At 68.9% G+C, this 57,671-nt stretch carries 47 protein-coding genes (1 of these 47 cut by a window edge); 18 read left to right on the plus strand and 29 right to left on the minus strand.

Going from position 1 to position 57,671, the window contains the following annotated elements:
- The 3 genes in view from E3O47_RS02220 to E3O47_RS02230 are tightly spaced (at most 7 nt apart) and all read right to left on the minus strand, a layout consistent with a single transcriptional unit that may run on beyond the window.
- Positions 1-331 carry the beginning of an ABC transporter permease gene (locus E3O47_RS02220; RefSeq protein WP_241972988.1) on the minus strand. It extends 488 nt beyond the left edge of the window, so 331 of the gene's 819 nt are visible here — the first part of the coding sequence; the start codon lies at positions 329-331; the stop codon falls past the left edge of the window.
- 7 nt (positions 332-338) lie between these two features.
- On the minus strand, positions 339-1,133 hold the full coding sequence (gene modA, locus E3O47_RS02225) for a molybdate ABC transporter substrate-binding protein (RefSeq protein ID WP_198416238.1): 795 nt from the start codon (positions 1,131-1,133) through the stop codon (positions 339-341).
- Positions 1,130-1,552, minus strand: coding sequence for a TOBE domain-containing protein (locus tag E3O47_RS02230; protein WP_104171331.1), 423 nt, complete (start codon positions 1,550-1,552; stop codon positions 1,130-1,132). The genes modA and E3O47_RS02230 overlap by 4 nt, the downstream gene beginning before the upstream one ends.
- Positions 1,553-1,720: 168 nt before the next feature.
- Between E3O47_RS02230 and E3O47_RS02235 the strand changes: the two genes are divergently transcribed.
- The 3 genes from E3O47_RS02235 (at position 1,721) to E3O47_RS02250 (ending at position 6,380) form a co-directional block, all read left to right on the plus strand.
- On the plus strand, positions 1,721-2,176 hold the full coding sequence (locus tag E3O47_RS02235; RefSeq protein ID WP_233194132.1) for a MogA/MoaB family molybdenum cofactor biosynthesis protein: 456 nt from the start codon (positions 1,721-1,723) through the stop codon (positions 2,174-2,176).
- Positions 2,177-2,514: 338 nt separating this feature from the next.
- Positions 2,515-3,525, plus strand: a complete 1,011-nt coding sequence (locus E3O47_RS02245; protein ID WP_134419415.1) for an FAD binding domain-containing protein — start codon at positions 2,515-2,517, stop codon at positions 3,523-3,525.
- Complete coding sequence (locus E3O47_RS02250) at positions 3,522-6,380, plus strand: molybdopterin-dependent oxidoreductase (protein WP_134419416.1); 2,859 nt, start codon at positions 3,522-3,524, stop codon at positions 6,378-6,380. The genes E3O47_RS02245 and E3O47_RS02250 overlap by 4 nt, the downstream gene beginning before the upstream one ends.
- Before the next feature lie 19 nt (positions 6,381-6,399).
- Here E3O47_RS02250 and pulA read toward each other — a convergent pair whose 3' ends face one another.
- Complete coding sequence (gene pulA / locus E3O47_RS02255; protein WP_134419417.1) at positions 6,400-12,189, minus strand: pullulanase-type alpha-1,6-glucosidase; 5,790 nt, start codon at positions 12,187-12,189, stop codon at positions 6,400-6,402.
- A gap of 204 nt (positions 12,190-12,393) precedes the next feature.
- On the opposite strand from pulA, the gene E3O47_RS02260 reads away from it, so the two are divergent.
- From E3O47_RS02260 to E3O47_RS02275, 4 genes are all read left to right on the plus strand, one after another.
- Positions 12,394-13,815: an amidohydrolase family protein gene (locus tag E3O47_RS02260; RefSeq protein ID WP_134419418.1), complete on the plus strand. Its 1,422-nt coding sequence runs from the start codon at positions 12,394-12,396 to the stop codon at positions 13,813-13,815.
- Positions 13,816-14,057: 242 nt separating this feature from the next.
- Positions 14,058-14,741, plus strand: a complete 684-nt coding sequence (locus tag E3O47_RS02265) for a nucleotidyltransferase family protein (protein WP_134419419.1) — start codon at positions 14,058-14,060, stop codon at positions 14,739-14,741.
- Positions 14,742-14,825: 84 nt separating this feature from the next.
- Positions 14,826-15,110: an ATP-dependent Clp protease adapter ClpS gene (gene clpS / locus E3O47_RS02270; RefSeq protein WP_233191428.1), complete on the plus strand. Its 285-nt coding sequence runs from the start codon at positions 14,826-14,828 to the stop codon at positions 15,108-15,110.
- Entirely contained in the window at positions 15,110-15,679 is a 570-nt protein-coding gene (locus E3O47_RS02275; RefSeq protein ID WP_241986061.1) for a DUF2017 family protein, read from the plus strand. The genes clpS and E3O47_RS02275 overlap by 1 nt, the downstream gene beginning before the upstream one ends.
- A 19-nt stretch (positions 15,680-15,698) precedes the next feature.
- Here the strand turns inward: E3O47_RS02275 and E3O47_RS02280 are convergent, their stop codons facing one another.
- Positions 15,699-17,015 carry a glycosyltransferase gene (locus E3O47_RS02280; protein WP_134419422.1) on the minus strand — a complete coding sequence of 439 codons (1,317 nt, stop codon included), beginning with the start codon at positions 17,013-17,015 and terminating at the stop codon, positions 15,699-15,701.
- Positions 17,012-19,243, minus strand: coding sequence for a glycosyltransferase (locus E3O47_RS02285; RefSeq protein WP_134419423.1), 2,232 nt, complete (start codon positions 19,241-19,243; stop codon positions 17,012-17,014). The genes E3O47_RS02280 and E3O47_RS02285 overlap by 4 nt, the downstream gene beginning before the upstream one ends.
- A gap of 93 nt (positions 19,244-19,336) precedes the next feature.
- Between E3O47_RS02285 and E3O47_RS02290 the strand changes: the two genes are divergently transcribed.
- Together E3O47_RS02290 and E3O47_RS02295 are read left to right on the plus strand one after the other, a co-directional pair.
- Entirely contained in the window at positions 19,337-21,652 is a 2,316-nt protein-coding gene (locus tag E3O47_RS02290; protein ID WP_134419424.1) for an FdhF/YdeP family oxidoreductase, read from the plus strand.
- Positions 21,649-23,037: a phosphatase PAP2 family protein gene (locus E3O47_RS02295; RefSeq protein ID WP_174722127.1), complete on the plus strand. Its 1,389-nt coding sequence runs from the start codon at positions 21,649-21,651 to the stop codon at positions 23,035-23,037. Before E3O47_RS02290 ends, E3O47_RS02295 begins: the two co-directional genes overlap by 4 nt.
- On the opposite strand, the gene fdhD is transcribed toward E3O47_RS02295, so the two are convergent.
- The 3 genes from fdhD to fdhA all read right to left on the minus strand — a co-directional run bounded on the left by fdhD (position 23,034) and on the right by fdhA (position 26,275).
- Entirely contained in the window at positions 23,034-23,894 is an 861-nt protein-coding gene (gene fdhD / locus E3O47_RS02300; protein ID WP_104101323.1) for a formate dehydrogenase accessory sulfurtransferase FdhD, read from the minus strand. The genes E3O47_RS02295 and fdhD overlap by 4 nt on opposite strands.
- A 6-nt stretch (positions 23,895-23,900) precedes the next feature.
- Positions 23,901-24,929, minus strand: a complete 1,029-nt coding sequence (gene moaA, locus E3O47_RS02305) for a GTP 3',8-cyclase MoaA (RefSeq protein WP_104101326.1) — start codon at positions 24,927-24,929, stop codon at positions 23,901-23,903.
- 131 nt (positions 24,930-25,060) lie between these two features.
- On the minus strand, positions 25,061-26,275 hold the full coding sequence (gene fdhA, locus E3O47_RS02310; RefSeq protein WP_104101328.1) for a formaldehyde dehydrogenase, glutathione-independent: 1,215 nt from the start codon (positions 26,273-26,275) through the stop codon (positions 25,061-25,063).
- A gap of 191 nt (positions 26,276-26,466) precedes the next feature.
- Here fdhA and E3O47_RS02315 point away from each other — a divergent pair, with 191 nt between their 5' ends.
- The 8 genes from E3O47_RS02315 (at position 26,467) to E3O47_RS02350 (ending at position 32,719) form a co-directional block, all read left to right on the plus strand.
- Positions 26,467-27,717, plus strand: coding sequence for a ThiF family adenylyltransferase (locus E3O47_RS02315; protein ID WP_104101331.1), 1,251 nt, complete (start codon positions 26,467-26,469; stop codon positions 27,715-27,717).
- Between the two features lie 2 nt (positions 27,718-27,719).
- Entirely contained in the window at positions 27,720-29,018 is a 1,299-nt protein-coding gene (gene glp, locus E3O47_RS02320; RefSeq protein ID WP_104101334.1) for a gephyrin-like molybdotransferase Glp, read from the plus strand.
- The gene (moaC, locus tag E3O47_RS02325; RefSeq protein ID WP_104170175.1) at positions 29,015-29,512 is read left to right on the plus strand and encodes a cyclic pyranopterin monophosphate synthase MoaC; all 498 of its coding nucleotides are present in this window, start codon (positions 29,015-29,017) and stop codon (positions 29,510-29,512) included. The genes glp and moaC overlap by 4 nt, the downstream gene beginning before the upstream one ends.
- A 2-nt stretch (positions 29,513-29,514) precedes the next feature.
- Positions 29,515-30,240 (plus strand): NTP transferase domain-containing protein, encoded by a 726-nt coding sequence (locus E3O47_RS02330; protein WP_198418014.1) that lies wholly within the window; start codon positions 29,515-29,517, stop codon positions 30,238-30,240.
- The gene (locus E3O47_RS02335) at positions 30,237-30,524 is read left to right on the plus strand and encodes a DUF6457 domain-containing protein (RefSeq protein WP_104101339.1); all 288 of its coding nucleotides are present in this window, start codon (positions 30,237-30,239) and stop codon (positions 30,522-30,524) included. Before E3O47_RS02330 ends, E3O47_RS02335 begins: the two co-directional genes overlap by 4 nt.
- Complete coding sequence (locus E3O47_RS02340; RefSeq protein ID WP_104101341.1) at positions 30,524-30,763, plus strand: MoaD/ThiS family protein; 240 nt, start codon at positions 30,524-30,526, stop codon at positions 30,761-30,763. Before E3O47_RS02335 ends, E3O47_RS02340 begins: the two co-directional genes overlap by 1 nt.
- Before the next feature lie 131 nt (positions 30,764-30,894).
- The gene (locus tag E3O47_RS02345; RefSeq protein ID WP_104101344.1) at positions 30,895-32,220 is read left to right on the plus strand and encodes an MFS transporter; all 1,326 of its coding nucleotides are present in this window, start codon (positions 30,895-30,897) and stop codon (positions 32,218-32,220) included.
- 31 nt (positions 32,221-32,251) lie between these two features.
- Positions 32,252-32,719 carry an SRPBCC domain-containing protein gene (locus tag E3O47_RS02350; protein ID WP_134342347.1) on the plus strand — a complete coding sequence of 156 codons (468 nt, stop codon included), beginning with the start codon at positions 32,252-32,254 and terminating at the stop codon, positions 32,717-32,719.
- Positions 32,720-33,097: 378 nt separating this feature from the next.
- Here the strand turns inward: E3O47_RS02350 and E3O47_RS02355 are convergent, their stop codons facing one another.
- From E3O47_RS02355 to E3O47_RS02400, 11 genes are all read right to left on the minus strand, one after another.
- Positions 33,098-33,457 (minus strand): hypothetical protein, encoded by a 360-nt coding sequence (locus E3O47_RS02355; RefSeq protein ID WP_134419425.1) that lies wholly within the window; start codon positions 33,455-33,457, stop codon positions 33,098-33,100.
- Between the two features lie 8 nt (positions 33,458-33,465).
- Entirely contained in the window at positions 33,466-33,615 is a 150-nt protein-coding gene (locus E3O47_RS15800; protein WP_166785306.1) for a hypothetical protein, read from the minus strand.
- Positions 33,616-33,906: 291 nt separating this feature from the next.
- Complete coding sequence (gene narI / locus E3O47_RS02360) at positions 33,907-34,680, minus strand: respiratory nitrate reductase subunit gamma (RefSeq protein ID WP_104194627.1); 774 nt, start codon at positions 34,678-34,680, stop codon at positions 33,907-33,909.
- Positions 34,677-35,369 (minus strand): nitrate reductase molybdenum cofactor assembly chaperone, encoded by a 693-nt coding sequence (narJ, locus tag E3O47_RS02365; protein ID WP_104101355.1) that lies wholly within the window; start codon positions 35,367-35,369, stop codon positions 34,677-34,679. Before narJ ends, narI begins: the two co-directional genes overlap by 4 nt.
- Positions 35,366-37,033, minus strand: coding sequence for a nitrate reductase subunit beta (gene narH / locus E3O47_RS02370; RefSeq protein ID WP_134419426.1), 1,668 nt, complete (start codon positions 37,031-37,033; stop codon positions 35,366-35,368). The genes narJ and narH overlap by 4 nt, the downstream gene beginning before the upstream one ends.
- Positions 37,034-40,744: a nitrate reductase subunit alpha gene (locus E3O47_RS02375; RefSeq protein WP_241986062.1), complete on the minus strand. Its 3,711-nt coding sequence runs from the start codon at positions 40,742-40,744 to the stop codon at positions 37,034-37,036.
- 154 nt (positions 40,745-40,898) lie between these two features.
- Complete coding sequence (locus E3O47_RS02380) at positions 40,899-41,609, minus strand: helix-turn-helix domain-containing protein (RefSeq protein WP_134342350.1); 711 nt, start codon at positions 41,607-41,609, stop codon at positions 40,899-40,901.
- Positions 41,606-43,579, minus strand: coding sequence for a cation-translocating P-type ATPase (locus E3O47_RS02385; RefSeq protein ID WP_134419429.1), 1,974 nt, complete (start codon positions 43,577-43,579; stop codon positions 41,606-41,608). Before E3O47_RS02385 ends, E3O47_RS02380 begins: the two co-directional genes overlap by 4 nt.
- A gap of 21 nt (positions 43,580-43,600) precedes the next feature.
- Positions 43,601-43,882, minus strand: coding sequence for a heavy-metal-associated domain-containing protein (locus E3O47_RS02390; protein WP_104101365.1), 282 nt, complete (start codon positions 43,880-43,882; stop codon positions 43,601-43,603).
- A 45-nt stretch (positions 43,883-43,927) separates the two neighbouring features.
- Positions 43,928-44,608, minus strand: coding sequence for a Crp/Fnr family transcriptional regulator (locus E3O47_RS02395; RefSeq protein WP_104101694.1), 681 nt, complete (start codon positions 44,606-44,608; stop codon positions 43,928-43,930).
- 62 nt (positions 44,609-44,670) lie between these two features.
- A complete protein-coding gene (locus E3O47_RS02400; RefSeq protein ID WP_104101367.1) occupies positions 44,671-45,435 on the minus strand; it encodes a helix-turn-helix domain-containing protein in 765 nt (254 codons plus the stop codon).
- 74 nt (positions 45,436-45,509) lie between these two features.
- On the opposite strand from E3O47_RS02400, the gene E3O47_RS02405 reads away from it, so the two are divergent.
- Positions 45,510-46,670, plus strand: a complete 1,161-nt coding sequence (locus E3O47_RS02405) for a TIGR04053 family radical SAM/SPASM domain-containing protein (protein ID WP_104101370.1) — start codon at positions 45,510-45,512, stop codon at positions 46,668-46,670.
- 101 nt (positions 46,671-46,771) lie between these two features.
- On the opposite strand, the gene E3O47_RS02410 is transcribed toward E3O47_RS02405, so the two are convergent.
- From E3O47_RS02410 to E3O47_RS02450, 9 genes are all read right to left on the minus strand, one after another.
- Positions 46,772-47,020 carry a hypothetical protein gene (locus tag E3O47_RS02410; protein WP_104101372.1) on the minus strand — a complete coding sequence of 83 codons (249 nt, stop codon included), beginning with the start codon at positions 47,018-47,020 and terminating at the stop codon, positions 46,772-46,774.
- A complete protein-coding gene (locus E3O47_RS02415; protein WP_104101375.1) occupies positions 47,020-47,919 on the minus strand; it encodes a slipin family protein in 900 nt (299 codons plus the stop codon). Before E3O47_RS02415 ends, E3O47_RS02410 begins: the two co-directional genes overlap by 1 nt.
- The gene (locus E3O47_RS02420; protein WP_174720207.1) at positions 47,919-48,734 is read right to left on the minus strand and encodes a hypothetical protein; all 816 of its coding nucleotides are present in this window, start codon (positions 48,732-48,734) and stop codon (positions 47,919-47,921) included. Before E3O47_RS02420 ends, E3O47_RS02415 begins: the two co-directional genes overlap by 1 nt.
- The gene (locus E3O47_RS02425; RefSeq protein WP_134419430.1) at positions 48,734-51,097 is read right to left on the minus strand and encodes a cbb3-type cytochrome c oxidase subunit I; all 2,364 of its coding nucleotides are present in this window, start codon (positions 51,095-51,097) and stop codon (positions 48,734-48,736) included. Before E3O47_RS02425 ends, E3O47_RS02420 begins: the two co-directional genes overlap by 1 nt.
- Before the next feature lie 341 nt (positions 51,098-51,438).
- On the minus strand, positions 51,439-54,045 hold the full coding sequence (locus E3O47_RS02430; RefSeq protein ID WP_134419431.1) for a multicopper oxidase domain-containing protein: 2,607 nt from the start codon (positions 54,043-54,045) through the stop codon (positions 51,439-51,441).
- Positions 54,042-55,148, minus strand: a complete 1,107-nt coding sequence (locus tag E3O47_RS02435) for a hypothetical protein (protein WP_233191430.1) — start codon at positions 55,146-55,148, stop codon at positions 54,042-54,044. Before E3O47_RS02435 ends, E3O47_RS02430 begins: the two co-directional genes overlap by 4 nt.
- Before the next feature lie 22 nt (positions 55,149-55,170).
- A complete protein-coding gene (locus E3O47_RS02440) occupies positions 55,171-55,461 on the minus strand; it encodes a DUF2249 domain-containing protein (RefSeq protein ID WP_104101381.1) in 291 nt (96 codons plus the stop codon).
- Between the two features lie 117 nt (positions 55,462-55,578).
- A complete protein-coding gene (locus E3O47_RS02445; RefSeq protein ID WP_104101383.1) occupies positions 55,579-56,028 on the minus strand; it encodes a molybdenum cofactor biosynthesis protein MoaE in 450 nt (149 codons plus the stop codon).
- A 326-nt stretch (positions 56,029-56,354) separates the two neighbouring features.
- On the minus strand, positions 56,355-57,632 hold the full coding sequence (locus E3O47_RS02450; protein WP_134419432.1) for a serine hydrolase domain-containing protein: 1,278 nt from the start codon (positions 57,630-57,632) through the stop codon (positions 56,355-56,357).
- Positions 57,633-57,671 lie beyond the last annotated feature (39 nt).

The following is a 57,671-nucleotide window of genomic DNA, read 5'->3' on the forward strand; positions in this document are numbered from 1 at the left end:
GCGGCAGCACGAGCGGCAGCAGAACGACGGCGCGCACGAGGCGTTGTCCGGGAAACCGGCTGCGGGCCAGGCCGAGAGCCATCGGCACGCCGAACAGCAGGCAGAGCACGGTGCTCATCATGGCGGTGCGCAGGCTGAGCAGCAGCGCCGCGACCGCCGCTTCGGAGGTCACAAGCGCACCGAACCGGGACCAGTCAACGCGCAGGGTCATGCCCACGATCGGCAGCACGATGAACAGGACGCCGAGGGCAGCCACGAGGAGGGTCCAGCGGGGCACGCCGAGGGTGACCCGGCCGTCGTGGGGGCCGGTGTGGGAGTCGGAGCGACTCACCACCACCTCACGGCGCGCCAAAACCGGCCGCCCCAAGCACGGTCTGACCGGTCGCTCCGGTCACGAACCGGGTGAAGGCTGCCCCGAGCAGCGCCTGCTCACTGCCCGCCACGACGGCGATCGGGTATTCATTCACGGCCTGATCTGCCTCCGGCACCGGGATGCCGAGAACCGCGTCGCCGGCGGAGGTGACGTCGGTCACATAGACGAGCCCGGCATCCGCGTCGCCCGATGTGACCTTGCCGAGCACGCCGGTGACGGCGTTCTCTTCGCTCACCGGCGCGAGCCGGACGCCGGCCGCCGCCTCGAGGGCCGGCAGCGCGGTGCCGCACGGCACCTGCGGCGCGCAGACCACTACGTCCACATTCGGCGCGGCGAGGTCGGCGAAGGAATCGATGCCGGCCGGGTTGTCGGCGGGCACGGCGATCATGAGGGTGTTGGTGGCGAAGACCACCGGGACGCCGTCGAGGAGGCCGTCGCCGCTGAGCTTGGCCATGGTCCTGGCGTCCGCCGCCGCGAAAACATCGGCAGGGGCGCCCTCCCGGATCTGGGTAACGAGGTCGGCCGATCCCCCGAAGTTGAGCGCGACCGTTACGCCGGGATGGACGGCCTCGAACCGGTCGGCCAGCTCGGTGAAGGTCTCGGTGAGGGATGCCGCGGCGAACACGGTGAGCGTCTCGCCCTGCTCCGTAGACGCCCCGGTCGCCCCCGACGAGGCTCCGGCCGTTCCTGCGCAGCCGGCCAGCACGACGGATGCCGCCGCCAGCCCGACCGCGACGCGCACGCTCCACAATAGGGTCACGACTGGCCCTTCGGGGTTTCGACGATCACGGTGGTGGCCTTGACCACGGCCACGGCCACCGACCCCGGCACCAGGCCGAGGTCACGCACGGCCTCGGTGCTCATCAGGGACACCACCCGGTGGGGGCCGCACTGCAGCTCGACCTGGCTCATCACCGGATCGCTCACCACGCGGGTGACCAGCCCGACGAAACGGTTGCGGGCCGAGCTCGCCGTCGTGGACGGATCCGCGGGCGACAGCGCGTCCTCTCGGGCCAGCGCGGTCTCCCGGGCCAGATGGGCCAGGTCGGATCCGTCGACGACCATGCGTCCGGCGTCGTCGGTGCTCGCGGCGAGCGCCCCATTGTCGATCCAGCGCCGCAGGGTGTCGTCGCTGACCCCGAGGTATCCGGCGGCTTCTTTAATCCGTATCTGAGACATATTGAGCATCTTATTACCGCATCTGCGGAATAGACACCGGGAGGTGCGTGAACGCGGCTGCCGCAGTGGGGCAGGATGGAGCGCGTGACCGCCACAGCGAACCTTCCGTCGACTCCGTCCGAACCCACCGAACCACGCGCACCGCGCGCACCGCGCCGCGCGCAGGTCATTGTCGCCTCCACCCGCGCCGCAGCCGGGGTCTACCCGGACCGCACCGGCCCCGTCCTCGATGCCTGGCTGCGAGAGCGCGGCTTCACGCTCGGCGAGCGCCGCGTCGTGCCCGACGGCGCCCCGGTCGGCGCTGCCCTGATCGAGGCCCTCGACGCTGGCATCGACCTTGTGATCACCACGGGCGGCACGGGCGTCAGCCCCCACGACCTCACCCCCGAGCAGACCCTCCCGCACCTCGACCGGCTGCTCCCCGGGCTGATGGAGGAATTCCGCCGCCGCGGCGCCGCATCCACCCCTCTGGCCGTCATCTCGCGCGGTCACGCCGGGATCGCCCGCGGGCGCACCCTGGTGATCAACCTCCCCGGCTCCCCCAACGGCGTGAAGGATGGACTGGGTCTCCTCGCCGACGTGCTCGACCACATCCTCGACCAGCTCCACGGTGTGGACCACTAGCTGGGCTGGCCCCACTGGCCCCTCTGGCTCCACTAACCCTGTGGCTCCACTAGCCCCACTAACCCCTCTGGCTCCACTAGCCCCACTGGCTCCGGCCCGAACGAATTCGACGGAGATTCTGGTCAAATCGGCACAAAACACGCCTAAAATCCGCTTTTGGCTCAAAATCTCCGTCGAATTGGTTCGCCCCCGCCCTTCCGCGCACCCGTGCCCTGCGCGAAAACAGGGTGGCTCGCCGTGAGGATGCCGCGAGCGAGCGCGTCGACTCGCGGGGCGACACGGGCGAGTGGATAATTCAGGGTGTCGACCTGCACCCGAGCGGTCGAGTGAGGGAAACGATGGACCTCAACACCGTGCTCACGATCACCCCCGCCCGTCACCGGGGCGATCTCGCGCTCCTCGACGCCCAGGTGGCCCCGCTCGCGGGCGGCTCCGACCTGTTCGCCGACCCGCAGACGCACCTCACCGGGCTGGTCGACCTGCAGACCCTGGGCTGGCCCGCTCTGACCCTGACGACGGATGCCGGCACCCCGGACACCGGCCCAGGTGCCGCCACCGGCACGGATGCCCACACCGGCGAGCGCGCCACCGGCACCACCCCCTGCCTCGTCATCGCCGCCACCTGCACCATCGCCGAACTCTCCCGGCTGGCGGCCGCACCCGGCTGGACCGCGCATCCGCTGATCTACCAGTGCTGCACCGCCCTCTACGGCTCATTCAAGATCTGGAACGTCGCCACCGTCGGCGGCAACCTCTGCGCCTCCCTGCCGGCCGGCCCGATGACCAGCCTGGCTGCCGCCCTCGACGCGGAGGTGCTGATCTGGCGTCGTGACGGCAGCGACGAACGGATGCCCGCAGCGTCCTTCGTCACCGGCAACACCACCAACGCGCTCCGCACCGGCGATGTGCTGCGGTCCATCCACGTGCCGACCTCTTCGCTGGCGGCCCGCACCGCATACCGCAAGATCGCCCTCTCCCCACTCGGCCGCTCCGGCGCCGTGCTGATCGGCCGGCTCGACCGCGCCGACCTCTCCGACAGCGACGACACGACCGCCCGCGACGCCAGCGACGGCACCGGCCGCTTCGTGCTCACCGTCACCGCCGGCACTGTGCGTCCGGTGCAACTGCGCTACGATTCCCTGCCCGACGCGGGCACACTCGCCCAGGACATCGCCGCCATCGACTGCTGGTTCACGGATGCTCACGGCGCCGCCGACTGGCGCCGCGCCGTGAGCGGCGTGCTCGGCGAGGAGATCCGAGCAGAGCTGGAACAGCAGCCCGAACCGAGACAAGAACCCGAACCGGCCGCGCGAGACCAGGCGGCACCCCGGAACGGAGACCGCTCATGAGATTCCAGATCAACGGCGAACCCGTCGACGCCTCCCCTGCCCCCGGGCAGTGCCTGCGCTCCTTCATCCGCGACCAGGAGCACTTCGAAGTCAAGAAGGGCTGCGACACCGGCGACTGCGGCGCCTGCTCCGTGCTGGTCGACGGCACTCCGGTGCACTCCTGCATCTACCCGGCGTTCCGGGCCGAGGGCACAGAGGTCACGACCGTGGCCGGGCTCGGCCTGCCCGGTGATCTGGCCCCGATCCAGCAGCGCTTCGTCGACGCCGCCGGGTTCCAATGCGGGTTCTGCACCGCCGGCATGATCGTGACCGCGTCCGCCCTGACCGAGACCGACCTTGACGACCTCCCCCGCCTGCTCAAGGGCAACCTGTGCCGCTGTACCGGCTACCGCGCCATCGAGGACGCCATCCGCGGCAGCCACACCCCCGTCAACGGCTCAGCCAGGTCAGACAGCTCCTGTCGCACCGACGCACCGGCACGCACCGGCCTGGGCCCGGTCGTCCAGACCGGACCGCGCCCCGGCACGGTCGGCACCTCCCTGGCGGCCCCGGCCAGCGAACGCGTGGTCAGCGGGCAGGAGCCGTACACCCTCGACGTCACGGTGCCCGGCCTCCTGCACCTCAGCGTGCTGCAGAGCACGCAGGCGCACGCGCGCATCCGTTCAATCCAAACCGAGGCAGCCGCGGCCCTGCCCGGGGTGCACGCCGTGCTTACCCACGCCGACTCCCCAGCTACCCTGTTCTCCACCGCCCGGCACGAGGACCGCCTCGACGACCCCGACGACACCCTCGTGCTCGATTCGGTCGTGCGGTTCCGCGGCCAGCGCGTCGCGGCCGTCGTCGCCGACACCCTCGCCATCGCCGAGGCCGCCTGCCGCCTGATCGAGATCGACTACGAGACGCTCCCGGCCGTCTTCGACCCGCACGCCGCTCTCCTGCCCGGCGCTCCCCTGGTGCACGGCGACAAGGACGCCACCGCGAGCCGGCTGGCCGACCCGACCCGCAACCTGGTGGCCGAGCTGCACGGCGAATACGGCGACATCGCGGCCGGCCTGGCCGGCGCCGCCCACAGCGTGAGCGGAACCTGGCAGACCCAACGGGTGGCGCATACCCATTTGGAGACGCACGCCACCATCGGCTGGCTGGAGCCCGGCACGGCAGACGCATCGGCAGGCGGCGACCGGCTCATCCTGCGCACCAGTTCCCAGGTGCCGTTCCTGGTGCACCGCGAGATCTGCCGCCTGTTCGCCCTCGACCCGGGGCGGCTGCGCGTGTTCACAGCCCGGGTCGGCGGCGGCTTCGGCGGCAAGCAGGAAATTTTGACCGAGGACATCGTCGCGCTCGCGGTGCTGAAGACCGGGCGCCCCGTGCAATACGAGTTCAGCCGTTCCGACGAGTTCACCCTCTCCCCGGCCCGTCACCCCATGCGCATCGACGTCACCCTCGGCGCCGACGACGCCGGCCGCCTCACCGCACTGAAGCTGGGTGTGCTCGCCGACACCGGCGCCTATGGCAACCACGGCCCCGGGGTGATGTTCCACGGCAGCTCCGAGTCGGTCAGCCTCTATCGGGTGCCCAACAAGCGGGTGGATGCCCGAAGCGTCTACACGAACAATCTCCCCTCGGGCGCCTTCCGCGGCTACGGCCTCGGCCAGGTGATCTTCGGCGTCGAGTCCGCACTCGACGAGCTCGCCCGCACCGTCGGCATCAACCCGTTCGACCTGCGCCGGCGAAACTCGGTCGGCCCGAACGACCCGCTCGTGGTCACCCACGTGGAGGGTGAGGACCTCATCTTCGGCAGCTACGGACTCGACCAGTGCTTCGACCTGGCCCAGTCGGCCCTGGCCCGCGGCAACGGCGCCACCGTGCCGCTCGGCGAGCACTGGAAGACCGGCGAGGGCATGGCCACCGCCATGATCGCGACCACCCCGCCGCGCGGGCACTACGCGCAGGCCTCGGTCACCCTCGAAAACGCGGTCCTCGAATCCCCCACCCACTACACCGTCCGCGTCGGCACGGCCGAGTTCGGCAACGGCACCACCACGGTGCACGCGCAGCTCGCCGCCACGGCCCTGCACACGACTCCCGACCGGATCGAGATCCTGCAGTCCGACACGGATGCCATCGGCTACGACACCGGCGCGTTCGGCTCCGCGGGCGTCGTCATCGCCGGCAAGGCCGTGCTCGCGGCGGCGAACGACCTGGCCGACACGCTGCGGTCCGCCGCCACGGAGAGTCACCCGGAGATCCCCGCCGCCGCCTGGACCCTGGAACCCGACGGGCTGCGCAGCGGAGCGGTGTTCGTGACACTGGCCGAACTGGCCGGGCAGGCATCCGTAACCGGGGCATCCGCGCCCGGGGCCTCCGCTCTCCGCGGTGTCGGCGCCGAAGACGGCGCCCGCCGCTCGGTGGCGTTCAACGTGCACGCGTTCCGGGTGGCCGTGAACACGCAGACCGGCGAGGTGCGCATTCTGCAGTCGATCCAGGCGGCGGATGCCGGGGTCGTGATGAACCCGGAGCAGTGCCGCGGCCAGATCGAGGGTGGGGTCGCGCAGGCGATCGGCACCGCGCTCTACGAGGAGGTCATCCTCGACGGGGCGGGCACCGTGACCACGAGCGTGCTGCGGAATTACCACATCCCGCAGCTCGCCGACCTGCCCGTGACCGAGGTGTACTTCGCGGACACGAGCGACGTGCTCGGCCCGTTCGGGGCGAAGTCGATGAGCGAGTCGCCCTACAACCCGGTGGCGCCCGCCTTGGCGAACGCGGTGCGCGACGCCATCGGCATCCGTCCCACCGAACTGCCGATGTCGCGCGACCGGATCTGGCGGCTGCTGCACCCCGTTCGCTCCTGAACGGGGTGCGATCCGCGGGTTACCGCTTCTTCGCCGTCCGCTCCTGCGCGTCGACGAGCACCGCGACCGTGCGGGCCGGAACCGTTACCGTGCCGGTCGCCGCGTCCCAGGTCGTCGACTTGACGAGCGCATCCGTCCCGGCGGCCTGGATGCCGCTGAGGGCGTAGCCGCGCCCGGCCAACTCGCTGAGCAGAACCGTCTGAGGTTCGGGGCTGGCGTTGAAGAGCACCAGCAGGCCGTCCAGTTTCTTGTCGACGTCGCCTCCCACCGTGTCGTCGACGCTCATCGCGATGACGCCGGGGGTGGCGTCGGGTCCGCTGGCCGGGAAGGTCAGCTTCTGGTTGATCAGCTTCGCATCGCCGAGCCGGAACAGTTCGGTCGACTGTTTGAGGCGCAGCAGGTCCTGGGCCTGGGCCGACGCGAAGCTGATGTCGTCCGGCGTCGGCTTGAGGGCCGGGTCCTCGAGCAGCGGGCGCATGATGGCCCACTTGTCCTCGTTGGCGGCCGCTGACGGCAGACCGACGCCGAAGTTGCTGGTCTGGCCGGTCCAGTCGATGCGGTTGAACCAGTCGCCCGAGTTGTAGCTGTCGCGGTCGAGCGACTTCGAGCGCAGCAGGTCGGTTCCGGCGTGCCAGAGCGATGGCGCCTGCGACAGGGTCGCGGTGGCAAGGGACAGGGTGTTCATTCGCACCCGGTCACTCATCCCGGTGTCGGCCGGCAGCTTGAGGGCGAGCAGGTCGTAGAGCGTCTCGTTGTCGTGCGCGTCGACGTAGTTGATCACCTCGTCCGGCTGGTCCGCATACCCGGCCGGCGACCCGTTGTAGTCGAGTTCGTCGCCGCGCTTCACCGTGCCGTCGCTGGTGACGAAGCTGAAGTCGCGCAGGTTCGCGGCCAGGCCGAGCCGCACCAGGTCGCTGACCTGCCCGAGCCGGGCGAGCGCCTGCTCGGGGGTGCCGTTGATCGCCACGCCGTTGGGATCGGTGCCGAGCCCGGTGCCGAAGCCCTGCTGCTGCACGGTGCTGCCGTCGACGGGGCTGCCGCCATGCACCGCGTCGCGCAGCCGGTCGTTGAACGTGCCGATGCCGGTTCCGCCCAGCTGGCCCTGCGTCGCCTGCTCGAACAGGGCGTTGTTCGCGACCTCGCCGAAGTTCCAGCCCTCACCGTAGAGGTAGATCGCCTGGCCGTTCACGCCGTCCTTTTTCAGGGTGAGCGCGTCGAGGGCATCCCGCACGGCCAGCAGGTTGGCCTTCGAGTGGTGGCCCATCAGGTCGAACCGGAACCCGTCCACGCGGTACTCCTTCGCCCAGAGCACGACGGAGTCGACCATGAGCTTCTGGGCCAGTTCGTGCTCGGTGGCGATGTTCTGGCAGCAGGTGGAGGTCTCGACGGAGCCTTGCGGGTTGAGACGGTGGTAGTAACCGGGCACGACCTGGTCGAGCACCGATTTCTCCCCCTGGCCGCTCTGCGCGGTGTGGTTGAACACCTCGTCGAGTACGACCTGCAGGCCGTCCTCGTGCAGGGCCCCCACCATGCCGCGGAACTCGGCCACCCGGGCGCCGCCGTGGGCGTTCACCGCGTAGGACCCCTCCGGCGCCGAGAAGTGGAACGGGTCGTAGCCCCAGTTGAAGCCGTCCTGGTCCATGATCGCCTGGATGCACGCCTGCTGGCCCGGCGAGGCCGGTCCGAAGGAGGCCAGGTCGCAGGCCGGAACGGCCTGGAGGGCGCGGTCTTCCTGGATCGTGGCGATGTCGAAGGTCGGCAGCAGGTGCACGGTGTTGAGCCCGGCAGCCGCCAGCTCGGACAGATGCCGGGTTCCCGCGCTGTCGACCCCGAACGCGCCGTAGGTGCCGCGGAGCTCTTCCGGCACGGTGTCGTCGGAGATCGAGAAGTCGCGCACGTGCAGTTCGTAGATCGACCGGTCCACGGCCTTCTCGATGACCGGCGCCTTCGCTTTCTCCCACGCCTTGGGGCGGTAAGCCTTATCGGCCAGGTCGATGAGCACCGACCGGGTGGAGTTTTGCGTCAGGGCGACCGAGTACGGGTCGGTGACCTGGTTCACCTCGATCTTCCCCGTCGTCGGCGCGAACACCGTGACCTCGAAGACGAAGGATGCGCCGGTCCAGTTCTTGGCGCCGGTCGCGGTCCACGTGCCGTCATCCTGGCGCGTCAACGCGATGCGCTCCGGGTCGGCCGTGTCGCCCGCCGTCCAGACGAGCGCGTCGACGTTCTGCGCCGTGGGAGCCCAGACCGCGATCGTGGGCCGCTTCTTGGACCAGGTGACGCCGAGCGTCCGGTCCGCTGCGGCATCCGCGTAGAGGTCGTCGAGCACGCCGGGCAGTTGCACGCCCGTGAACGCGGTGAGGATGCCTGTGGTGTCGTCGGTGTCGGTGCCGGTGTCGGTGCCGGACTGGGCCACCGCCAGCTGGGTGGTCAGCAGCCGTTCCAGCTCCACCCGGTCCACACCGACCGGGCGCAGGGCCACGGACCCGGCGAGGGCCGGGAAACGCGCTTTCTCCGCGTCGGAGAGACCGGCCGGGTCGTACTCGAGGGCGACCGTGTCACCGCCGGTCACCGCTCCGTCGACGACCGCCAGGTCGGCGGACGACGAGGAGTGCAGCGTGTAACCGAGCGCGGCCGGGTCGGCATTCGCGGGCAGCAGGTCACGCGGCCAGGCGAGGGTCTTCTCGCTCACCCAGTGCGCGCGCTGCGCTCCGGTGCCGGCCAGCGGCGGGTCGGTCACCGTGATCGTGAGCACGTGGGCGGCGAGGTCGTAGCTGAACAGGGTTTCCTTGCCCTCGGTGGCCGTGAACGACAGGTTCGCTCCGTTCGGCACGCCGTCGGCGCCATAGTTCTCGTCCCAGCCGAGGTTGTGCGCGACCTTCGCCTCGTACGAGCCGGTCGGCAGGGTGTTCGAACTCAGGGTGAGGATGCCGTCGCCGTCCACGTCCTGCAGCCAGGTTGCGAGGCAGTCCGGTTTCCAGTCTCCGGGGCAACCGGCCTCCTCCTGGAAGGAACCGGCCGCGACGACGATATCGCCCTCGGCCGTGCCCTGAAAGAAGTTGTTGCGCGGGTCGAAGTAGAACGTGACCGGGCCGCCGTCGGTCGTGTAGCTCACGTTGTCGCCGCCGGGAACCCCGCCGGAACCGTAGTTGAGGTCCCAGGAGCCGTTGACGGCGATCTTGTACTCGTAGTCGCCGGCCGGAAGGTCGAAGGTGCCGGCGTAGATGCCGTCGGCCCGGAGGGTCAGTTTCGCGGCCTCACAGCCGGGCTGCCAGTCCCCGGCACAACCCATCTCGGAGTTGTGACTACCGGCCACCGTGACCAGGTCGATCGCGGCGTCGGGCGTGCCGGTATCGGCGAGCGAAACCGTGTTGCCCACGGAGGCGAAGCTGGACGCGGCGGCCCGCTGGCCGGCGGCATCCGTGGAGACGGCGCGGTATTCGACCAGGGTGCCCGTGGCGAGGCCGGCGGTGTCGTGGAAGACCCGCGGAGTGGTGTCTTCGGCGGTGCCGAGGCTGGTCCACGCAGTGTCACCCACGACCCGCCAGGCGAAGCCGGTCTCCTGCCAGGTCCCGTCGTCGACGGTGGCCCCGACGGGTGAGACGCCGGTGACGCCGGCTCCGGCTGCCGGGGCGGCGACCGTGATCGCGGCGGCCGCGGCCGGAGCGCTGACGGGTCGGTCGGCCACGAGCACGACCGAGCCGCGGGCCGGCACGGTGACGGCCAGATCCCCGGTGTCGCCGGATACCGCGGAAGCGGTGTCGCCGAACAGCACCGAGTAGGACGCACCCGTGGTGAGGGTGGGGATCGTCACGGTTTTCGCCGCGGCCGAGTTGTTGACGGCGACGAGGTGTTCGATCTTCTCCGTGCGGTCGACCCGGCTGAACGCGTAGACGCCGGCCCCGGTGTCGGCGTAGCGCTCGATCTGGGCGCCCGTCGCGAGGGCCGGGTGGTCGCTCCGCAGCGCGGAGAGCTCAGCGATCCGACTGTAGAGCGGCGCATCCGTCCCGAACCGGTCGATCGAACCGGCGGTCTCGCCGGTGATCAGCGGCTGGTTCGCGTACTCGGGCACCTGGCTGGCGAACAGCGACTGGCGGGCGTCCTTGTCGCCGCCCGCGCCCATGAAACCCTGCTCGTCGCCGTAGTAGACCACCGGCTGGCCGCGGGTCAGGAACATGAGCTCGTGGGCGAGCACGTCGCGGGCAAGCGGGTCATCGGTGTTCTTCAGGAAGTAGCCGATCCGGCCCATGTCGTGGTTGCCGAGGAAGGTCGGCAGCGCGGAGGCGTTGGAGTCGGGAGTCGTGTAGAGGTCGTCGGAGGCGAACAGCTGGCTGAGCCCCTTCGCGGAGTTGCCGGCGGCGAAGCTGGTCGCCTGCGACTGGAATCCGAAGTCGAGCACCGAGTTGAGGTCGGTCTTGCGCACGTACGGGGACGTCTTCGCGGCATCCGCGTCGTAGACCTCACCGAACATGAAGAAGTCGGGCTTGCCCGCGGCGTGCGCGTAGTCGAGCACCTGCGTGGACCACGTGTCCCAGAACTCCAGGTTGACGTGCTTGACCGTGTCGATGCGGAAGCCGTCGATACCGAGGTCGACCCAGTCCGTGTATACGTCGACGAAGCCGTTCACGACGGCCGGGTTCTCGGTCATCAGGTCGTCGAGGCCGGAGAAGTCGCCGTCGAGGTTGCTCTCACCCTCGAAGGTCGAATCTCCCCGGTTGTGGTAAAGCGTCGGGTCGTTCAGCCAGGCCGGCACCTTGGCCGTGGCGTCGGCGGCCGCGACGAACGGCGTGTAGGGGAAGGATGTCCCGTCGAGGGTCGGGAATTCGTCGGTCCCCGCGTAGTCGGCCGGGTCGAAGGGCTCGCCGGCCGCGGTCGTGTAGGGCGACGTCGCCTTGTCGATGTAGGAGTACTGCTTCTCCTCGTTGTCGATGACGTCGGCGGTGTGGTTGGTGATGATGTCGAAGTACACCTTGATGCCGCGGGCGTGCGCGTCGTCGATGAGCGCCTTGAGCTCGGCGTTGGTGCCGAGGTGCGGGTCGATCTGGGTGAAGTCGGTGATCCAGTAGCCGTGGTAGCCCGCGGACGCGTTCGCGCCCTCGCCCTGCACGGCCCGGTTCTTGAAGGACGGCGTGAGCCAGAGGGCGCTCGTGCCGAGACCCTCGATGTAGTCGAGCTGGGAACGGAGCCCGGCGAGGTCGCCGCCGTTGTAGAAGCCCTTGTTCGCGGGGTCGTAGCCGGATACCAGTGGGTCGTCGCCGAGGCCGGCGGTGTTGTTGGCCGGGTCGGCGTCCTTGAACCGGTCGGTCATCACGAAGTAGAACTGCTCGTCGCTGCCGGGCTGGCGGATGGGCGCGGCCGCCACGGCCTCGTCCTCCGCGGAGTAGGCACCGGCCAGGGAGAGTACCTCGAGGCCGACGCGCTTCCGGCCGAGGTCGAAGGTGAAGCTCATTCGGCTTTCACCGGCGATGGTCAGCGGGATGTTGTCGGCGCCACCGACCAGCCCGTAGGTCTCGTCCCACGCGTCGTTGAGGGCGACCTTGTAGTCGTAGCTGCCGGCCGGCACCGTGAACTCGGCGGACCAGACCCCGTCGACGCCCGTCGGGGCCAGCTCGGTGGACTCGCAGGCCGGCTGCCAGTCCTCCGTGCAGCCCAACTCGCTCTGCAGGCTGCCGACCAGGGCGACCGTCGGGGTGGCGGCGGCCGCGGACACCTCGGAGAAGGCGAGACCGGAGAGAACGATCGCGCCGGCTCCGATCGTGGCCACAATGCGGCGGATGGCCGGGCGGCGTGTAGCGGTGCGTTTCGTCAACAGTGACTCCCCCTGTCTCGCGCCCGGTGGCGCTGAGAACAACAGATGTGACGCTACTCCGTCGCGTACCGCTTATGCAAGCGTTTGCTGCAAGCGTTTACTTGATCGCGCGGCGGTCGAGCCTGACGACCCCCAATACACTGAACGAGTCCGGTGGAAACGAGTCCAGTGGAAGAGAACGACGAACAGAGAACGGGCTCTCACGTGACACCGTCCAGCCGGGTCTACCGCGGCCACATCTTCCACATTGCCGGCTCCCCCACCGTGGCCGCCGCGCACCGGCACCTCGTGTCCCTGCCCGACGGCGTCCTGGTGACCACCGACACGGGCCGGATCGCCTGGGTGGGCTCATTCGTCGACCTCCCTGCCGTCTACGAAACCCTGGCGGTCACCGACAACCGGGGCGGTTTCATCCTGCCCGGCTTCGTCGACACCCACGTGCACTTCCCGCAGACCTATTCCACGGATTCCTATGGCGGCGGCCAGCTGCTCGAGTGGCTGGACAACTGCGTCTTCCCGGCCGAGGCTCGCCTGGCCGACCCCGGGTTCGGCGAGCAGATCGCCCGGGACTTCACCCGTCGCCGCGTCGCCGCGGGCACGACCAGCGCCCTGGTCTTCGGCTCCGCGTTCCCTCCCGCGCAGGACGCCCTGTTCGAGGAGTCGCACCGGGCCGGACTGCGCCTGGTCAGCGGACGCGGAATCCAGACGGTCGGTTCGAAGCCCTCGCAGGCGCTGCTCACGAGCGAGGCCAGGGCCCTGGAGCTTGTGACGGATGAGATCGCCCGCTGGCACGCGGTCGACACCGGCGACGCCGCCACCGCGCTGCTTCAGGTGGCGGTGGTGCCGCGATTCAGCCTCTCCGTCACCCCCACGACCCTGGCGGGGCTCGGCGAGCTCTACGACGCGGTGCGCGGCCAGGGGGTCTACTTCCACAGCCACCTGAACGAGAACAACCGGCCCGGCACGGGCGAGATCGAGGCCGTGAAGTCGGTCTACCAGGTCGAAACCTACCTCGACACCTACGACGGCCGGTTCCTGCCGGGTTCGGCGCGAGGCGGGTCGAGCCTACTGGGGCGGCGCAGCATCCTCGCCCACGCCGTGCACTGCGAGAACAGCGAGCTGGCTCGCCTGGCCGAGACGGGAACGAGCGTGGCGCACTGCCCCACGTCGCAGCAGTTCCTGGGATCGGGCACCATGCCGTGGCTGCGCACGACGTCGTTCGGCGTGAATGTGGCGATCGGGTCGGATGTCGGCGCGGGCGACGAATGGCTCATCTCCCGGGTGCTCAACGACTGTTTCAAGGTGCACCTCTCCGAGCCCGGAGAGGCGGGCCTGTCGCTGGATCCGGCCGCCCTGCTCTTCACCGGCACCCTGGCCGGCGCGCGCGCACTCGACATGGAGGCCCGGTTCGGCAACTTCGACGTGGGCAAGGACGCCGACTTCCTCCTGATCGAGCCGGACCGCTGGGAGCCCCTTGCCACGGTGCTCGAGCGCGGCATCCGGGCCGACGACGAGGAGATGGCCACCGACCAGACCCTCTTCGCGCTTCTGCTGGCCCTCCGCCAGCCCGCGATCGCCGGCGTCTTCGTGCGCGGCCGCCGGGTGCTCGCCCCGACCGGTGGTTGAGCCGCCCGGCGATTGAGCCGCCCTCCCGCCTTCCAGTCCCGCCCTCAATCCCGCCCTGGCCGAACGAATTCGACGGAGATTTTGCTTAGAACCGGCCCCGAGCATCCATTTGGGCGCGAAATCGGTAAAATCTCCGTCGAATTCGTCAGGGGTTGATGGACTAAAAGGTGAGAATCGTGCGGGCCGTGCCCGACCGACCTTCACACCCGTGCCCACACCCGCACCGCCCTACGATGGCAGGCATGGCCACTTCCTCCGCACCAATCGCCGGCCTCGTGCTCGCAGCCGGCGCCGGCTCCCGTTACGGCATGCCGAAGGCACTTGCGCGAGGCGACGACGGCATCCCCTGGCTGGTGCGCACGATCCGCACGCTCACGGATGCCGGCTGCTCACCGGTGATCGTCGTGCTCGGCGCCGAAACCGCAGAAGTCCGGGCACTGCTCCACCAATTCGGCATGACCCCGTCGGTCGTCCTCACGCAGGCTGAAGACTGGGCAGAGGGACTCTCCGCGTCCCTGCGGGCGGGCCTGCGACAAGCCACCGAGCTGCAGGCCACCGAGCTCCTGCCTGCTCCGGTCGCCGTGGCGATCGTCCCGGTCGATATCCCGGGTCTGCTGCCCGGCACGGTCGCACGACTGATCGGCACCCTGCCCATCGACACCCTGCCCGGTGACACCCTGCCCGGTGACACCGTGCCCGGTGCCACGGATGCCGACGCGAACCCCGTCGGCCCGCTCACGCTCCGGCAGGCCGGCTTCGACGCCCGCCCGGGACACCCGGTGGTGATCGGGCGAGCACACTGGGGCGCGCTCATCGACTCCGCCACCGGCGACACCGGCGCACGTCCCTACCTGCAGTCTCACAACACCCGGCTGGTCGATTGCGCCGACCTCGAGACCGGGCTCGACGTCGACACGCGCGATTGAGCACCGAAACCGCACCGCACCACGCCCCCGGACACCGGCCACACCGGGTTGGAATTGCCCCCCCCTCCGTGTGAGGCTTAACCCGTGCCGAAGACTGACGAACGACTCGATCTGCGAGACGCCGTGTCCCTCGATCGCCCCTGGATCACCATCGTCTGGGACGACCCGGTGAACCTGATGTCCTACGTCTCCTACGTGTTCCGCAGCTACTTCGGCATCTCCGCCTTGGAGTCCGAGCGCCTCATGCTGCAGGTGCACAACGACGGGAAGGCCGTCGTCGCTTCCGGCAACCGGGAAGCAATGGAACGCCACGTCGAAGCCATGCACGGCTACGGGCTGTGGGCCACCCTCGCCAAGGCCGACGCGTGATGCAGTTCATGACGGGCAGCGAGAACGCCGGCAGCGTGACCGCCCGGTTCGAACCCGTCGAGATCGGCCTGTTGCGCCTGGCCGCGAGCCAGCTGATTAACCTGCTGGAGGGCGCCGAAACCCACGCACTCGGCACATCCGGTGACCCGGCCCTGCGTCGGCTGCTGCCGGATGCCTACGCCGATGACCCCGAGGCCGCCGCGGAATTCCGCCGGTTCACCGCCGATGACCTGCTCGAGCGCAAGGTGCGGAACGCCCGGTGCATGCTTGCGACGCTCGGCGAGGAACCGCTCGCCGACATCGCCGACGAACCGAACGATGCCGAGCTACCTGCGACCGCCGACGCGGCCGCATCCGCCGAGGCGCCCGTGATTATCGACCTCGACGCCGACGACGTGCAGTCCTGGCTGCGCACGCTCACCGACCTGCGCCTCACCCTTGCCGAACGCCTCGAGATCGGGCCCGACGGGGTGCCGGCGCGGAGCGCCGACGCGGCACCGTTCCTGAACGACATCTACGACTGGTTCGGTATGGTGCAGGAATCCCTGGTCTACGCGATCGACGTCTGACCCCCCGGATACTCGCAACCTACAGCTCGACCGGCACCGCCAGCAGCGCCGCGTACGCGCGCTTGGGCCCGGCCCCGCCCTGCAGCGAGGAACTCAACCGATCCAGGCTTCGCCGGGCGTCCCCGTCGAGCGCGAGCAGTTCGGCTATTCCGGCCCGAAGCTCCTCAACCGTAGCCGTGTTGGGCGCGAGGGACAGCCCGAATCCGGCCGCTTCGACCGCGGCGGCCCCGGCGAACTGGTCGGTGGAGAAGGGCAGCAGCAGCAGTGGCACCCCCGAGGTCATCGCCTCGGTGACGCTGTTGTTGCCGCCGTGCGACACCGCCAGAGCCGAGCGCGCCAGCACGGTGACCTGCGGCAGGAACGCGCGCACGAGCCAGGAGTCGGGGATCGGCCCGAGTTCCGCGGGGTCGGTGGCACCGGTGGCGACGGCCACCCGCACGTCGAGTGCGGCAAGCGCCTCGGCCACCCGGGCGAGAACATCCCCGCGCACCGACAGGAAGCTGCCGAAACTGACATAGACGATGGGCCGGTCACTGTCGGCGGCGAGCCAGGCGTTCACCTCGTCGTCGGCGGCCTCGTTGCGCACGGCGGAGCCGAGGAACGCGTGCGCCGGCAGCAACTCGCCACGTGCGGCGTCGTGCAGCTCGGCCGGATAATTGAGCAGCAGGATGTCTCCGGACTCCATGAACGCATCCGGGCTCGGCAGCGCGGCCGGGTCGAGAACCCGCAGGGCGTCGTTCCACTGGGTGGTGAACGCATCCCGCACGCTCTCGCAGATCGTCAGGAGTGCGCCGAGGTCGTCGCTGTCGGGCGCGAAGGCGAGCGGCCACTCCGGCGGGAAACCGTAGACCTCCGCGCCCACGGGCAGCGCCGACGGGTGACCGAGCACCACATCGGCGTGACGGATGCCCGCACTCACCAAAGCGAGGCGCGCACTGAACGCCAGGTGATCGACGATCACGTGGTCGGGTTGCACCTCGGCCACGATGAGCTGTACCGCGCGGGCCACCTCCACCGGGTTCCAGAGCAGGTCGCTGCTGCGTGCCTCGGCCTGGAAACAGAGCGTTTCCACCATTCCGAGCCGGGTGGCGTCGAAGAACCCGCGGAGCGCGTCGTCCTCGCCCGTCGGCTGTTCCTCGGCGCGGATCGTGCCGGGGTTCGAGCCGCGGCCCAGTTGCAGGTGTATGCGCTCGAATCCGAACGCGGCCACGATGTCGGCAGTGGCCGAACCGCTGGCCACCACGACGCGTTCGCCGGCCTCCAGCCACGCGGTGCCCAGAGTGGCCAGCGGGAACAGGTGGGAGGCGTAGTCCGGGCTGATGATCAGCAGCGTCATGAAACGCTCACCAGGTACGCGCCCGACTCGTTCGTGTCGGCGACGTCGCGGTAGACCCGGGTCAGCGTCTCAGCCATGGCCTGGATCGTGAAGGAACGCGACACCATTTCCCCGGCCCGGTCCGCGTACTCCGGTCCGAGGGGGCCGGCAGCCAACTCGAGTGCAGCGATGATCCCGCCCGCCAGGGCCGTTTGGTTGCCGGTGTCGACGAGGAAACCCGTCACTGCGTGCTCCACATAGGTGGCCGGGCCGCCGGAATTCGGGGCGACGACGGTGAGCCCGGTCGCCATGGCCTCAAGCAGGGCGATGCCGAATTCTTCCTTCATGCTCGCGCAGACATACGCCCCATTGGGGGCCGCCAGTCCGGGCCGGCCGTACCGGGCCGCGGCCAGCCAGTGCGCCACGGTGTCGTTGGTGCGGTGCCCGGCGAGCAGTAGGCCCTGGTCGGCCGCATTGGCGAGGTCGACGACCGCGGCCACCTGGTCCAGCTGGCTTTTCTCGTCGAGGGAGGGAGAATTCAGGTCCCCGCCGAGGATGAGCAGGTTGCAGCGGGCGCGCAGGTTGGCATCCGCAGCCCACGCCTGAACCAGGGCAGCCATGCCCTTGACGCGGTGCAGGCGTCCGACGGTGACGGCGAGCGGAAGCCCGCGCCGGCTCGGCGGGAGGGTGGTGAGCAGGTCGTCCAGTTCGGCTAGCGCCGCTGCGCCCGCCGCGCCCGCCGCGCTGGTCACGCCGGTCGCCCCGGTCGCGTGCGCGGCGGGCGGGTCGGCCGCGAGTCGGGCATCCGCCAGGGCACGCTCGATCACGGCGAGGTCGATGCCCTCCGCGATCACGGAGTGGCGTTCCGGATGCTGCCGGATATCGATTCCCACAAGGTCGCGCATGTCACGCCGCAGCTCGGGCCTCGGGAAGAGAACGGTGTGCGCGGCATCCGCGGCCAGCCGCTGAACGAGCCGGGCCCGGAACCAGAAGTGCTCGGTCTCGTCGACCGTGCCGAAGTTCGCCCGGGTGAGCACCCCGGAACTGTCGAGGGAGTGGATGACGCTGTGCGGGTCGGGGGCCACCGTGAACACGATCGGAATGTCGAGCTCGCGGGCGACGGTGGAGGCAGCCAGCGTGCCGATGTCGGCCATTCGCAGGTGGATCGCGTCGACGGTGCCGGCGGCGCGCAGAATGCGACGGATGCCGCGCTGCGTCGCAATCCGCCGCGGCCAGGCATCGACCGAGGCGACGGGTTCGCCCAGGAAGGGCACGGTCGCGAAGGCGTGCTCCGCGAGGGAAGACCCGACCTCGGACAGAGAGGTGAGCGCGCCGGCGAAGCTGCCGCGGGAGAGGGTGAGCACCCGTTCCACGGAGCCGCCGCGCTCACTGCCGCCGCTGCCGCTGCCGCCGGAGACGAGCGCGTCGCCCAGGCGCACGAGCAGCGTGGCGATGCCGCCGTTATCGCCGGCTCCCACCTGGCTGAGTTCGCGGTCGATGTCGGCGTGCAGGAAGAGTTGGGCCACCGTCAGCCCCCGGCTCCACGGCGGGCGCGGGTAGGCCGGCACGGTCAAGTCGATCAGGGCGAGCCGGGCCACGTCGGCAAGCACGCCGCTGCCCTGCGACAGGTCGCTCACGATACGGATGTTGGCCTCGTTCGGACCGAGGTCGCCGATGGCCGCGATCGCCGCCGCACGCACCGCGTTCGGCTCGGAGCCGTCGACTGCGACCCGGCGCAGCAGACGTTCGGGGATGCGCCCGGCGATGAGACCCATCGTTTCGACCAGGCGGGCGCGGGCGCCGCACTCATGCACGCCGATCAGGGTGCCCTCGAGGGCGAGCGCCACATGCACCGGCACCGACGAGCTCCACTGCTCCAGCGTGCGCTGGGCGATCATGCCGGAGAAGCCGCCGTCGACCACCATGCTCAGCAGTCCGGAGATCGCCTCGAACCGGGGCAGCCGGGCGCCGAACGCCCAGGCCGTGTGTTCGCGGATGAAGAGGGAGTCGTGGGTGAGCAGCGACACGAGCACGTCATCCGCGGACTCGTCGAACACCTGGCCGAGCGAGTGAATGGCTGCGATCGCGGTCAGCTGGTCGCCAGGGTCGGTCGCCGCCTGCGCGAGCAGGCGCACGGCGCGGATGCCGCCGTCCCGGCTCGCTGCGATGGTCAGGTCGTCGGCGCAGCGAATGCCGTCCAGGATTGACCGGGTCTGCCGCATCGTGTCCAGCGTCGTGTGAGTTCCCACGGTGCCCCCTCTGTCTCCTGCTTCAAGCAGTCCGATCCGAACATACACGTAGCCGATGTCGGAACGCCCTGTGAAATGGAGCAAAATGGTCACATGACACGACGCGCTCCGATCGAAGACATCAACGAAGACAATCTGGTCGTCACGAAGCCGAAGAAGTCCGCGGCCGGAGTGGAAGCGGTTCTGGTGGCGCTCGATCGCGGGTTCGCGCAGGCCGGCGTTCCCCGCACGGCGAAGGCGCTGCTGCGCCTCAACCAGCGCGACGGCACCGACTGCCCGGGCTGCGCGTGGCCGGAGTCGCAGGGCCACCGCAAGACCGCGGAGTTCTGTGAGAACGGCGCCAAGGCCGTCGCCGAGGAGAGCACCCTGCGCACCGTGACGCCGGCGTTCTGGGCCGAGCACTCGATCGAGGAGCTCGCCACGAAGACCGAGTACTGGCTCGGCAACCAGGGCCGCATCACGCATCCGGTGGTCATCCGTCCCGGCGACACGCACTACTCCCAGATCTCCTGGAACGAAGCCTTCGAGCTCATCGGCGATCGGATCCGAGCCACCGTTCCCGACCGTACGGTCTTCTACACCTCGGGACGCACCGCCAACGAGGCGGCGTTCCTCTACCAGCTGTTCGCCCGCTCGATCGGCACGAACAACCTGCCCGACTGCTCGAACATGTGCCACGAGTCCTCCGGAAGCGCCATGAACGCCACCATCGGCATCGGCAAGGGCACCGTTTCGCTCGAAGACATCCACCATGCCGAGCTGATCCTCGTCGTCGGCCAGAACCCGGGCACCAACCACCCGCGGATGCTGTCGGCCCTCAAGGAGTGCAAGGACAACGGTGGCCGGGTCGTCGCCGTCAACCCGCTGCCCGAGGCCGGGTTGTTCAATTTCAAGGATCCCCAGTCGGTCTCCGGCCTGATCGGCGATGGCACAGCACTCGCCGACGAGTACCTGCAGATCAAGGTCGGCGGCGACCTGGCCCTGTTCCAGGCCCTCGGCCACCTGCTGCTCGAAGCGGAGGAGCGCGTTCCCGGCTCCGTCGTCGACGCGGAGTTCGTCGCGGCGAACACCCAGGGCCTCGACGAGTACCGCGCCGCCCGCACGACCATCGACTGGGCCGAGACGGAGAAGGCCACCGGGCTCACCGCGGTGGAGATCTCCACCGTCGCGCAGATGATGATCGACTCCACGGCCACGATCATCTGCTGGGCGCTCGGACTCACTCAGCAGCCGCACTCGGTCAACACACTCAAGGAGATCATCAACCTGCTCCTGCTGCAGGGCAACTTCGGCAAGCCGGGCGCCGGCGCCTGCCCGGTTCGCGGCCACTCCAACGTGCAGGGCGACCGCACCATGGGCGTCTGGGAGAAGCCCAAGGAATCGATGCTCGCCGCGCTGGACAAGGAATTCGGCATCGAGTCCCCTCGCAAGCACGGCCTCGACTCGGTGGACACCGTCGCGGCCTTCGAGAACGACGACGTCGACGTGTTCGTGTCGATGGGCGGCAACTTCGCCCTCGCCTGCTCCGACACAGTGGCCCTCGAGGCGGCAATGCAGCGCGTGGGCCTGACCGTGCACGTGTCGACCAAGCCCAACCGGTCGCACATCATGCACGGCACGACCTCGCTGATCCTGCCGACGCTGGGGCGCACCGACACGGACGACAAGCACCCGGGTGGTCGCCAGGTGCTCTCGGTCGAGGACTCCATGTCGGTCGTGCGCACCACGCAGGGGCGTCTGGACCCGGTCTCCGAGCACTTGCTCGCCGAGCCCGTCATCGTCGCCCGGATGGCCAGCGCCACCCTCGGCGACGACCACGTGATCGACTGGAAGGCGATGGCCGACGACTACGACGTCATCCGTGACCGCATCTCGCGGGTTCTCCCGGGCTTCACCGATTTCAACGCGCGCCTCAAGACGAAGAACGGTTTCGTACTGCCCAACCCACCCCGCGACACCCGCAGCTTCGCCACCGACATCGGCCGGGCCCGGTTCACGGTCAGCCCGCTCGAGTACCTCACCCCGCCGGCCGGCCACCTGATCCTGCAGACCATGCGCAGCCACGACCAGTACAACACCACGTTCTACGGCCTGGATGACCGCTACCGCGGAATCTCCGGCGGCCGCCGGGTCATCCTGATCCACCAGGACGACGTCACCGAGCTGGGCTTTGCGGACCGCGACATGGTCGACGTGATCAGCACTTTCCGGGGCGAGGAGCGGCGCGCCAACGAGTTCCGCCTGGTGGTCTACCCCACCCCGCGGGGCTGCGCGGCCGCGTATTTCCCCGAGGCGAACGCCCTGATGCACCGCGAGCTCGTGGCCCGGGAGTCGAACACCCCCGGTTACAAGGCCATGTCCGTGCGATTCATCGCCCACGAGGCAGCGAATTCAGCACCGCTGACGTGAGCCGAGGCGTGAACACGGGCGCTGGGGCACAGCGCGTCACCCACTGGTGGCCGCTGCTCTCCGGGCTGGTCACCGTCGCGCTGGCGGTGGGTCTGGGCCTGGTCATCTCCCGGAACGGCAAGCCGTTCGCCCTGGACACGGAGTGGATGATCGCGGTGTCCGGCAATCGGGCACCGGTGTGGGATTCCCTCGCCCTCGTGATGAACAGCCTGGGCGGCGGTCTCACCGCCTCCGTCGTCGTGCCCGGTCTGCTCATCGGCCTGCTCCTGTTCTTCAAGCGCCCGTGGGCCGCGGGCTTCGCCCTCGCGGTAACCGTGGTCTCCGGTGCCGCCGTGCACCTCCTCAAGTGGCTGTTCGGCCGGGCCCGCCCGGTCGAGCTCGACGATCTGTTGGTCAGCGTCGATTTCGGGTCGTTCCCCTCCGGCCATGTCGCCAATGCGGCGACGCTGGCGATAATCCTGGCGCTGCTCTTCCGGTTCTGGTGGGTGTGGCTGGCCGGGGCGCTGTACACGGCGCTGATGATGCTCAGCCGCACCTACCTGGGCGCTCACTGGCTGACCGACACCGTCGGGGCGGCACTGCTCGGCATCGGGATCGCGGTGGCGGTCTGGGCTCCCCTGGCCGTGACACTCGATCGCGAACGCCGACGCAGCCGCGCGTCGCATCCGTGGCGCACGTTCCACGACCGGTACGTCGTCGAGACGTGGGAACGCAATGCCCGGTCCCGCCGCATGCTCCAAGTCACCGCGATCGCCTGCCTGGGTTTCGGCGCCGTCGTCTTCACGCTCACGCTGCTGAGTGTGCAGAGCGGCGGCGGCGTCACCGCGATCGACCTCCCCGTGCAGGAGTGGCTGCTGGAAGCCCGGTCCCCCGTTCTGACGACCGTGATGGTGGTGCTGGCGGTCGTATTCGGGCCGGTCGCGCTGCCCCTGATCGTGCTGGTCGTGTGCGTCGGCTGGGGTCTTCTCACCCGGCACGCCTGGCGCCCCCTGCTGCTCGCCGGTGCCATGGCAACCGGCGTGGTGCTGGCCCAGGTCATCGGACGCACGGTCGGCCGCGAGCGGCCGCCGATCGACCTGATGCTGTACGGCACGGATCTCACGTTCTCGTTCCCCTCCGGCCACGTGCTGGGTGCATCCGACTTCCTGCTGGTGACCGCCTACCTTCTGCTCTCGCGCCGTTGCAGCATGCTGGCCACCACCCTCGGTCTCAGCATCGCCGTGGTCGGCATCGTGCTGGCGGCCCTCAGCCGCCTGTACCTCGGCTACCACTGGACCACGGATGCCCTGGCCTCCGTTTCGATCTCCCTGATAGTGGTGGGCTGCGTGATCACGGTCGACACCTGGCGCACCGGGCGGGTGGTCGAACCCGCGGAGCGCGGCTAGCCGGGGACGCTCTGCGGCGTCCGCTCGCCGCTCGTGATGCGTTCCGCCCCGGCGTAGATCACCATGGAGTCGCCGCGCAGGAACCCGACCACCGTCATGCCTACCTCGTCCGCGAACTCGGCGGCCAGCGACGACGGCGCCGACACGGCGGCGAGCACCGGAATCCCGGCCATCAGCGCCTTCTGCGCCAGTTCGAAGCTCGCCCGGCTCGACACCATCAGCACCGTGCCGGTGAGCGGAAGCAGGTCTTCCTTCAGCGCCCAACCGATGACCTTGTCGACCGCGTTGTGGCGGCCGACGTCTTCGCGCAGCACCAGCATCCGCCCGGTGGTCCCGTCGAAGAGGGCGGCCGCATGGATGCCGCCGGTCTTCTCGAAAACGTCCTGGGCGTCGCGCAAGACCTCGGGAAAGCTCGTCAGGAGCTCTGCGTCGACCTGAAGCGGGTCAGCCGTCACCGGGAACGCCGACTTCGTGCGCACGGCGTCGATACTGGCCTTGCCGCAGAGCCCGCAGGAACTGGTCGTCAGGAACGATCGCTCCAGGCTCGGGTCGGGCGGTGTGACCCCGGGCGCGAGCGACACGTCGAGCACGTTGTAGGTGTTCACGCCTTCGACGGTGGCGCCGGCGCAGTACCGGGCCGTGGAAAAGTGCTCGTTCCGGGTGATGACGCCCTCCGACACCAGGAACCCGGCGGCGAGGTCGAAATCGTTGCCGGGGGTTCGCATCGTGACGGCGAGGGAGCGGCCGTTCACGCGGATCTCGAGTGGCTCTTCGACCGCCAGCACGTCTTCCCGGCTGGTGGGATTCTCGCCCGCCGTCAGTCGCACGACCTTGCGCCTGGCCGTGATCCTGCTCATCTGGATTCACCCACCGATGTACGACATTTCGATTCTCTTCTTGCCGGATGCGCGCAGCCGGCCGGTCTCGGCGCTGCGCAGCTCCGAATAGCGGTCCGTGCGCTCGCGCCAGATCTGCTTCAGCACCTCGGCCAGCTGCTCATCGGTGCAACCGCCGCGCATCAGGGCACGCAGGTCGTGCCCCTCGGTCGCGAACAGGCAGGTGAACAGCTTGCCGTCGGTGGAGACCCGCGCCCGCGAGCAGGAATGGCAGAACGACTGGGTGACACTGGAGATCACGCCGATCTCCCCCTCGCCGTCGCGGTAGCGCCACCGGCGGCTGGTCTCACCGGTCTTGTTGGGGGCCACCTCCTCGAGAGGCAGTTCAGCGTTGATGCGGGCCACGACCTCGGCCGAGGGCACCACGTCACCCATCTCCCAGCCGTTGCTCGAGCCCACGTCCATGAACTCGATGAACCGGAGGATGTACGGGGTGCCTTTGAAGTGGCGCGCCATGGCAACGATGTCCTGATCGTTCTGCCCGCGCTTGAGCACCATGTTGATCTTGATCGGGCCGAGCCCGACCGAGTGGGCCACGTCCAGGCTGTTCAACACCTTGGCGACCGGGAACTTCACGTCGTTCATGGCCCGGAACGTGGCGTCGTCGAGCGAATCCAACGACACCGTGACGCGCTTCAGCCCGGCGTCCTTCAGAGCCCGGGCCTTCAGCGCCAGCACCGAACCGTTGGTGGTCATCGCGATGTCGATCGGGCGGCCGTCCGGGGTGCGGAGCGCCGCCAGCATCGCCACCAGTTCCTCGATCCCTTTGCGCAGCAGCGGCTCACCGCCGGTGAGGCGGATCTTCTCGACCCCGTGCGCCACGCTGATCCGCGCCAGCCGGGTCATCTCTTCGAAGGAGAGCAGTTCGTCGCGTTCCATGAAAGCAAAGTCCTTGCCGAAGACCTCTTTGGGCATGCAGTACACGCAGCGGAAGTTGCAGCGGTCCGTGACCGAGATGCGCAGATCGTGCAGCGGGCGTTGGAACTGATCAATCATGTATCCACACTAACCGCCGCCCTCCGCGGCAACAGTCCTTCGGGACGGTGACAAATGCCCGGCCTCAGCAGAACAGGGCATCCGACCCGGGCGAACCGCGGGCCGGATGTCCTGTTACCGGTCGAACGCGCTTACTTGATGTACTGGTTCGGGTTCAGCACGTATTTGATCGACTTGCCGGCGTCGAACTCGGCGTAGCCGCGCGGGGCATCGTCCAGGCTGATCGCCTGAGCGTTGACGGCCTTCGCGATCTGCACCTTGTCGTGCAGGATCGCCATCATCAGCGACCGGTTGTACTTCATCACCGGGGTCTGACCGGTAGCGAAGGACAGGGACTTGGCCCAGCCGAGGCCCAGCCGGATGGACAGCGAGCCGACCTTCGCCGCCTCGTCGACCCCGCCCGGGTCACCCGTGACGTAGAGGCCCGGGATGCCCAGGCCACCACCGGCGGCCGTGACCGTCATCAGCGAGTTCAGCACCGTGGCCGGACGCTCCGTTCCGGCATCCTTGCCGTGGCCGCGGGCCTCGAAGCCGACCGCGTCCACGCCGCAGTCGACCTCGGGCACACCCAGGATCTGCTCGATCTGATCCTGCGGTTCGCCCTTCCGCAGGTCGATGGTCTCGCAGCCGAAGCTGCGGGCCTGCGCCAGCCGCTCCTCATTGAGGTCGGCGACGATGACGACGGCGGCCCCGAGCAGCTGAGCGGATGCCGCCGCGGCCAGACCCACCGGGCCCGCTCCGGCGATGTATACGGTCGATCCGACCCCGACGCCCGCGCTGAACGCTCCGTGGAAGCCGGTCGGGAAGATGTCCGAGAGCATGGTGAGGTCCATGATCTTCTCCAGCGCCTGGTCCCGGTCCGGGAACTTCAGGAGGTTCCAGTCCGCGTACGGCACCAGCACGTACTCGGCCTGGCCGCCGACCCAACCGCCCATGTCGACGTAGCCGTAGGCGCTGCCCGGGCGGTCGGGGTTGACGTTGAGACAGATTCCGGTTTTGCGCTCCTTACAGTTGCGGCACCGGCCGCAAGAGATGTTGAACGGCACCGAGACGATGTCGCCGACCTTGATGAACTCGACGTCGGGTCCGCATTCGACCACCTCGCCGGTGATCTCGTGGCCGAGGACGAGGTCCGACGGCGCGGTCGTGCGCCCGCGAACCATGTGCTGGTCCGAGCCGCAGATGTTGGTGGTGACCGTGCGGAGGATGACCCCGTGCGGCACCTTGCGGCCCACGTTCGCCGGGTTGACACCCGGTCCGTCTTTCAGCTCGAAGGTCGGGTAGTCGATGTCGATGACCTCGACGACGCCCGGGCTCTTGTAGGCAACTGCTCTGTTCCCAGTCATGAAGTACCTTCCTAGTTCCTGTTTGCTTCCCTCACAGCGAGACCCGTCGGGCCGCACGAGACTGCATCGAAATTTCTAGTTGGTGCCTGTTTCACATCTAGAGGACTACATTGCGGCCTGAAATTCAAGGGGTGTGCTCAGATGACTGTTTTGGGTACACATCGGGCGCTGCCAACGCCTACCGTGGAAGCATGGCCATTCCCCCCCTTGTCGAGCCGATCGCCCGCCTGAGCGGCGCCGAATCCGTTCGCACCGCCCGCCAACGCCGTCTGCCCCAGCTCAACGAGCTCGGCCAGCGCCGCCTCGCCAACGCCCGGGTGCTCGTGCTCGGCGCCGGCGGGCTGGGGTCCCCCGCGCTCATCTACCTGGCTGCGGCCGGCGTGGGAACGATCGGCATCGTCGACGGCGACGACGTCGAACCCAGCAACCTGCAACGCCAGATCGTGCACGGCCAGGCGGATGTCGGACGCCCCAAGGTGGCCAGCGCCGCCGAATCGATCGCCCAGATCGCGCCGGAGGCCGTGGTCGTGCAGCACGCCGAACGGCTCGACGCCGGCAACGCCGCCGCGATCATCGGCGGTTACGACGTGGTCATCGACGGCACCGACAACTTCCCCACCCGTTTCCTGGTCAACGACACCTGCGCGGCCCTGGGCCTGCCACTGGTCTGGGCATCCGTGCTCCGTTTCGACGCCCAGCTGTCGGTGTTCTGGGCCACCCCACCGGCCGAGAGCGGCCTCACCGGGGTGCATCTGCGCGACCTGTTCCCGACCCCGCCCACAGAGGGTGAGGTGCCCAACTGCGCCGAAGCCGGCGTGCTCGGCGCGCTCTGCGGCCAGGTGGGCTCGCTGATGGCCACCGAGGCGATCAAGCTGATCGCCGGTATCGGCGCTCCGCTGATCGGGCGCGTGCTCGTGATCGACGCGCTCTCGGGCCGTTTCACCGAAGTGCCCCTGATCGGCACCGGCATCGCCGCCGCCGACCCGAACCCGGCAGCGACCCTCGCCGCCGCCCGCGGCTCCGCTCGGGCCGCCACCGCTGGGGCCTGGTCGACGCTCACCCCGGTGGAGCTCGTGGCCCGGCTCACTGCCCGCGCCGAGGGAACCGACCCGTTCGTGCTGGTCGACGTGCGCGAGCCCGACGAGCACGCCGAGAGCGCCATCCCGGATGCCGTCCTGCTGCCTCTCGGCGACCTGCTCACCGAGGCCGGAATGGCCACCCTGCCGCGGGACGTGCCGCTGGTGCTGCACTGCCATCTGGGGCCGCGGGCCGAACGCGCCGCGATGGCCCTGGACGCGGCCGGCTTCACCGGCCTCACCCTGCTCGCCGGCGGGATCGTCGCCTGGGACGTTGCCGTCGCCGCACGCACGGCTCCCGGCCGGGGCAGCAAGTGGGCCGGCGACGCCGTGTCCAACGAATCGACGACCACAGCGGGGAACTGACCATGACGGGGAACACGCACGAGCACACCCACGAGCACGACGCCGATGCTTGCGCCGTACCGGTCTCGGCCCGCAGCGTCGCCGACCAGCTCTCCTTCGTGCTCGCCGCGGTCGCCCCGCTGCCGCCCGTGCTGGTCTCGCTTGACGAGGCGCTGGGCCTGATGCTGGCCGAGGATGTTCGGAGCGCCACGGACACACCTCCCTTCGACAACTCGGCCATGGACGGCTATGCCGTCCGGCGCGCCGACCTGCTGCAGGCCTCCGCCGAGCACCCGGTGACGCTGCCGGTGGTCGCCGACCTCGCGGCCGGAACCAGCCAGAACCCGCACCTGGAGACCGGGCAGGTGGCCCGGATCATGACGGGGGCGCCGCTCCCGGACGGGGCGGATGCCGTGGTTCCGATCGAAGACACCGATCAGGGCATCGACACGGTCACCGTCGTGCGGGCGCCGCAGCCGGCAGCGCACATCCGTCGCGCCGGCGAAGACGCCCACGCCGGCGACACCGTGCTCACCCGCGGCTCGGTGCTCTGGCCGACCCGGGTTGCCGCGGCCGCCAGCGCCGGAACCTCGTCGCTCCGGGCGCACCCGGCTCCGCGCGTGGCCGTGATCTCCACCGGGAGCGAGCTCGTCACCCCCGGCGAACCCGCCCGGCGCGGCCAGATCCCCGACTCCAACTCCTACCTCCTCGCGTCGGCCGTCACCGCCGCCGGTGGGGTGCCGATCCGGCTCGGCGCGGTTCCCGACGACGAGAACACGCTCCGCAGCCTGCTGGCCAGCCTCGCCGGCACGGTCGACGCCATCGTGCTCTCCGGCGGGGTGAGCGTCGGCGCCTACGACATCGTCAAGGCCGTGCTCGCCCCGCTCGGCACCGTACGGTTCGGGCCGGTCAAGATGCAGCCGGGCAAGCCTCAGGGTTTCGGCCGCTGGCCGGCCGACGACAATGCAGTCGAGGGACCGCTCATCTTCGCCCTCCCCGGCAACCCGGTCAGCGCCTTCGTGTCGTTCGAGGTGTTCGTGCGGCCGGCCCTGCGCCGCCTCGGCGGGCACATCGACCTCTTTCGCCCCACGATCTCGGCGACCGCCGGGGAGAGCTGGGACTCCCCGCCCGGCCGTGCCCAGTACATGCCGGTGACGCTCGAGGGCGTGGGAATCCGCAGAGTGGTCCGCCGGTCCGCCGCGGGCGGGTCGGGATCCCACCTCGTCGCCGGGCTTGCTCAGGCCGTCGGGCTGGCCATCGTGCCGGAAAACGTGACGCGGATTGCCGAGGGCGACCGCGTCACTGTCATGCTGTTGACATGAGCATCCGCGACCTGTCCGCACACCCCTTCACGCATCTCGACTCTTCCGGCCAGGCCCGCATGGTCGACGTCACCGAGAAGCAGCCCACCGTGCGCAGCGCCACCGCCGCCGGCTTCGTGGCCTGCGGACCGACGGTCATCGCGGCCCTTCGCGACGGCAGCACCCCCAAGGGCGATGTGCTCGCCGTGGCCCGCATCGCCGGCATCCAGGGTGCCAAGAAGTGCGCCGACCTGCTCCCCCTCGCGCATGTGATCGGGGTGCACGGCGCCGCCGTCGACCTCGTCATCGAAAACACCGGGGTGCGCGTCACGGCCACCGTGCGCACGGCCGACCGCACCGGCGTCGAGATGGAGGCGCTGACCGCCGTGTCGGTCGCCGCCCTCGCCGTGGTCGATATGGTCAAAGGCCTCGACAAGTCCGTTTGGATCGAGAACGTGCGCCTCATCACGAAGACCGGAGGGAAGTCCGGCGACTGGCACCGCCCGAACGAGTAGCGATGACCCGAGCAGCCATGAGCGTCGACCTGATCGTGCTGGCGGGCGGGCGCGCCCGGCGCCTCGACGGCGCGGTCAAGCCCGCGGTCGAGGTGGCCGGGCGCACGCTGCTCTCCCGGGTGCTGGACGCCCGCGGTCTCGCCCGGAACGTTGTCGTGGTCGGGCCGGAGGAGGCCCGTGCGGCCGTCCCGGACGACGACACGTCCGAGCTGACCTGGACGCTCGAAGATCCCCCGTTCGGCGGCCCGGTCGCCGGCATCGTGGCGGGACTCGCGGCGCTCGAGCACGCGACCGCGTCCGGGCCTGCGGACTGGGTGCTCCTGCTGGCCTGCGACCTGCCGTGGGCAGCGGATGCCGCCCGCCTACTGGTGCCGGCGGCGTCCGACCCGGGGCTGCCGGCATCCGTTCACGGCCTGCACCTGGTCGACGCGGGCGGCCGCGCGCAGTGGCTCGCGGGGATCTACCGTCTGGCGCCGCTGCGGGCGGCCGCGCACCGGCTCGGCGCCGACGCCCACGGCGCCAGCATGCGCGGACTGCTGGCCCCGCTCGAGCTGCGGGGCGTCCGCGACCAGAACGGCGAGGGGAGCGACGTGGACACATGGCAGGATGTGGAGTGGAGTTCCGCACTGCTGACCAGCACCCCACCGTGGAGCAATCCGACCGCGGAGCAATCCGACCGCGGAGCAATCCGACCGCGGAGCAATCCGATGAGGAGTGATACCCAATGAGCGCCTCGACCCCGCTTCCCCCTGAGGCTCTCGACGAGTGGCTGGTGGCCCTCGCCGCCGCACTCGGCCTGGATCCGGCCGACATCCCCGTGGGCACGCTGCTCGACGTGGCCCGCGACGTGGCCCACAACGTGGCCCGGCCCGCCGCCCCGCTGAGCACGTTCCTGGTCGGTCTGGCCGCCGCCCGGAACGGCGGCACACCCACCGCCATCGAGGCCGCCAGTGCGCTGGCCACCCGGCTCGCCCTCACCTGGCCGCCGGACCAGCCGGAGGTGACACGCTGATGGCGACCATCCGTTTCTTCGCCGCGGCAGCCGAATCCGCCGCCGCCGACGCGGCCGCGATCGATGCCGCCACCATCGGCGACTTGCGCGCCCAGCTCACCAGCCTCTACGGCGACGAGTTCGAGCGCATCCTCGGCCGGTGCTCCCTGCTCGTGAACGGCACGCGGGCGACGGATGACACGGTGCCGCTCTCCGGGAGCGACACCGTCGACGTGCTGCCGCCCTTCGCCGGCGGCTGACGCCCGCCGATTTCGGTTCTGTACGACCGAATCATTTTTCACGGCGTTCACGCGTTGTCGCATTTCCGCTGTACCGCGAGGGTGGAAGCTACGCGGGCCTGGTGCCCGGCAGCAACCAGCCGAGGAAGTCCATGTCAGTCGCAACGTCCCCGCAGTTCGCCTCGAAACTCAAACCGGATCTGTCCAACTGGGACCCGGAGAATGACGAGACCTGGGATCCGGGGCTCGCCTGGCGCACCCTGTGGATCACCACCTTCAGCCTGACTCTGAGCTTCGCGGCCTGGTACCTCGTCAGCGCGATCGCCCCGCGTCTGAACGACATCGGCTACTCCCTCGCACCCAGCCAGCTGTACTGGCTCGTCGCCCTCCCCGGGCTCGCCGGCGGCCTGCTGCGCCTGGTCTTCATGTTCCTGCCGCCGATGATGGGCACCCGCAACCTCGTCGCCATGTCGTCGGCCCTGCTCATGATCCCGATGCTCGGCTGGACCCTCGCCGCCCGGGACACGTCGACGCCGTACTGGGTGCTGCTCTCCCTGGCGTTCGCGGCCGGCATCGGCGGCGGAACCTTCTCCGGTTTCATGGCATCGACCAGCTACTTCTTCCCCAAACGCCTCGCCGGTACGGCTCTGGGCCTGCAGGCAGGCCTCGGCAACTTCGGCATCGGCCTGATGCAGCTGATCCTGCCCTGGGTCGTCGGATTCGGTCTGCTCGGCACCGCCGCCCTCACCCCCCAGAGCAGTGCCGACGGTGACCTCGTCTGGCTGCACAACGGTGGGCTGGTGCTCATCCCCTGGGCTCTGCTTGCCATCGTCCTGGCGGTGATGTACCTGCGCCGGGTGCCGATCACGGCGAACTTCCGCCAGCAGATGGACATCTTCCAGGTCAAGCACACCTGGATCATGACCGCCATCTACCTGATGAGCTTCGGCGCCTACAGTGGCCTCGCCGCCCAGATGGGCCTGATCATCCTCAACGTCTACGGCGACTTCCCGGATGCCCCGAACCCGCTGGCCTTCGCATTCATCGGCCCCGTCCTCGGCGCCCTGGTGCGGGCGGCGAGCGGCCCGTTCTGCGACAGGTGGGGCGGCGCGATCTTCACGTTCATCGGTGGCCTCGGCATGGTGGCGGGAACTGCCCTCACCGCCTTCTTCCTCACGCCGACCAGCGTGGACGAGTTCTGGGGCTTCCTCACCGGCATGTTGATCATCTTCTTCTTCGCCGGGCTGGCCAACGCCGGCACGTTCAAGCAGATGCCGATGATCTTCCCGAAGCGTCAGGCCGGCGGAGCCATCGCCTGGACCTCCGCCATCGCGGCCTTCGGACCGTTCGTCGTGGGCATCTCGCTCACCATGATCAGCCCGACCGCGTTCTTCGCCGGCTGCGCCGTGTTCTGCGTGTTCTGCACCTGGCTCGCCTGGTTCTACTACGCCCGAAAGGGTGCTCCCTTCCCCAGCTGATCGATCTGCCGGAGCGGAGTACGATCCCCGCATGGAACAGCTGCACTTCACGATTCGGATCGACGCTCCGGTACACGCCGTCTGGAGCACGATGCTGGACGCGTCGACCTACCGGGACTGGACCCGGGCGTTCCATGAGGGTTCCCACTACGTCGGAAGCTGGGCGGAGGGCAGCACGATCCGCTTCCTTGCCCCCGGCGAGGATGCTTCCCACAGCGGGCTGGTGGCCACGGTCGTCGAAAACCGGCTGGACGAGTTCATCTCCCTGGAAATCCACGGTGCTGTCTCCCGGGGCATCGACGACACCACGAGCGCTCACGCGCGGCGGTTCGCGGGCGCGCACGAGGACTACTCCTTCAGCGAGTCCGACGGGGTGACCACACTCGTGGTGGCCGTCGACACCGACGAGGAATTCACGGCCATGTTCGCTGCGGATTGGCCCCGCGCCCTGGCGCGGCTCGCGGAGCTCGCCGAGGAACGGGCCGCCACCGCCGACTAGCTGCCCGAATCCTGCCAGCCGTGGGCGATGAAGGGGTCGGACTGGGAGTTCCGCGCCCCGAACGGAGCGGAGCGGGTGGTCGACGCCCGATCCGCACCAGCGCTGCTGCCCATCCGGCTGGGGCTGTGGCCAACTCAGGAGATCCGTCCGGCCGGGCCGAACATCCACACTGGTTCCGCACTGATCCGTGGCGGCCGGTGCATGCCGGCAACGGATGTCCTGAGTTGGCCACACACACACACACACACACACACGCTCGCGCGACCGGGCCTAACCCGCGGAAGAGTCAGGGGAGCCAGAATCTCCGCCGAGTGGACCCGCGAGGTTGCCGCCGGCGTGGGCGCCGACAGCTCCGTGACCGACTGAGTTCAGGCCGGCTCAGTCGTCGTCTTCGCCCCCGGCGGGCGCCGGTGCTCCCCCGGCCTCGGACCAGACGGCCGCCGCCCCGCTGTGACCGATGCGCACGGCCTGCACGATGGTTCCCATGGCGGCGCCCAGCGCGGCCACGGCCAGCACGATGGCCACCCACTTCGGGGTGCGGGCGACGGATGTCCGGCCGCCGACCTCCCGGTAGTTCCACCAGAGCAGAACGGCAGCGACCACGACCAGGGCGGCAACCCAGGGCAGCAGCCCGTCGGCCAGCTCGGAATGGGTCTCGACCAGCGCGGTCTCGGTGACCCGCTCTCTCAGCGCCTCCCCGGATTCGCGCGCCAGCGGCACGAGAACGAGTGCGGCCAATGCGAGGATCAGCGGCAGGAACTTCGCCCACCGGCGAAACCGGGGCCAGAGGGCCGCGACGACGACGAGGGCGCCGTGGGAACGACGACCGCGGTCGCGTGCACCACGAGGGGGTGCACAGGCAAACCGAAGATGGTGTCGAGCAGCGCATCGAACATGTGTCTCCTTCTGGGGCATCCTCAGGCACGAAATTGGACCCACACCGGCAATGCTAGGCACCGGAGCGGAACCCCGCCATACAGCGCAGGCTTCGCTTACCAGCCCGAGTGCGGCGGGATCAAGACGCCCTCGATCGCCTGCAGGCGGCCTGGCGTGCGCGCGGGCTAGCCCTTCGGGCAGCCCAGGTGCCGGCGGCCTGCATCATCCGTTACCCCTGCGCGACCCGCTCCCCCGGCTGCATATGGCGGCTGCGGGTCGCGCACCGGCGTCGACGTCCCTGGGATCTTCGGCTAGCGGCGGCCGCCCACCTTTTCGCGGGTGTCCCTCGGTAGTTCGCTCTTCTCCCAGCCACGGCGGGCCTTCTGGGAGCCCGCACCGCGGTGGCCGTCCCGCGAGCGGTAGACGATGTAGGGACGCACGAAGTAGCCGAGCGGCGCCGAGAATACATGCACCAGTCGGGTGAAGGGCCACAGCAGGAAGAGCATCGTGGCGGAGAGCACGTGCAGTTGGAAGAAGAACGGCACGTCGCTCATCAGCGCCGGGTCCGGCTGAAAGGCGTACAGGCTGCGGATCCACGGTGAGATCGACCCACGGTAGTCGTAGCCGGCGCCGAGCACCTGGTAGAGCACGGTCGCCGTCGTGCCGAAGGCGATGGTGCCGGCGAGGAACAGGTACATGACCTTGTCCATCACGGTCGTGACCAGCTTGACCCGGGCGACCAGGCGGCGACGGATCAGCAGGATGGCGAGGCCGGCGATGGTCAGCACCGCGGCGACGCTGCCCAGCCAGGTGGCCCCGAGGTGGTAGATGTGCTCGGTGACGCCAAAGAACTCGAGCCACGGTTTGGGGATGAAGAGTCCGACAATGTGACCGCCGAAGACCATCAGGATGCCGTAGTGGAACATGGGCGAGCCCCAGCGGAGCCACTTGTTCTCGTAGGTCTGGCTCGACCGTGAGGTCCAGCCGAACTGGTCGAACCGGTACCGCAGAAGGTGGCCGACGATGAAGACCCCGGCGGCGGCGTAGGGGAACGCCACCCAAAGCAGAATGTCGAGCGGATTCATACCCGTACTTCCTCGCTGTTCGCGCCGGACGGCGAGAACGGTTTGAGATTGCCCAGGAAGGTCATGCCGACCGTCTCGGTCGGCGGACCCTCGTTCACCAGGTTGAGGTAACGCTGACGCGTCTCCTCGTCGATCTTCGGGAGAGACAGGGAGACCGCCTCCACAATGTGCGCGTAGGGGCTCGGCACGGCCTCGAGTGCCATGCGGAGCACCTCAATCCCGTCGCGGTGCGCGGCGAGCAGTTCCTGTGCGATCGGCGAGTCGCTCCGCGCGGAGAATTCGAGCACCATCGGCAGGTAGTCGGGCAGTTCGTCGGCGGCGACCTCCCAGCCCGCGGCACGGTAGGCCTCGACGAAGCGCACGAGCGCCATGCCGCGGCGACGGGTGTCCCCGGCCGCAAAGTAGCTCAGGTACGGGCAGCACTTGCGCTTGAGGTCGAAAGTGGCCGTGAAGTGGATCTCCAACTCCTGCTGCGTCATCGCATCCGCTTTCGTCAGGAACGCCTCGAAGGCGTGGCGGAGCGGATCCGGCAGCAACGCCACCGACGCGGCGACAGCACCGAAACGGGCCCGTCGCTCCTGGCTGGGGTAATCCAGCAGAATGGATGCCGCCATGTGCGCCATCCGGCCGTCCTCCGCGGACAGAGGCAGCGCCGTGACCTTGCGGGTCGGGAGCTTCGGCAGCCTCATGCGGGACTCCCGGAGGCCTTCGGCGGGAACATGCCCTCCGGCACGCCGCCGCCGGTCCAGTTGAGCAGGTTGACCCGGCCGGGCGTGGTGGGCTTCGTGCGTTCGGAGCCCTTGCCGACCATCTCGTTGTAGTTGTCGACGGTCGCGTTCAGCGGCATCCCGGGGGTCTTGCCATAGGGGCCGGCCGCCGTGGCGACGCTGGGGCCACCCATACCGGGGCCGCCGTCGGTGTCGAGCGAGCAGGCGAGTTCCTCAAGCTCACGCGCCGTCTCGACGTGCGCCTTGGGGATGACGTAGCGATCCTCGTATTTGGCGATGGCCAGCAGGCGGTACATGGCCTCGATCTCGGGACCGGTCATGCCGACCGCTTTCGGGATCGACTCGTCGCGGTCGCGGCCCAGGTTGATGTCGCGCATGTACGACCTCATGGCGGCGAGCTTCCGCAGCGAGGACTCGACGGGAACGACGTCTCCGGCCGAGAACAGCCCGGCGAGGTATTCCACCGGGATGCGGAGCTTGTCGATGGCGGCGAACAGGGTGCGGGCATCCTCACCGTCGTTGTTGGTGGTCGAGATGACGTCGACCACCGGGGACAGCGGGGGGATGTACCAGACCATCGGCATGGTGCGGTACTCCGGATGCAGCGGCAGAGCCACCTTGTACTCGGAGATGAGCTTGTAGATCGGGCTGTTCTGGGCCGCGAGGATCCAGTCGTCCTCCATGCCTTCGGCCTTCGCCGCGGCGATGACCTCAGGGTCGAACGGGTCGAGGAAGCAGGCGCGCTGGGCATCCAGCAGGTCGTGCTCGTTCTCGACCGAGGCCTGCGCGAGGACCGCGTCGGCGTCGTAGAGCATCAGGCCGAGGTAGCGCAGCCGGCCGACGCAGGTCTCCGAGCAGATCGTGGGCTTGCCCTGCTCGATCAACGGGTAGCAGAGCGTGCACTTCTCGGCCTTACCCGTCTTGTGGTTGAAGTAGACCTTCTTGTACGGGCAGGCGGAGACGCACATGCGCCAGCCGCGGCATCCGTCTTCGTCGACGAGGACGATACCGTCCTCCTCGCGCTTGTACATGGCGCCCGAGGGGCAGGCCGCGACGCAGGCGGGGTTCAGGCAGTGCTCGCAGATGCGCGGCAGGTAGAACATGAAGGTGTTCTCGAACTCCATCTTCACGTGCTCGCTCATGGTGGCGAGGATGGGGTCGTCTGCCGCGGTCTCCTGCGAGCCGCCGAGGTCGTCGTCCCAGTTGCCGGACCACTTGATGTCCATGTTCTGGCCGGTAAGCAGCGACTTGGGCCGGGCGACGGGGCTTTCCGTGCTCAGCGGAGCCTTGGTCAGCATGTCGTAGTCGTAGGTCCACGGCTCGTAGTAGTCGTCGATCACCGGGAGGTCGGGGTTGTTGAAGATGGTGGCGAGGCGCTTGATGCGGCCACCGGAGCGCAGTTTCAGGCGTCCGCGCTTGTTGCGCTGCCAGCCACCCTTCCACTTGTCCTGGTCTTCGTAGCGGCGCGGGTAGCCGACGCCGGGCTTGGTCTCCACGTTGTTGAACCAGACGTATTCGACGCCGGTGCGGTTGGTCCACACCTGCTTACAGGTGACCGAACAGGTGTGGCACCCGATGCACTTGTCGAGATTCATGATCATCGACATCTGAGCCATTACGCGCATTTAGTACTCAACCTCCTGGCTGCGTCGACGGATCACGGTGACCTCATCGCGTTGGTTCCCGGTCGGGCCGAGGTAATTGAAAGCGAAGGACAGCTGGGCGTAGCCACCGATCAGGTGACTCGGTTTCAGCAGGATCCGGGTGAGCGAGTTGTTCGTGCCACCGCGCATGCCGCTCGTCTCGGCGATCGGCACGTTGATGGTGCGGTCCTTCGCGTGGTACATGTACACGGTGCCCTCGGGCATCCGGTGCGAGACGACCGCACGGGCCACGACGACGCCGTTGCGGTTGTAGGACTCGATCCACTCGTTGTCGCGCACGCCGATCTTGTCGGCGTCCTGCGGTGACATCCAGATGGTGGGCCCGCCGCGGGACAGCGACAGCATCATCAGGTTGTCCTGGTACTCGGAGTGGATCGACCACTTGGAGTGCGGGGTGAGGTAGCGCACGGCCACCTCGGCCCGGCCCTTCGAGCCGGTCGCGCCGGTGGACGAGGTCGACCCGACGATGGAATCATCGAACAGGCGGTGCATGTCCAGCGGCGGCCGGAAGATCGGCATGGTCTCCCCCAGCTCGATCATCCAGTCGTGGTCGAGGTAGAAGTGTTGCCTCCCGGTGAGGGTGTGCCAGGGCTTGAGGTGCTCCACGTTGATCGTGAACGCGCTGTAGCGTCGGCCGCCGTGCTCGCTGCCGGACCATTCCGGGGAGGTGAGTACCGGGACCGGGGCACCCTGCACATCCGGGTAGGAGAAGCGACGGCCCTCGTTGTCGCTGGCCAGGTGCGCCAACTTCTGGCCGGTGCGCTCCTCCATCCTGCGGAAGCCTTGCGTGCCGAGCCGTCCGTTGGTGGTGCCGGAGAGCGCGAGCACCATTTCGCAGGCCTGGATGGCGGTCTTCAGTTGCGGCCGCCCGGCGGCGGGGCCGCTCTCGACGAGCCCGTTCTTCTTCGCCAGGTAGGCCACCTCGACGTCGGGGTTGAACTTGACGCCCTTGGTCATCATGCCGAGCTTCTCGGTCAGCGGGCCGAGGGCACCGAGCCGCGCGGCGAAGGCCGGGTAGTCGCGTTCGACCACGACCAGTTTGGGCATGGTCACGCCGGGCACCAGCACCTGGTCGTATTCGACGATGCCGTGCGGGGCGCTCATCGCATCCGGGGTGTCGTGCAGCAGCGGAACGGCGACCAGGTCCTTCCGCACCCCGAGGTGCTCCACGGACATCTCGGAGATCTTCTCCGCGAGGATGTGGAAGATGTCGAAGTCGGTCTTCGCCTGCCACGGCGGGGCGATCGCCGGGTTGAACGAGTGGATGAAGGGGTGCATGTCGGTGGTCGACAGGTCGTTCTTCTCGTACCAGGTGGCCGGCGGCAGCACCACGTCGCTGAAGATGGTGGTGCTCGTCATGCGGAAGTCGCTGGTGACCATCAGGTCAAGCTTGCCCTCGGGGGCGGTCTCGTGCCACTTCATGGTCTTCGGGCGCTTCTCGGGCGGCGATTCGGGGGCGCGAACGGCGTTCTTGGTGCCCAGCAGGTGCTTCAGGAAGTACTCGTTGCCCTTGCCCGACGAGCCGATCACGTTGGCCCGCCAGACGTCGAGGATGCGCGGGAAGTTCTCCGGCGCATCCGGGTCCTCGATGGCGTACTCGAGGGTGCCGTCGCCGAGGGACTCGACCACGTACTGGGCCGGGTCGACGCCCGCCCGGACCGCGTCGTCGACGAGGTCGAGCGAGTTGCGGTTGAAGGTGGGGTAGCCGGGCATCCAGCCGCGCTTGGTCGACTCGACCAGGCAGTCCGCGGTGGTGCGGCCGGCGAAGGTGCCTGTGCCGAGCGGGCTGGACAGGGTGTCGGCGGCGAGGCCGTCGTAGCGCCACTGGTCGGTGGCGAGGTAGAAGAAGCCCGTGCCGATCATCTGGCGGGGCGGGCGCACCCAGTCCAGGCCGAACGCGTACTGGCCGTAGCCGGTGAGCGGGCGCACCTTCTCCTGGCCGACGTAGTGAGCCCAGCCGCCACCGTTGACGCCCTGGCAGCCGGTCATGGTGGTCAGTGCCAGGAAGGCCCGGTAGATGGTGTCGGAATGGAACCAGTGGTTGGTTCCGGCACCCATCAGGATCATCGAGCGTCCATTGGAGTCTTCGGCGTTCTGCGCGAACTCGCGACCGATGCGTTCGGCGGCCTGCATCGGCACCGAGGTGATGCCCTCCTGCCAGGCAGGGGTACCGGGTGAGGTGGCGTCGTCGTAGCCGGTCGGCCAGACACCGGGCAGGCCTGGCCGGCCGACGCCGTACTGCGCGAGCAGTAGGTCGAACACGGTGGTGACCAGCTGGCCGGCCACCATCCGCACGGGTACGCCGCGACGGATGATGCCCGCACCGCCCGCGTGCTGCTCTCCGATCTCGTCGGTCTCCGGAGCAACGTCGAACCGGGGCATGTCGATGGCGACGGACGCCTGGTCGTAGTCGGGCGCGTCGGCGATGGACAGGAGCGGGTCGACACCCTCGAGGTCGAGGTTCCACTTGCCGACGTCGGTCTCGGAGAAACGGTGCCCGATCGAACCGTTGGGCACGACGACCTCGCCGTCGTGGCCCAGAAGCACCGGCTTGAACGCGGCGCTGGCGACCGTCGGGGCCAGGCCGGGCAGGGCATCCGCGGTCACGAACTTGCCGGGCACGTACGCGTCGCCGCGCCTGGTGAGGCTGATCAGGTAGGCGGAGTCGCTGTAACGCTTCATGTAGTCGACGAAGCGGGGCGTGCGGCGGTCGACCAGGAATTCCTTGAGCACGACGTGGCCCATGGCCAGCGCGAGCGCGCCGTCGGTGCCGGGGTGCACGGCCAGCCACTCGTCGGCGAACTTGGAGTTGTCGGCGTAGTCGGGCGAGACGGTGATGACCTTCTGGCCCTTGTAGCGGGCCTCGACCATGAAGTGCGCGTCGGGCGTGCGGGTGACCGGCACGTTGGAGCCCCACATGATCAGGTAGGAGGAGTTCCACCAGTCTGCCGATTCCGGCACGTCGGTCTGGTCGCCGAACACCTGCGGGGACGCCACGGGCAGGTCGGCGTACCAGTCGTAGAACGAGAGCATGGTGCCACCGAGCATGGAGATGAACCGGTTGCCCACCCCCTGCGAGACGATCGACATGGCGGGGATCGGCGAGAAGCCGGCGATGCGGTCGGGGCCGTACTTCTTGATGGTGTGCACGTGGGCAGCGGCGACGATCTCGGACGCCTCGTCCCAGCTGGTGCGCACCAGGCCGCCCTTGCCGCGGGCGCTCTTGTAGGCGCGGGCGCTCTCGGGGTCGCCGGTGACCTCGGCCCAGGCGAGCACGGGGTCGCCGGTGCGGGCCTTCGCCGCACGGAACAGGTCGAGCAGCACGCCGCGCACGTAGGGGTACTTGACCCGGGTCGGCGAGTAGGTGTACCAGCTGAAGGCGGCGCCGCGGGGGCAGCCGCGGGGCTCGTATTCGGGTGAGTCGGGGCCGACGGAGGGATAGTCGGTCTGCTGGGTCTCCCAGGTGATGATGCCGTCCTTGACGTACACCTTCCAGGAGCAGGAGCCGGTGCAGTTCACACCGTGGGTGGACCGCACCTCTTTGTCGTGGGTCCAGCGGTCGCGGTAGAACGAGTCGGCGTCGCGGCCGCCCGCAAGGAACACGGATCGCAGGTCGGGTGAGGCCTTGCCTCGACGCAGGAACCGCCCGAGCTTCAGGATCGTGTCGTCGATGGGGCCGTCGATGCCGGGCTTGGCCGGCCGGGTCTTAGCCGGCTTCGAGAAAGCCGAATTCTTGAGTGTTTTCACAACGTACCCCTTGCACTGCCCGGGGTCACCATGGTCGGCAACCACCCTCGGACTCCAGTCTCAGGGGTGGCGAAATTCGCTACAAGCCGGAAACGCCGTGATAAATGATTGCCGGCTTGAGCCGTTCCGGGGCGGTGGGTGCGGCGCCTGTTTCGACACCTGGGTCGGCGTCGGACCGGTGCAGGTCGAGGGTGCAGGTGTTCAGTTCGACCAGCGGGTGCAGCGCGTCGGCGCTCAGGGGTCCCTCGGTCCTTTCGAGCAGGGTTTTCAGCAGCCCGAAGTGCACCCGGCAGACCTCGGGGTGCGCCTTGACCATCTCGCTGTACGGGCATTCGTGCAGGTGCACTCGGTTGCCGTCGGCACCGTCGATCTCGAGCCGCGCGTCGAAGCCGGACTCGTCGAGGTGGTCGTCGAGGGCGTCCAGCTGCCGCTGCAGCGGCGAGTGGATGACGGCCTCGACCCGCAGCATCCGTCGCACCTGGTCACCGTGGCGATCGGCGGCTTCGGCCTTCGCGGCCCGGATGGAGCCGTCGACGTGGTTCGGGCCGGCGGCGGCGCTGTACAACATCCGAGGCCGGCCCTTGGAGTCTTTGTTTTCCGGGTGACAGGTGACGAAACCGTCCCCGATCAGTCGCTGCAGGTGCTCCCGGGCCGTGTTGTGGTGCAGACCGGTGGCCTCGGCCAGGTCGCCCACCGTCATCGTTCCGCGCTGCTGCAGGAAGTACAGAAGCTGAATCCTGCTGAAGGACGCGAGCGTGCGGTAGCTCGACGAGGGGGAGGACGGCGTCACCTCCTAATCATCTCCTTATTTTCTGAATTCTCTGACTTTTTCGGGGACTGGACATGCGATTCGGACGAAATCCGACGCCGTGCTCTGCGTTCCGCGCGCTGCCCGGACCGGCGCAGCAGGCGCATCGCATTCACGATCACGATCAGTACGGATGCCTCATGCACGAGCATGCCGCCGAACATCGTCACGCCGCCGAACAGCACACCGGCCAGCAACAGCGCCACCGTGACCAGCGCGAGGGCCACGTTCTGGTGCATGACGCGCACCGTACGGCGGGCCAGGTCGATGGCGGCGGGGAGCATCAGCAGGTTGTCACCCATCAGCGCGATGTCGGCGGTCTCGACCGCGACGGCCGAACCGGCCGCCGCCATCGCGATGCCGATGTCCGCCGTGGCCAGGGCCGGGGCGTCGTTGACGCCGTCTCCCACCATCGCCACGACGTGGCCGTCCCACCGGAGCCCGGTGACGACGTCGAGCTTGTCCTCCGGCAGCAGCGACGACCGGATCTCGTCGATTCCGACGTGGGCACCCACGGCCTGCGCCACGAGCGGCCCGTCGCCGGTGAGCATGACGACCCGAACAATCCCCGCCGCGTGCAGCGCGTCCACCATGTCGGCGGCGTCGGGACGCACCTCGTCGGCCACGGCGAGGACACCGGCGACGACGCCGTCGAGCACGACGATCAGCGGCGTGCGCCCGTGGGCGGCGAGTTTCTCGGCCAGCGTCGTGGCGGCATCCGCGCCCGCGATCCGGTGGGCGCGGAGCAGGGCCGGATTGCCGATCAGCACGGTGCGGCCGGCCACCGCGGCGACGATGCCCTGCCCGGGCACCGACGTGATGTGTTCCGGCAGGCCGGTCACCTGGGCGCCCTGCGCGGCTTCGCGTGCGGCCTCCCGCGCGGCGGCCTGCACGATCGCTCCGGCCAGCGGATGCTCGGAGCCGGCCTCCGCCCGTGAAGCCCAGTCGAGCACCTCGGCACGGGTCAGGGCGGGGTTCAGCACCACGACATCCGTCAGGACCGGACGGCCCCGGGTGAGGGTGCCCGTCTTGTCGACCGCGACGACCGTGATCTTCGCGGCGGTCTCGAGGAACTCGCCGCCCTTGATCAGGATTCCGAGCTGCGCGGCGCGGCCGATCCCGGCGACGATCGCGACCGGGATGGAGATGACCAGGGCGCCGGGACACCCGATCACGAGCAGGGTCAGCGCCAGGAATACGTCGCCGGTCACCACGCCGACGATGATCGCGAGCACCAGGATGCCGGGGGTGTACCAGGCCGAGAACCGGTCCATGAAGACCTGGGTCGGGGCCGTGGCCTCCTGCGCCTCCTCGACCCGGTGCACGATGTGGGCCAGGGTGGTAGCCGCGCCGACCTCGGTGGCCAGCACCTGCAAGAAGCCGCCGGTCGAGACCGTGCCGGCGAAGACGCGGTCGCCGGCGCGCTTCTCGGCCGGGGAGGACTCGCCCGTGATGGAGGCCTCGTCGATCGTGCCCGTGCCCTGCTGCACGGTGCCGTCGACGGGCACCCGCGCGCCGTTCTTGACCAGGACGGTCTCCCCGGTCCGCACGGACCCGGCCAGGACCTCGAGCTGCTCGCCGTTCCGCAGCACGAGGGCGACGTCCGGGGCCAGGGCCACGAGCGCGGTCAGGGCGGAGCGGGTGCGGTTGAGGGTGGCCGATTCGAGGGCATGCCCGATCGCGAACAGGAAGGTCACGGCGGCGGCCTCCCAGTATTCGCCGAGCACGATGGCGCCGACGGAGGCGACCGTGACAAGCAGGTCGATGCCCACGACCCGGGCGAGCAGCGCTCGCCCGGCGGTCCGCATGATCGGGAACCCGGCCACGACCGCGGCCGCCACCATCGCCGCGTCGGAGACAAGCGGCGGCACCGGCAGGAGGCCGAGCAGCCAGGCGGCGCCGATCAACGCGCCGGAAATGAGGGGAATCAGGTGGCGGCGCACGATGGTCATGTCACTCCCCCTGTCCGCCGGTCAGAACGCGGCCAGGCGGGCGGTGTAGCCGGCCTTGCCGACGGCGGCGATGAGGGCATCCGTACTGACGACGGCCGGGTCGTGGTCGATCTCGATCCGGGCGGTGGCGAAGAACACGGTCACGGCGCTGACTCCGGCGAGGCGGCCGATCTGCTTCTCGATCTTGGCGACACAGGACGGGCAGGAAAAGCCGTCGGCCCGCAGGATGGTGTGGACGGTGGCCGGGGTGGATGTCGGAGTGGATGTCGGAGTGGATGTTGTGGTGGGGATGATTGTGGTCATGACTGCGACGTTACGAACCCGAGGCGGCGGCAACCATGACGGCCGTCACTTTGCCGCAACCAAGCCCGAACGGTCGAGCACGGCGGTCCACCGCCGTCCGGAATCGATCAGCCCGTCCCGGCGCAGGCCGCTCATGGCGCGGGACACCGACTCGGCGCTCGTGCCGGTCATGGCGGCCAGGTCGGCGCGGGTCAGAGGCAGCTGGATCAGGGTGGTACCGGCGCCGTCCCCCGGCACGCCGAAGGTGTCGGCGAGGCGCAGCAGGGTCGCTGCCACCCGCGTCGTGACGGTAACGGAGGCCTGCTCGGCCTCCCTCGACCGCGCCCGATGAAGACGGTCGACGACGACATCCAGCACGCGCAGCGCCACCGGCGGATGCGCGAGCAACATCTGCCGGAAGGCGCCGGATTCGAGGCGCAGGGCGCAGGTGGTCACGAGGGCAACGGCCGTCTCGGGGTACCGACCCGCGTCCAGCGCGGTCAGGCTTCCCAGCACCGCTCCCGGGCCGAGGAAGTCGAGGCTCGTGAACTGCCCGGTCGAGGTCGATCGGAACACCTTCGCCTGGCCGGCCGCGAGTACGAACACGTGCTCGGACGGCTCGCCGGCGGTGAACAGCGTGTCTCCGGGACCCCAGGCGAGCGACAGCATCCGTTCGGCCAGGTCGGCGAGCTCGCCGGCCGACAGGTCCTGGAAGATCGGGATCTGGCCGAGAATGCTGTTCCGCATGGCGGAGGAGCACGGATGCGGCCGCGCACAGGTGCTGCGCAGCGGTGTGCGCCGGGCCACGCTCACGGCTTCGTCGCCGGGATCTCGAGGTGGGCGAGGCAGACGCCCGGGCGGGCGAACGGCTCGAGGGTGACGCCGACTCCGGGTGTGTGCAGGCGCTCGAGGGCGCCCTCCATCAGGCCGCGGTGCACCGCGCACACGACGTCGCTGTGCTCCTTGGCCACATCGAGGAACGGGCAGCGGTGCAGCTCGATCACGACGTCGACCGGAGCGGCGGCGCCGCCGAAAGCGACGTCATCGGCAGCACCGGCAGCACCGGTATCACCGGCATCCCCGAGGCGCGGCTCGAAGCCGACCTCGTCAAGGATCTGAACGATACGCCCGACCGATGCTCCGTGGGCCGCCCCCGACTGCGCGTCGGAGAGTCCGGCATCCGTCTCGGCCATTTCCCTGCCCCAGCGCCGCCCGGCCTCCGCGGCCGCGGCCGCGCCTGCCCCCGAGGAAACGTCCCTGCCCAGGCCGCCGGCCAGGAGACCGGCAAGAAGCCGGTAGGACTCGGCGGGGACCTCGGCGGCGGGTGACGTGGCGCGAAAGAAAAGCCGGGGCCGCCCGGGACGCACGCGCGCCTCGACGGTCTCGGCAACCAGGCCCACCTCGACCAGCCGGTCGAGGTGGGACCGAACCGTGTTCGCGTGCAGCCCCACCGCTTGGGCGATGGCCGGCACATCCATCGCCGCGTCGGCATCGCGCAGGAGTTCGAGAATGGCGACCCGACTGATGCCGGAGAGCACGCGGTGGGTGCGGGCGTCAAGGGGTTCGATAGGCACCAGACTAGTTTTCCCTATATCTATGGTAAAAACAACTGAGGGCCGAAATTCGGCGCTGAGCTAGGACTTGCCCCATGACCGACACGCACGTGCGCCCCATCCGGGTGCTGCACCACGACACCGCCGAACGGCCCTTCATCGTCATCTGGGAGGTGACGCGCGCCTGTCAACTGGTCTGCACCCACTGCCGGGCCGACGCCATCCGCACTCGCAATCCGTTCGAGCTGAGCACGGACCAGGGTCGCAAATTGTTGGACGACCTCGCCGCCTTCGGCACACCGCGCCCGCTGGTCGTGCTCACCGGCGGGGACCCGTTCGAGCGCCCCGACCTGCCGGAGCTCGTCGCCCACGGTACCAGCCTCGGCCTGAGCATGGCCCTCTCCCCCTCGGTCACCCCGCGCCTCACCCGTGAGGTCCTGGTCGAGCTCCACGACGCCGGGGCCAAGGCGGTCTCGCTCTCGCTGGACGGCGCCTCAGCGGCCACCCACGACGCCTTCCGCGGTGTCGACGGCGTCTTCGACGACACCATGATCGCCGCCCGAATGGTGCGCGAGGTCGGCTACCGGCTGCAGATCAACACGACCGTCACCCGCGACACCGTGCACGAGCTGCCCGGCATCCTGAAGACCGTCCTCGATCTCGGCACCACCCTGTGGAGTGTCTTCTTCCTCGTGCCCACCGGCCGCGGCAAGCTCCTGAACGCACTGACCGCGGCCGAGGAGGAGGAGGTACTGCACTGGCTGCACGACGTCTCCGACCTGGTCGCCATCAAGACCACCGAGGCACCCCACTACCGACGTATCGCGCTTCAGCGGGCCGGCGTGGACGACGGGGTTGACCTCGACACCGCGTTCCCAGTCGGCCCACTGAGAGCCTCGCTGCGGGAGGCCACGGAGCGGTTGCTCACCGGTGACGAGCCGAGGCGGCGGCGTCCGCGGGCCCCCCTCGACGTCAATTCCGGGCGCGGGTTCGCCTTCGTCGACCATGTCGGTCTCGTTTACCCCAGCGGGTTCCTGCCCGTGTCCGTGGGGTCGGTGCACAAGCAGCCCTTCTCCGAGATCTACCGGGAGGCGCAGCTGCTCCAGGAGCTGCGCACCCCGGATCTCTTCGGCGGCCGGTGTGGTCACTGCGAATTTCGCACGGTCTGCGGCGGCTCCCGCTCGCACGCCTACGCGGTGACCGGGGACCCGCTCGCCGAGGACCCCAGCTGCGGCTACCAGCCCAGCACCGACTGAGCAGCCCGGAACGCTGATCGGTTTACAGCAGCTCACCGCACGCAGAAGCGCCCGGCCGATTACTCGGCCGGGCGCTTCTGCGTGCGGTGGTGCGCGGCAGGTCAGTCCAGGTGGTGCCCGCCCTTGACCCAGCGCAGGGCGCCAAGAATACCGATGGCCACGCCGAACATCCCGACGATCATGCCCACGAAGAGCCAGACGAAGAGCGGTTCCAGGCCGCCGACCGTCTGGTCGACTCCGACGATCGTGCCGCCGAGGAACCCGGCGATGGGTGCGAAGATGCCGGCGAAGGCTCCGATCAGCATCAGACGGATGCTGAGGGCGCGGTCGCGTGAAACGATGTCGGCCATTAGGAAGAAACCTCCGTTGTCTGTGCTGCGGCAGCCGCAACGGCGGTCGCAACGGCGGCGGCGAAGGCCGCGGCGGCCCCCGCCGGGTCCGGCAGGGGAACCGTGTCCGCACCGGGGGGCGCGGCGCTCGGCTGGGCCACCTGCTGGGTGACCTTGCCGTTGAGGAACGGACCGAGAATGTCCATCGGAAGCGGGAAGACCACAGTCGATTTCTGGTCGGCGCCCAGCTCGAGCAGGGTCTGCAGGTAGCGCAGCTGAAGCGACGCGGGATTGCGGCTCAGGATTTCCGCCGCCTGGCCCAGCTCCTCCGACGCCTGCAGTTCACCGTGGGCATTGATGATCTTCGCCCGGCGGTCCCGCTCGGCTTCGGCTTCACGGGCCATGGCACGCTGCATCGCCTGCGGAATCTCGACATCCTTGATTTCGACGACCTTCACCTGCACGCCCCAGGGTTCGGTTTGCGCATTGATGTTGCGGGCGAGGTCTTCGTTCAAGTCGGCCCGGTGGGCGAGCAGGGTGTCGAGGTCGGCGCGGCCCACGACCGAGCGCAGCGTTGTTTGCGACATCTGGGAGGTGGCGATGGCGTGGTTCTCGACCGCCATCACCGAACGGACCGGGTCGGTGACCTGGAATAGGACGACGGCGTTGACCCGGGCCGGAACGTTGTCCTTGGTGATGACGTCCTGCGGCGGGATCGTGAGGGTCACGATCCGGAGGTCGACCCGCACCATCTTGTCCAGTCCGGGGAACACCATCTGCACACCCGGGTCCCGCACCGGGCCCAGCCGGCCGAATCGGAACGCCACGCCGCGCTCGTATTCCTGCAGCACCTTGAAGGAAGCTGCCAGCCAGACGAGCAGCAGCGCCACCACGATCAGGGCCGCGATCTGCCAGGCCATCACGAGTTGCCCCTCCGGCTCCAGCCCACGGCGGGGCCGGAACGACCCGGGTCGGCCTCCGTCTCCAGTTCAGCCCAACGGGCTGAGAATGAGGCGCTCACTGTGTTTCCTTTCATCGTTTCCGGATCGGCGTCGGTTTGCTCCGACGCCCGGGCGCTCGCGTACGGTTCGATTTGAACCGGCCGCGGGCCCGTTTTTCTGATGCTGCCGTAGCCGCTGCGCCGCTGCGCCTCGACCGCCGCCGTGGCGGCGCGGGCCGCGACGCTTTCGTCGAGCCCTACGACCTTGAGATGCTCGGGAAAGCGAGCGGGCGTGCGACGCAAGTGCGACCACAACGGCCAACTGCCGGCGGCGATGACGGCCGAGGCTGACCCCAGGATCAGCAATTCCACGCCCGTGCGGTTCTGGAACATGGACGCCAGCGGCCAGATGAGCCCGAGCACGACGACGGAGCAGGCGATCCCGCGATGGAACCGTTCTGCCTCCGAACTGGGCCAGGGGTCGATGTTTCGCGCGAGCTGCCGGCCCGCATCCGAGGTGGTGCAGGTGTCCTTGACCGGGCAGGGGTTGCAGACCGTGGGGCTGGCCTGGTATCGCGTCACCCGGTTATCCGGATCGAAGGAGATCGGCCAGAGCCACTGGTCCTCCTGGCACTTCCAGGCGTCGTGGTTTTCGTGATACTCGAACCCGCTCGAACTCATGGCGGTGGTTTTCGCCCCGGTGCGTCTCGCCAGGAGGTCAAGCACGTGTGCCACGGCCAGCAGGAAGCCGCCGTAGACAAGCGCGAACCAGACCTCCGGATTGATGGAGGCCATCACACGCCGCCGCCCGGGCGGTCCCCACCGAGCTCTCCGGTGCCGGTGGAGCGGTAGTCCGAGGAATAGCCGGATGTCGGCTCCGTGCCGCCGGTGACCGTCGCGCCGGCGGGGACCGCCTCGACGAACAAAGCCTCCATCGGCACGTCGTGGGTGGTTGCCTTGATGCGGTAGCGAACCCCGAGCCAGGTGATCCAGACGAACGGCATCACGCCTCCGACGATGAAGATGATGTCACCGGGCATCCGCAGCCATTCGAGAACGGCGTTGCCGGGCTCGTTGATGAAGTTGAGGCTGCGGGCTTCGAAGTAGCCGTCGTTGATGGAGTGCCAGAGCTGAATGACGCCGAGCGGCAGCAGCGTTGCGAACGTCATCCAGGCCAGGCCGATGTTGAGGCACCAGAACGAGATCTTGGCGAGCTTGTCCGGCCAGCGCTCGGCCGGGATCAGGTAGCGCAGGGCGAAGAGCGATAAACCGACGCCCATCATTCCGTACACGCCCATCATCGCCGCGTGGGCGTGGTTGGCCGTCAGCGCGGTACCGATCTCGTAGTACGAGACGATCGGCAGGTTGATCAGGAATCCGAAGACGCCGGCACCCAGGAAGTTCCAGAAGCCGACCGCGACAAGGAACATCACGGCCCAGCGGTGCGGGAACGGAGCCGAACTGCGCGACTCCTGCCGGGCACCGAGTTGGAGGAAGCTCCAGGCCTCGATCGTCAGGAAGGTCAACGGGATGACTTCCAGGGCGGAGAAGAAGGCTCCCAGCGCCATGTGCTCGACGGGGGTTCCGGAGAAGTACAGGTGGTGCATGGTGCCGAGGATGCCACCGGCGGAATACAGGATGACGTCGAGCAGGATGATCTGCATCGCGATCTTGCGGTGCACAACCCCGAGCATGACGAAGATGTAGGCCACCATCACGGTCGTGAACAGTTCCAGGAAGTCCTCAACCCAGAGGTGCACCACCCAGAAGCGCCAGAACTCGGCGACGCTCAGGTGAACCTCGGTGCCGGCGAGCATTCCGACGGCGTAGAACGCGGGGATCGCGAGACCGGCGTAGAAGAAGAGCCACGGCAGGTTGAAGCGGTGCTCAGACTTCAGACGCGCCCGGATGCCGCGGTAGATGATCGCGATCCAGAGGAAGAGTCCGACGACGAGCATGCCCTGCCACACCTTGGGCAGGTCGATGTACTCCCACTGCATATCCCAGAACGGCGAGCCCTTCGCGGCCTCGACGCCGAAGATGCTCAAGGCTTCACCCACGAACGATCCGACGATGACCAGGGCGAGGGCGCCGAGCAAGCCGTAGGCCAACCAGTGCTGACGTTTGGGTTCACGCCCGGAGATATACGGGGCGAGGAAGATGCCTGCGGCCAGGAACGAAGTGGCCGTCCACAACAGCGAGAGCTGCACATGCCAGGTTCGGGCGAGGTTGAACGGCAGCAGCTGAGCCAGGTCGACCCCGAAGAAGCTCGACAGGTCGACCCGGTAGTGCTCGATGGCGGCACCCAGGAAGGCCTGGGCCAGGAACATCAAAGCCACCACGAAGAAGAACCAGGCCGTGGCGGTCTGGGCGGGTGTCACCGCCACCTCCCCCGGCTGTCGGAAGGACAGTGCCGGGGTTTCTTCCCCGTGCTGCCAGCCCATCCTCTTGCTCCACCGGCCGTAGAGGCCGAAGAGGGCGCCGAGGGCGACCATCAGGGCCACGAGCGAGAGGCCGCTCCACACGATGATGTCGGCGGTCGGAACGTTATCCACGAGCGGCTCGGCCGGCCAGTTGTTCGTGTACGAGTAGTTGTGACCGGGCCGCTCAGCAGAGGCTGCCCAGGACGTCCAGGCGAAGAAGGCGGTCAGGTCGTGGATGTCCGCCGAGTCCGTGATGGCATTCGGGATCAGACCGTATTGGGTGGTCGGGGAACCGAAGAAATCGGCGTAGTGCTGCTTGAGCGTGTCGAAGGCCTCGATCTGCAGATCGGTGAATTCGAGGTCGCCGGTGGCCTTGTCGTAGCGGTTGGTCCGCATCATCTCGACGAGGGCACCCTGTGGGTCCTGCACACCGGACGCGGTCAGGGCCTCGAGCACCTCGGTCGAGGAGCGCCGCAGGTAGTCGGCCGTATAGTCCGGTCCGAGGTAGCCGCCGTGACCCAGGATCGAGCCATACTGCTGCAGGCCGCGCCGCACGAAGGTCTGCTGGCCCGCGGTGATGTCGGCCGTCGTGAAGACAACCTCACCCTGCGAGTCGACGACCTGCTTGGGCTGGGGCATCGAGTCCGTATAGGTCCTCAAGGCCAGGAAGCCCATCACGGCGAAACCGAAGACCATTACCAGGGCTACGCCCTGCAACCATCCTTTGGAAACCATCAACTCCGATCGCAGTTTTCCTGCACCGGCTCTCAATCGGACCACGGTGGGCCCCTTTCCATGTTGCGTGATTCAAGGGCGCGGAAGCAGGTGCTGCCACCTGTCACGGTTCCTCCCCCGGATAGGTCACGCGGGGTGGTTGAAAGCTACCACAGGATTAAAAGTATGAGTGACATTTCTAATAACTTCACCAAACTCGCAGTGACGATATTCCACAATAAAAACCCTGTCCAACGGTGTAATACCCTCACACAGCAGACTGAGGCGACGGGCCGCCCATTTCTTCCACCTGACCGGCGACACGCCGCACACAATCATTTTTGGGGAAACTCAGACAAAGATCACGGACTGACCAGGACGACGCCGCGGGCGCCTTTCTCGGCATCAGACATGATGTGGCTGACGAAGGGGTAGCTGCCGGCCTCCGGGAAGGTCAACTCGACGAAGCCACCCTGGGCCACGGCCAGGTCGAGCACCTGGGAGCCGCCCGTGCCGGTGCTGCCGCCATCACGCAGCAGGTAGTCGCCCTCCTTGAAAACGGTGTCGAACTGGCCGCCCACGACGTGGAAGGAGCTGCCCACGTTGGGGCCCGCGTCCAGCACCCAGATGCGCACCTTCTCGCCAGCCTTCGCCGTCAGCGGGCGGGCACCGTACTGGTTGGCGATGCCGTTGAAGACCACCAGGTCTGGGAACTGCGCCGCCACCTTGTCGGCGTCGGCCTCCCCGCCCTGCGCACCGAGGTAGAGCTCGGACTGCACCAGGACGTATTCCCGATCGACCGCTGAAAGCCCGGGTGGATCAATGATCACGGCGCCGAACATGCCGTTCGCCATGTGCACCGACATGGGCATCGTGCCGCAGTGGTAGAGCCAGATCCCCGAGCGGGTCGCGGTGAAACGATAGGTCAGGCTCTCCCCCGGATTGATGCTGCGCATGGGCCGATCGGGTGCGAGGGCACCCGCGTGGAAGTCGATGGAGTGCTCGATCGACCCGTCGTTGACGAAGGTGATGTCGAAGACGTCGCCGACCTTGCCGTGCAGGGTCGGGCCGGGGGCTGTGCCGTTGAACGTCCACAGGGTCTGGGTGACGCCGGGAGACACCTCGGTCTCCACGTCTTCCACCCGCATGGTCAACGTGTGCACGGTCTCCGCCTCCGCCGCCCCCAGCGCCGGGTCGCGGGCGACGAAATCGGCGTCGGGCTCACGCATCAAATCGAGATCGTCTGCCGCGCTGGACGCGCCGCCGGCGGGCGCAGAGCCGTGGTCCATCGCTGGGGAGTCGTCGCCGGACTGAGGCTCGGCTCCGACGGCCACGACCGTGAGCACCATGCCCAGGACCTTGTGGCCGGCGATGGAGCACCAGCCCTCGACGTCGGCGCCCACGATGCCGGCGTCGACCTGCCGGCTGGTGCCGGGAGCGACGGAACCGGAGACCACGCCGGTGGCGAGCACGAGGTTGTGCACCATCTCGTCGTCGTTGGTCAGGTTGATCACCAGGGTGTCGCCGACGGGCACCTCGACGGTGTCCGGGCTGAAGCGCGTGTTCTTCATGACGACGTCGACCGTGGTCGTGTGGCCGGTCGACACCCTGTCGGCGGATGCCCCGCCGCTCGCGATTCCGGCGGCGGCCGGGTCCATGGCGATCCCCAGGGATACGGCCAGAAGCAGGGCGCCGACGGCCGTGATGGTCGCACCTGTGCGGCGCGGCGGGGCCGCGGCAATCTGCGGGGCGGGCGGGGCCGTCGCATCCGTCGCCTGGCGGAGCCGGCGGTTCTGCCGCAGCGCCCGCGGCATCAGGACCAGGAAGGAGGCGAGCGTGCCGACGACGAGCAGCGAGACCGTGACCTTCACCAGGCTGGGCACCGGCATCAGATAGAGGACCAGGCCGACGTTGACGACGACGACCCGGAACAGGGCACCACGATCGAGCAGGGCGGCCGTGGCCTTCGAGACCGAGGGTCCGCCGCCGAGCACGACCGGCACCAGGTAGCTGAGGGCTCCGAGCAGGATCTGCGCGGCGAAACCGACCGCGAACACGGGCACGAGCTGCCCGAGCCGGTCGGTCGCGGCTACCCAGCTCGGTGCGAACGTCACGATCAGGCCGAACCCGAGCACGCAGGCGAAGAACCAGGTGAGGGCGGCACCGATGCTCCAACCGGCGAAGGTGACGGCCGGGGACTGCCTGGCCAGGCGCAGGGCCTCAACCAGCACCAGGCCGAGGCTGATCAGGTAGAGCAGAACACCCGCGGCGGCGACCAGGCGCTGGTCGATCAGCAGGCCGATCCCGAGCACCGCGAGGCCGGCCAGGAACAGAGGCAGGGTTCCGCGGGCCGAGGCGCGCGTCGTCTGCACCCGGGCGTGCAGCACAGTCGGCCAGAGCAGGGCCACCGTGCTAATCACGGTCAGGCCGACCCAGCCGAGCAGGTTGAACCCGATATGGGCGATGTACATCCGCTCCGCGGACTCACCATCGATATCGGTTCGGGCCATCAGCACGCCCAGGGTCACACCGATGGCCAACGCGATTCCGGCCGCAATGTAGTAGCGCACGAGCGGTGCGAACCGTCCCGGCAGCGCTCCCCGCGACTGCCGGAACAGCAGCAGGGCGTGGGCGAGGGCATTCGTGCCGACCAGGATGCCGCCGGCAAGCACGACCGGCCACCAGCCGCCGACGATGCCGGTGATCACGAGCACCGCTCCGAGGGTGTGCGCGCCGAGCCTCGCCCCGAGCGAGACGCGGCCGCCGGGGGCCGGATGCCGGAGCAGGGTGTCGGCGAAGTGCTGGCTCCAGACCAGGATCGCGGTGCTCACGGCGCCCAGGAACAGGAGGTGCACCATGAGCCACGGCGCGACAGGGATGAAGCGGTGGATGAGTACGGCGATGAGAGTGAGAAGGAGCCACGCCGGAGTCAGAAGCCCGGTGATGAGGTGCCACAGTCGACGGTTCATGGTGTGACTTTCAGTTTGGTGTTTGGCTGGCGCCGCGGCACGCCGCGCACCACCGAGATCACGGCCAGCAGCACGAACAGGAGCACGGCCACGATGTTGGCCACGCCGCCCCACTGCACCAGTGCCGGCAGGTCGCGCGCGTCACCGAGCAGGATGCGCACCAGCAGGGAGACATGCAGCAGCAGCACCGGCAGGTAGAGCACCGGCCGGTACGGCAGCGGCCGGCGCAGCACGGCCGGCAGGATGGTCGGGGCGTGCGCCATGATCATCGACATCACGAACCCGAGGAAGACGGCGTGCAGCACGGCGTCATAGCCGGGACCGGAGAAGCTCGGGCCGACGATGATCCAGCTGGCGCCCACCACGAGCAGCCAGCCGTAGCCGGCCAGCAGGCACGCGGCCATGTACCGGGGCAGGCCGGTGCTGCGGATGAGCCGGGTCGCCACGTCGTGCCGGAACAGCCAGGCGACGAGACCGAGCAGCCCGAGCCCGAGAACCGGATAGCCTACCCCGGGCCAGACGAGAGCGACGACCGTGCCGAGGGTCAGGAACAGGCCGGCGGCCAGCATCCGCATTTCGGCCCGGTGGTCGACGGAGGGCGAGATGCGCGCGAGTTCGAGCCGCTCACCGGCGATCGTGAGCACCAGGTAGAGCGTCATCGCGGGCACCAGGACAGGCACGGGCACGCCGCCGAGCCACAGCACGGTTGCCGTGAGACCGAGCAGGGCACCGAGTGCCTGCACCGCGGCGGACGTCGACGGCTGCCGGAGCCAGATCGCCCGGTAGATGGCCAGCAACACGGCCGACCCGGCCACGAGGGCAAGCTGGCCGACCACCAGGGGAAGCGGCGACACGAGTGACAGGCCGCCGAGGCCCAGCAGCCCCGGCGACAGGTAGGCCCAGTTCCGGCGCACGGCGACGGCCCGTTCGAGCACGACGACGGTGCCCACGAACCCGAAGACCATCAGGGGTCCGTGCACATCCGCCAGGCGTGCGGTCACGACCGGCGCCGGGAAACCCAACAGGAGCAGCGCACCGTCGAGCCCGGCCAGCAGAGAGAGGCCGCCGAGCAGCAGAAACGCCAGTCGCCCGTTGCCGTGCACGGTGGTGTCGAATCTCGGGAGACTAGGCGGCGCGGGTGAAGCGGATGCGCCAGGCGTCCGGGCCACGCTCCACGTACGACACGGTGAACGCTCCCGGGCGTGCCTGCTCGAGCTGCGCCAGTAGGGGCAGCGGGTCGTGCGGGGCGATCAGGTCCAGCGAGAAGCCGAGCTGGATGGCCTCCAGGGCGCCGAAAATGGCCGCGTGGCGCACCGCGTGCGGGATGGTGCGACCGTCGAGCACGATGGTCTCGGCGTCGTCATGGTTGCAGTTGCAGGTGTGTGCGCTGCTCAGGGTGATGGGTTCGGCGGTCATAGGATGAATCCTCCTCGGTGGAACGACCGAGCCGGCCGCTAATAAACAGGATACACGTCCGGTTAATTATTCCAGAATCAGACCAGGTCGGATCACGTCAGGTCACGTCGGGTCCGGTCAGGTCAGGCCCACCCAGGCGGTGGACCCGTCGACCTCGTACTGCTTCTTCCAGATCGGCACCTCGAGCTTGACGGTCTCCACCAGGCGTTCGCAGGCTTCGAATGCGACGGCGCGGTGGGCGCTTGCCGCGGCCGCGACCAGGGCCAGGTCACCGACGTCGAGGTGGCCGATGCGGTGGCTGACCGACAGGTTCACCTGCGGGTACTCGCGGGAGTACCGGGCGACGATCTCGGACAGGATGCGACCGGCATCCGGATGCGCGCTGTAATCGAGGCCGGTCACCTGCCCGGCGGCGTCGGGGTCGTGGTCGCGCACCTGGCCGATGAAGGTCACGACGGCCCCGCAGGATCCGGTCGACACGGCAGCAACGTGCGCGGCCAGGTCGAGCGGCGCCGTGGCCACCTGGTTGACGGCACCCTCGCCAGGGTTCGCGTCGTTCTCATTCACGCCGCTTCGGTCAGTCGTTCCTGCTGAATTCACACATTCAGATTACGCGCGGAAGCGGAACGAGAAACGTACTCCACTGTTCCCGGAGCATCGAGGGCTAAAAAATCTGAGGCCGAGGCCCGCTGAGCAGCCCCGGAGTCCCGTTCGGCCCCTCTCGCGGGTCGTATTCTCGTGGTGGCTGCCAGGGGTCTCGAGCTGATCCACCGCACACGCTGCGTGGCCTGCCTGTACACGGGCTCCCGCGACCTCGACCGAGGGTCATCCCCGTTCCGCGGCGCGCGGCGGGCCCGGCGAGCGACACCACCGAACGGTTACGGCCCACTCAGCTAACCGACGATCTCTGCCACAGTCGGGCAGGCCGCCTCGGCAGCCAGTTCGGCTCGGGTCTGCGCAACCGTCCAGGGCAGCGCAACCGACGGTTCGTTCCCGCGTCCAGCCGGCGCCTCGGCGATGATGGCGGCCAGCTGACGGGCCAGTGTCAGGGCGAACTGGTCACCCGCGCTCGAGTTGTTCAGCATGACCACCACGGTCATGGTCTGGTCCGGATCCGCCAGGGTCGCCGAGATGAATCCGGGGATCGATCCGGTGCGCCCGCGGAGGGGCCCGACCTGCTCCGCGCCGAGGCCGTAGCGCTGCCACGGCGGCGTCGTCACGTCTTCGTTCACGGTGTTCCACTGGGCGCTCGCCGACGACTCGGACAAGAGACCACCCGCGGCGAGAGCGCCTGCCCAGGTCCTCATGTCGGCCAGCGTCGAAACGACACCGCCCGCCACGCCGCTCATCGAATTGGAGAGCAGGGTGTTGTCGGTGATGGCCGTGCACACCGGACCGTCGGCGCCCACCGCGGCGGCGTAGCCGTGCGAGTGTGGTGCGGGGAGGTCCACATCGCCGGCGTGAGGATATGAGGTGTCGTGCAGACCGAGCGGATGGAAGATGTACTCATCGTAGAGCGCCGCCCACTGCCGGCCCGTGGCCCGCTCGAGCGCCATCCCGAGCAGCACGATTCCGGTGTTTGAGGGACCCCACACGCTGCCCGGAGCACCGGTTCGGGGCGTGGCCAGCCCCTGGGAGACGAGTTCCATCGCCGGCCAGGTGCGCAGGGGGTTGTGCACGAACTCCCCGGCCAGAACGGGACTGTAGGACCCAAGCCCCGAAGTGCCCTGGCAGAGCTGGCCGAGCGTCACGCCCGCCACACCGACGAGGCGGGGCAGGTAGGTGGAGACCGGGTCGTCGAGCGTCACGGTTCCCTCGTCGACCAACCGGAGCAGCACCGTGCAGGTCATGGCCGTGGTGTTGGTGCCGATGCGGAAGTGCATCCCGCCGGTCATCGGGGCGGAACCGCCGATTTCCGTCGTGCCGTGCGCGACGGTCCATTCGCCGGCGGCGGACCAGACCCCGACCAGAGCGCCGGAGGAACCCGATAGCGCCATCGCCTCGCCCACGGCCGCGTCCAGCTGCCCGGCGATGTCCGCCGCGATCGGCGTGCTGTTCTGGTCGACGCTGTTCCGGCCCGCGGTGCAGCCGCTCAGCACGACGGCTGCGGCGACGCCGAGTGCGAGCAGCGCACGACGACGGGTGGTGGGCTTGGTGATGGCATCCCCCAATGCTCTCCACCAGCTTGCCCTATCGGGGCCCGGGCGCCT

Source organism: Cryobacterium sp. TMT2-17-1, from assembly GCF_004402765.1.
GTDB classification, from domain to species: Bacteria; Actinomycetota; Actinomycetes; order Actinomycetales; family Microbacteriaceae; genus Cryobacterium; species Cryobacterium sandaracinum.

Bases quoted from the DNA above. Each gene is read 5' to 3' on its own strand.
- E3O47_RS02230 (WP_104171331.1), bottom strand. From the start codon at position 1,552: ATGTCTCAGATACGGATTAAAGAAGCCGCCGGATACCTCGGGGTCAGC.
- E3O47_RS02245 (WP_134419415.1), top strand. From the start codon at position 2,515: ATGGACCTCAACACCGTGCTCACGATCACCCCCGCCCGTCACCGGGGC.
- E3O47_RS02250 (WP_134419416.1), top strand. From the start codon at position 3,522: ATGAGATTCCAGATCAACGGCGAACCCGTCGACGCCTCCCCTGCCCCC.
- E3O47_RS02265 (WP_134419419.1), top strand. From the start codon at position 14,058: ATGGCCACTTCCTCCGCACCAATCGCCGGCCTCGTGCTCGCAGCCGGC.
- E3O47_RS02275 (WP_241986061.1), top strand. From the start codon at position 15,110: ATGCAGTTCATGACGGGCAGCGAGAACGCCGGCAGCGTGACCGCCCGG.
- E3O47_RS02280 (WP_134419422.1), bottom strand. From the start codon at position 17,015: ATGACGCTGCTGATCATCAGCCCGGACTACGCCTCCCACCTGTTCCCG.
- E3O47_RS02290 (WP_134419424.1), top strand. From the start codon at position 19,337: ATGACACGACGCGCTCCGATCGAAGACATCAACGAAGACAATCTGGTC.
- fdhD (WP_104101323.1), bottom strand. From the start codon at position 23,894: ATGAGCAGGATCACGGCCAGGCGCAAGGTCGTGCGACTGACGGCGGGC.
- moaA (WP_104101326.1), bottom strand. From the start codon at position 24,929: ATGATTGATCAGTTCCAACGCCCGCTGCACGATCTGCGCATCTCGGTC.
- fdhA (WP_104101328.1), bottom strand. From the start codon at position 26,275: ATGACTGGGAACAGAGCAGTTGCCTACAAGAGCCCGGGCGTCGTCGAG.
- E3O47_RS02315 (WP_104101331.1), top strand. From the start codon at position 26,467: ATGGCCATTCCCCCCCTTGTCGAGCCGATCGCCCGCCTGAGCGGCGCC.
- glp (WP_104101334.1), top strand. From the start codon at position 27,720: ATGACGGGGAACACGCACGAGCACACCCACGAGCACGACGCCGATGCT.
- moaC (WP_104170175.1), top strand. From the start codon at position 29,015: ATGAGCATCCGCGACCTGTCCGCACACCCCTTCACGCATCTCGACTCT.
- E3O47_RS02330 (WP_198418014.1), top strand. From the start codon at position 29,515: ATGACCCGAGCAGCCATGAGCGTCGACCTGATCGTGCTGGCGGGCGGG.
- E3O47_RS02335 (WP_104101339.1), top strand. From the start codon at position 30,237: ATGAGCGCCTCGACCCCGCTTCCCCCTGAGGCTCTCGACGAGTGGCTG.
- E3O47_RS02340 (WP_104101341.1), top strand. From the start codon at position 30,524: ATGGCGACCATCCGTTTCTTCGCCGCGGCAGCCGAATCCGCCGCCGCC.
- E3O47_RS02345 (WP_104101344.1), top strand. From the start codon at position 30,895: ATGTCAGTCGCAACGTCCCCGCAGTTCGCCTCGAAACTCAAACCGGAT.
- E3O47_RS02350 (WP_134342347.1), top strand. From the start codon at position 32,252: ATGGAACAGCTGCACTTCACGATTCGGATCGACGCTCCGGTACACGCC.
- E3O47_RS15800 (WP_166785306.1), bottom strand. From the start codon at position 33,615: ATGTTCGATGCGCTGCTCGACACCATCTTCGGTTTGCCTGTGCACCCC.
- narI (WP_104194627.1), bottom strand. From the start codon at position 34,680: ATGAATCCGCTCGACATTCTGCTTTGGGTGGCGTTCCCCTACGCCGCC.
- narJ (WP_104101355.1), bottom strand. From the start codon at position 35,369: ATGAGGCTGCCGAAGCTCCCGACCCGCAAGGTCACGGCGCTGCCTCTG.
- narH (WP_134419426.1), bottom strand. From the start codon at position 37,033: ATGCGCGTAATGGCTCAGATGTCGATGATCATGAATCTCGACAAGTGC.
- E3O47_RS02385 (WP_134419429.1), bottom strand. From the start codon at position 43,579: ATGACCATCGTGCGCCGCCACCTGATTCCCCTCATTTCCGGCGCGTTG.
- E3O47_RS02390 (WP_104101365.1), bottom strand. From the start codon at position 43,882: ATGACCACAATCATCCCCACCACAACATCCACTCCGACATCCACTCCG.
- E3O47_RS02395 (WP_104101694.1), bottom strand. From the start codon at position 44,608: ATGCGGAACAGCATTCTCGGCCAGATCCCGATCTTCCAGGACCTGTCG.
- E3O47_RS02405 (WP_104101370.1), top strand. From the start codon at position 45,510: ATGACCGACACGCACGTGCGCCCCATCCGGGTGCTGCACCACGACACC.
- E3O47_RS02410 (WP_104101372.1), bottom strand. From the start codon at position 47,020: ATGGCCGACATCGTTTCACGCGACCGCGCCCTCAGCATCCGTCTGATG.
- E3O47_RS02415 (WP_104101375.1), bottom strand. From the start codon at position 47,919: ATGGCCTGGCAGATCGCGGCCCTGATCGTGGTGGCGCTGCTGCTCGTC.
- E3O47_RS02420 (WP_174720207.1), bottom strand. From the start codon at position 48,734: ATGGCCTCCATCAATCCGGAGGTCTGGTTCGCGCTTGTCTACGGCGGC.
- E3O47_RS02425 (WP_134419430.1), bottom strand. From the start codon at position 51,097: ATGGTTTCCAAAGGATGGTTGCAGGGCGTAGCCCTGGTAATGGTCTTC.
- E3O47_RS02430 (WP_134419431.1), bottom strand. From the start codon at position 54,045: ATGAACCGTCGACTGTGGCACCTCATCACCGGGCTTCTGACTCCGGCG.
- E3O47_RS02440 (WP_104101381.1), bottom strand. From the start codon at position 55,461: ATGACCGCCGAACCCATCACCCTGAGCAGCGCACACACCTGCAACTGC.